The 57,671-nt window shown below is 42.6% G+C and carries 53 protein-coding genes and 2 tRNA genes (1 of these 55 running past the window's edge); 15 read left to right on the top strand and 40 right to left on the bottom strand.

Features of this window, described 5'->3' with window-relative positions; translation table 11 throughout:
• The 7 genes from queA to ACKI39_RS08020 form a co-directional block, all read right to left on the bottom strand.
• Window positions 1-107: the beginning of a tRNA preQ1(34) S-adenosylmethionine ribosyltransferase-isomerase QueA gene (gene queA, locus ACKI39_RS08050; RefSeq protein WP_407399389.1), read on the bottom strand. The gene continues 925 nt to the left of window position 1, outside the view; 107 of the gene's 1,032 nt are visible here — the first part of the coding sequence; it begins with the start codon at window positions 105-107; its stop codon lies beyond the left edge, outside the window.
• A gap of 47 nt (window positions 108-154) precedes the next feature.
• Window positions 155-1,189, bottom strand: coding sequence for a Holliday junction branch migration DNA helicase RuvB (gene ruvB, locus ACKI39_RS08045; RefSeq protein ID WP_318692301.1), 1,035 nt, complete (start codon window positions 1,187-1,189; stop codon window positions 155-157).
• A 169-nt stretch (window positions 1,190-1,358) separates the two neighbouring features.
• Window positions 1,359-1,976 (bottom strand): Holliday junction branch migration protein RuvA, encoded by a 618-nt coding sequence (ruvA, locus tag ACKI39_RS08040; RefSeq protein WP_407399387.1) that lies wholly within the window; start codon window positions 1,974-1,976, stop codon window positions 1,359-1,361.
• A gap of 12 nt (window positions 1,977-1,988) precedes the next feature.
• On the bottom strand, window positions 1,989-2,942 hold the full coding sequence (locus tag ACKI39_RS08035) for a glycosyl hydrolase (RefSeq protein ID WP_407399385.1): 954 nt from the start codon (window positions 2,940-2,942) through the stop codon (window positions 1,989-1,991).
• On the bottom strand, window positions 2,939-4,300 hold the full coding sequence (locus ACKI39_RS08030) for an MATE family efflux transporter (RefSeq protein ID WP_407399383.1): 1,362 nt from the start codon (window positions 4,298-4,300) through the stop codon (window positions 2,939-2,941). Before ACKI39_RS08030 ends, ACKI39_RS08035 begins: the two co-directional genes overlap by 4 nt.
• Before the next feature lie 73 nt (window positions 4,301-4,373).
• Entirely contained in the window at window positions 4,374-5,099 is a 726-nt protein-coding gene (locus ACKI39_RS08025; RefSeq protein ID WP_407399381.1) for a flagellar filament outer layer protein FlaA, read from the bottom strand.
• 19 nt (window positions 5,100-5,118) lie between these two features.
• The gene (locus ACKI39_RS08020; protein WP_407399379.1) at window positions 5,119-5,856 is read right to left on the bottom strand and encodes a flagellar filament outer layer protein FlaA; all 738 of its coding nucleotides are present in this window, start codon (window positions 5,854-5,856) and stop codon (window positions 5,119-5,121) included.
• Between the two features lie 239 nt (window positions 5,857-6,095).
• On the opposite strand from ACKI39_RS08020, the gene ACKI39_RS08015 reads away from it, so the two are divergent.
• The 8 genes from ACKI39_RS08015 (at window position 6,096) to ACKI39_RS07980 (ending at window position 10,709) form a co-directional block, all read left to right on the top strand.
• On the top strand, window positions 6,096-7,130 hold the full coding sequence (locus tag ACKI39_RS08015) for a class II fructose-bisphosphate aldolase (RefSeq protein ID WP_407399377.1): 1,035 nt from the start codon (window positions 6,096-6,098) through the stop codon (window positions 7,128-7,130).
• A gap of 261 nt (window positions 7,131-7,391) precedes the next feature.
• Window positions 7,392-8,021 carry a hypothetical protein gene (locus ACKI39_RS08010; RefSeq protein WP_407399375.1) on the top strand — a complete coding sequence of 210 codons (630 nt, stop codon included), beginning with the start codon at window positions 7,392-7,394 and terminating at the stop codon, window positions 8,019-8,021.
• A 79-nt stretch (window positions 8,022-8,100) separates the two neighbouring features.
• On the top strand, window positions 8,101-8,700 hold the full coding sequence (infC, locus tag ACKI39_RS08005) for a translation initiation factor IF-3 (RefSeq protein ID WP_318692300.1): 600 nt from the start codon (window positions 8,101-8,103) through the stop codon (window positions 8,698-8,700).
• Between the two features lie 15 nt (window positions 8,701-8,715).
• Entirely contained in the window at window positions 8,716-8,916 is a 201-nt protein-coding gene (gene rpmI / locus ACKI39_RS08000; RefSeq protein WP_407399373.1) for a 50S ribosomal protein L35, read from the top strand.
• A 15-nt stretch (window positions 8,917-8,931) separates the two neighbouring features.
• Complete coding sequence (gene rplT / locus ACKI39_RS07995) at window positions 8,932-9,288, top strand: 50S ribosomal protein L20 (RefSeq protein ID WP_318692221.1); 357 nt, start codon at window positions 8,932-8,934, stop codon at window positions 9,286-9,288.
• Between the two features lie 25 nt (window positions 9,289-9,313).
• Entirely contained in the window at window positions 9,314-9,943 is a 630-nt protein-coding gene (locus ACKI39_RS07990) for a hypothetical protein (protein WP_407399371.1), read from the top strand.
• A 5-nt stretch (window positions 9,944-9,948) separates the two neighbouring features.
• Window positions 9,949-10,251, top strand: a complete 303-nt coding sequence (gene zapA, locus ACKI39_RS07985; protein WP_407399368.1) for a cell division protein ZapA — start codon at window positions 9,949-9,951, stop codon at window positions 10,249-10,251.
• Window positions 10,251-10,709: a DUF188 domain-containing protein gene (locus ACKI39_RS07980; protein ID WP_407399366.1), complete on the top strand. Its 459-nt coding sequence runs from the start codon at window positions 10,251-10,253 to the stop codon at window positions 10,707-10,709. The genes zapA and ACKI39_RS07980 overlap by 1 nt, the downstream gene beginning before the upstream one ends.
• On the opposite strand, the gene ACKI39_RS07975 is transcribed toward ACKI39_RS07980, so the two are convergent.
• Genes ACKI39_RS07975 through ACKI39_RS07960 form a run of 4 tightly spaced genes read right to left on the bottom strand, consistent with a single transcriptional unit; the run spans window position 10,699 to window position 14,849 of the window.
• On the bottom strand, window positions 10,699-11,970 hold the full coding sequence (locus tag ACKI39_RS07975; RefSeq protein ID WP_407399364.1) for an HD domain-containing phosphohydrolase: 1,272 nt from the start codon (window positions 11,968-11,970) through the stop codon (window positions 10,699-10,701). The genes ACKI39_RS07980 and ACKI39_RS07975 overlap by 11 nt on opposite strands.
• A 55-nt stretch (window positions 11,971-12,025) precedes the next feature.
• On the bottom strand, window positions 12,026-12,892 hold the full coding sequence (locus ACKI39_RS07970) for an RsmB/NOP family class I SAM-dependent RNA methyltransferase (protein ID WP_407399362.1): 867 nt from the start codon (window positions 12,890-12,892) through the stop codon (window positions 12,026-12,028).
• Window positions 12,882-14,057, bottom strand: coding sequence for a glycoside hydrolase family 3 N-terminal domain-containing protein (locus tag ACKI39_RS07965; protein ID WP_407399360.1), 1,176 nt, complete (start codon window positions 14,055-14,057; stop codon window positions 12,882-12,884). Before ACKI39_RS07965 ends, ACKI39_RS07970 begins: the two co-directional genes overlap by 11 nt.
• A 3-nt stretch (window positions 14,058-14,060) precedes the next feature.
• Entirely contained in the window at window positions 14,061-14,849 is a 789-nt protein-coding gene (locus tag ACKI39_RS07960) for an SDR family NAD(P)-dependent oxidoreductase (protein ID WP_407399358.1), read from the bottom strand.
• A gap of 58 nt (window positions 14,850-14,907) precedes the next feature.
• Here ACKI39_RS07960 and ACKI39_RS07955 point away from each other — a divergent pair, with 58 nt between their 5' ends.
• Window positions 14,908-16,359 carry a nicotinate phosphoribosyltransferase gene (locus tag ACKI39_RS07955; RefSeq protein WP_407399356.1) on the top strand — a complete coding sequence of 484 codons (1,452 nt, stop codon included), beginning with the start codon at window positions 14,908-14,910 and terminating at the stop codon, window positions 16,357-16,359.
• On the opposite strand, the gene ACKI39_RS07950 is transcribed toward ACKI39_RS07955, so the two are convergent.
• The 6 genes from ACKI39_RS07950 to ACKI39_RS07925 all read right to left on the bottom strand — a co-directional run bounded on the left by ACKI39_RS07950 (window position 16,356) and on the right by ACKI39_RS07925 (window position 20,708).
• Window positions 16,356-17,090, bottom strand: a complete 735-nt coding sequence (locus tag ACKI39_RS07950) for a helix-turn-helix domain-containing protein (protein WP_407399354.1) — start codon at window positions 17,088-17,090, stop codon at window positions 16,356-16,358. The genes ACKI39_RS07955 and ACKI39_RS07950 overlap by 4 nt on opposite strands.
• Window positions 17,091-17,215: 125 nt before the next feature.
• A complete protein-coding gene (locus ACKI39_RS07945; RefSeq protein ID WP_407399352.1) occupies window positions 17,216-18,853 on the bottom strand; it encodes a serine/threonine protein kinase in 1,638 nt (545 codons plus the stop codon).
• Between the two features lie 14 nt (window positions 18,854-18,867).
• Entirely contained in the window at window positions 18,868-19,890 is a 1,023-nt protein-coding gene (locus tag ACKI39_RS07940; protein WP_407399350.1) for a metallophosphoesterase family protein, read from the bottom strand.
• A gap of 1 nt (window position 19,891) precedes the next feature.
• Complete coding sequence (locus ACKI39_RS07935) at window positions 19,892-20,236, bottom strand: FHA domain-containing protein (protein WP_407399348.1); 345 nt, start codon at window positions 20,234-20,236, stop codon at window positions 19,892-19,894.
• Between the two features lie 277 nt (window positions 20,237-20,513).
• Window positions 20,514-20,586 (bottom strand) — tRNA-Pro (locus tag ACKI39_RS07930).
• A gap of 48 nt (window positions 20,587-20,634) precedes the next feature.
• A tRNA-Asp gene (locus ACKI39_RS07925) sits at window positions 20,635-20,708 on the bottom strand.
• A gap of 118 nt (window positions 20,709-20,826) precedes the next feature.
• Between ACKI39_RS07925 and ACKI39_RS07920 the strand changes: the two genes are divergently transcribed.
• The 4 genes from ACKI39_RS07920 (at window position 20,827) to ACKI39_RS07905 (ending at window position 26,529) form a co-directional block, all read left to right on the top strand.
• Entirely contained in the window at window positions 20,827-23,448 is a 2,622-nt protein-coding gene (locus ACKI39_RS07920; RefSeq protein WP_407399346.1) for a penicillin-binding protein 1A, read from the top strand.
• A 14-nt stretch (window positions 23,449-23,462) separates the two neighbouring features.
• The gene (locus ACKI39_RS07915; RefSeq protein ID WP_407399344.1) at window positions 23,463-23,882 is read left to right on the top strand and encodes a ParB N-terminal domain-containing protein; all 420 of its coding nucleotides are present in this window, start codon (window positions 23,463-23,465) and stop codon (window positions 23,880-23,882) included.
• A gap of 59 nt (window positions 23,883-23,941) precedes the next feature.
• The gene (locus ACKI39_RS07910; RefSeq protein WP_407399342.1) at window positions 23,942-25,591 is read left to right on the top strand and encodes a nucleoside kinase; all 1,650 of its coding nucleotides are present in this window, start codon (window positions 23,942-23,944) and stop codon (window positions 25,589-25,591) included.
• 92 nt (window positions 25,592-25,683) lie between these two features.
• Window positions 25,684-26,529 carry a DUF5718 family protein gene (locus ACKI39_RS07905; RefSeq protein ID WP_407399340.1) on the top strand — a complete coding sequence of 282 codons (846 nt, stop codon included), beginning with the start codon at window positions 25,684-25,686 and terminating at the stop codon, window positions 26,527-26,529.
• A gap of 101 nt (window positions 26,530-26,630) precedes the next feature.
• Here ACKI39_RS07905 and ACKI39_RS07900 read toward each other — a convergent pair whose 3' ends face one another.
• The 14 genes from ACKI39_RS07900 to ACKI39_RS07835 form a co-directional block, all read right to left on the bottom strand.
• Window positions 26,631-28,058, bottom strand: a complete 1,428-nt coding sequence (locus ACKI39_RS07900) for a sodium ion-translocating decarboxylase subunit beta (protein WP_407399338.1) — start codon at window positions 28,056-28,058, stop codon at window positions 26,631-26,633.
• A 67-nt stretch (window positions 28,059-28,125) separates the two neighbouring features.
• Entirely contained in the window at window positions 28,126-30,195 is a 2,070-nt protein-coding gene (oadA, locus tag ACKI39_RS07895; protein ID WP_407399336.1) for a sodium-extruding oxaloacetate decarboxylase subunit alpha, read from the bottom strand.
• Between the two features lie 19 nt (window positions 30,196-30,214).
• Window positions 30,215-30,460, bottom strand: a complete 246-nt coding sequence (locus ACKI39_RS07890; RefSeq protein WP_318691111.1) for an OadG family protein — start codon at window positions 30,458-30,460, stop codon at window positions 30,215-30,217.
• A gap of 159 nt (window positions 30,461-30,619) precedes the next feature.
• Window positions 30,620-31,843: an HD domain-containing protein gene (locus ACKI39_RS07885; RefSeq protein WP_407399334.1), complete on the bottom strand. Its 1,224-nt coding sequence runs from the start codon at window positions 31,841-31,843 to the stop codon at window positions 30,620-30,622.
• A 6-nt stretch (window positions 31,844-31,849) separates the two neighbouring features.
• Window positions 31,850-32,650 carry a hypothetical protein gene (locus tag ACKI39_RS07880; RefSeq protein ID WP_407399332.1) on the bottom strand — a complete coding sequence of 267 codons (801 nt, stop codon included), beginning with the start codon at window positions 32,648-32,650 and terminating at the stop codon, window positions 31,850-31,852.
• Between the two features lie 21 nt (window positions 32,651-32,671).
• Window positions 32,672-34,375, bottom strand: a complete 1,704-nt coding sequence (recN, locus tag ACKI39_RS07875; protein ID WP_407399330.1) for a DNA repair protein RecN — start codon at window positions 34,373-34,375, stop codon at window positions 32,672-32,674.
• Window positions 34,368-35,222 carry an NAD(+)/NADH kinase gene (locus ACKI39_RS07870; protein WP_407399328.1) on the bottom strand — a complete coding sequence of 285 codons (855 nt, stop codon included), beginning with the start codon at window positions 35,220-35,222 and terminating at the stop codon, window positions 34,368-34,370. The genes recN and ACKI39_RS07870 overlap by 8 nt, the downstream gene beginning before the upstream one ends.
• Before the next feature lie 21 nt (window positions 35,223-35,243).
• Window positions 35,244-36,350, bottom strand: a complete 1,107-nt coding sequence (locus ACKI39_RS07865) for a DegT/DnrJ/EryC1/StrS family aminotransferase (RefSeq protein WP_407399326.1) — start codon at window positions 36,348-36,350, stop codon at window positions 35,244-35,246.
• A 238-nt stretch (window positions 36,351-36,588) separates the two neighbouring features.
• Window positions 36,589-37,077, bottom strand: a complete 489-nt coding sequence (locus tag ACKI39_RS07860) for a chemotaxis protein CheW (RefSeq protein WP_407399324.1) — start codon at window positions 37,075-37,077, stop codon at window positions 36,589-36,591.
• Window positions 37,078-37,148: 71 nt separating this feature from the next.
• Complete coding sequence (locus ACKI39_RS07855) at window positions 37,149-37,859, bottom strand: ComF family protein (RefSeq protein ID WP_407399322.1); 711 nt, start codon at window positions 37,857-37,859, stop codon at window positions 37,149-37,151.
• Window positions 37,860-38,025: 166 nt separating this feature from the next.
• The gene (gene mutS / locus ACKI39_RS07850; protein ID WP_407399320.1) at window positions 38,026-40,617 is read right to left on the bottom strand and encodes a DNA mismatch repair protein MutS; all 2,592 of its coding nucleotides are present in this window, start codon (window positions 40,615-40,617) and stop codon (window positions 38,026-38,028) included.
• A gap of 5 nt (window positions 40,618-40,622) precedes the next feature.
• The gene (locus ACKI39_RS07845; RefSeq protein WP_407399318.1) at window positions 40,623-41,141 is read right to left on the bottom strand and encodes an OmpH/Skp family outer membrane protein; all 519 of its coding nucleotides are present in this window, start codon (window positions 41,139-41,141) and stop codon (window positions 40,623-40,625) included.
• 36 nt (window positions 41,142-41,177) lie between these two features.
• A complete protein-coding gene (bamA, locus tag ACKI39_RS07840; protein ID WP_407399316.1) occupies window positions 41,178-43,658 on the bottom strand; it encodes an outer membrane protein assembly factor BamA in 2,481 nt (826 codons plus the stop codon).
• A gap of 29 nt (window positions 43,659-43,687) precedes the next feature.
• Window positions 43,688-48,130 (bottom strand): translocation/assembly module TamB domain-containing protein, encoded by a 4,443-nt coding sequence (locus ACKI39_RS07835; RefSeq protein WP_407399314.1) that lies wholly within the window; start codon window positions 48,128-48,130, stop codon window positions 43,688-43,690.
• Window positions 48,131-48,221: 91 nt separating this feature from the next.
• On the opposite strand from ACKI39_RS07835, the gene ACKI39_RS07830 reads away from it, so the two are divergent.
• On the top strand, window positions 48,222-48,950 hold the full coding sequence (locus tag ACKI39_RS07830; RefSeq protein WP_407399312.1) for a hypothetical protein: 729 nt from the start codon (window positions 48,222-48,224) through the stop codon (window positions 48,948-48,950).
• Here ACKI39_RS07830 and fliJ read toward each other — a convergent pair.
• From fliJ to flgB, 9 genes are all read right to left on the bottom strand, one after another.
• Window positions 48,926-49,366 carry a flagellar export protein FliJ gene (gene fliJ, locus ACKI39_RS07825; RefSeq protein ID WP_407399310.1) on the bottom strand — a complete coding sequence of 147 codons (441 nt, stop codon included), beginning with the start codon at window positions 49,364-49,366 and terminating at the stop codon, window positions 48,926-48,928. The genes ACKI39_RS07830 and fliJ overlap by 25 nt on opposite strands.
• 21 nt (window positions 49,367-49,387) lie before the next feature.
• The gene (locus ACKI39_RS07820) at window positions 49,388-50,740 is read right to left on the bottom strand and encodes a FliI/YscN family ATPase (protein ID WP_407399308.1); all 1,353 of its coding nucleotides are present in this window, start codon (window positions 50,738-50,740) and stop codon (window positions 49,388-49,390) included.
• Between the two features lie 130 nt (window positions 50,741-50,870).
• Window positions 50,871-51,800, bottom strand: coding sequence for a flagellar assembly protein FliH (gene fliH, locus ACKI39_RS07815; protein WP_407399306.1), 930 nt, complete (start codon window positions 51,798-51,800; stop codon window positions 50,871-50,873).
• Between the two features lie 31 nt (window positions 51,801-51,831).
• Window positions 51,832-52,890, bottom strand: a complete 1,059-nt coding sequence (fliG, locus tag ACKI39_RS07810) for a flagellar motor switch protein FliG (RefSeq protein WP_407399304.1) — start codon at window positions 52,888-52,890, stop codon at window positions 51,832-51,834.
• A 3-nt stretch (window positions 52,891-52,893) separates the two neighbouring features.
• Window positions 52,894-53,289 carry a hypothetical protein gene (locus tag ACKI39_RS07805; RefSeq protein WP_407399302.1) on the bottom strand — a complete coding sequence of 132 codons (396 nt, stop codon included), beginning with the start codon at window positions 53,287-53,289 and terminating at the stop codon, window positions 52,894-52,896.
• A gap of 6 nt (window positions 53,290-53,295) precedes the next feature.
• Window positions 53,296-55,005: a flagellar basal-body MS-ring/collar protein FliF gene (fliF, locus tag ACKI39_RS07800; protein ID WP_407399300.1), complete on the bottom strand. Its 1,710-nt coding sequence runs from the start codon at window positions 55,003-55,005 to the stop codon at window positions 53,296-53,298.
• Between the two features lie 187 nt (window positions 55,006-55,192).
• A complete protein-coding gene (gene fliE, locus ACKI39_RS07795) occupies window positions 55,193-55,537 on the bottom strand; it encodes a flagellar hook-basal body complex protein FliE (protein ID WP_407399298.1) in 345 nt (114 codons plus the stop codon).
• A gap of 73 nt (window positions 55,538-55,610) precedes the next feature.
• The gene (gene flgC, locus ACKI39_RS07790; RefSeq protein WP_407399296.1) at window positions 55,611-56,072 is read right to left on the bottom strand and encodes a flagellar basal body rod protein FlgC; all 462 of its coding nucleotides are present in this window, start codon (window positions 56,070-56,072) and stop codon (window positions 55,611-55,613) included.
• Window positions 56,073-56,109: 37 nt separating this feature from the next.
• Entirely contained in the window at window positions 56,110-56,529 is a 420-nt protein-coding gene (gene flgB, locus ACKI39_RS07785) for a flagellar basal body rod protein FlgB (RefSeq protein ID WP_407399294.1), read from the bottom strand.
• Between the two features lie 124 nt (window positions 56,530-56,653).
• On the opposite strand from flgB, the gene ACKI39_RS07780 reads away from it, so the two are divergent.
• Window positions 56,654-57,505, top strand: coding sequence for a hypothetical protein (locus ACKI39_RS07780; protein WP_407399292.1), 852 nt, complete (start codon window positions 56,654-56,656; stop codon window positions 57,503-57,505).
• The last annotated feature ends 166 nt before the right edge of the window (window positions 57,506-57,671 follow it).

The raw sequence follows: 57,671 nt of genomic DNA, 5'->3' as shown, positions 1-57,671 counted from the left end.
CCTGTTGTTTTGTTGAGGAACATAAGCTTGTCGTTACCGCGTTCACCGCTTGGACGCTGGGCAATCAGTTCTTCCGGTAATTCAAAATTAAAGTCTGAAGTCTGCATGGTGAGTATTATAGTGAATGTGATGTTTATTTACAAATGGGAGCCGATTAGAAAAGCTCGCCCTGACCTTTTGCCATGCCTGGATTATATTTCAACCCAAGATGTTCATATGCCTTTTCCGTTGCCATTCTACCGCGTGGAGTACGGGCAAGGAATCCACACTGAATGAGATATGGCTCATAGTAATCTTCCAATGTATCCTGACTTTCACCGATTGAAATGGCAAGGGTTTCAGCACCTACAGGACCTCCGCCGAACTTTTCGATGATGGCAAGAAGTATCTCTCGGTCATAGCTTTCAAGTCCCATGCTGTCGATGCCAAGGCGCTTCAATCCTTCCGAAACAATTTCCTTTGTAATTCTTCCGCTGCCTTCTACCTGAGCAAAATCCCTCATGCGGCGAAGAACCCTGTTTGTAACGCGAGGTGTTCCACGGCTGCAGTCTGCCATAAGGAGTGCTGCATCATCATCGATGCCAACTTCAAGGATTTTTGCAGAACGGTGGATGATTTTTGCAAGTTCTTCCCTTGTATAGAAATTGAATCTCTGTATGATTCCAAAACGGGTCTGCAATGGTTTTGAAACCATACCAGCTTTTGTAGTAGCTCCGACCAAAGTAAAATGAGGAATCGGAATGCGAACTGTTCGAGCCGCAGCCCCCTGACCGATAACCCAGTCAAGTTCAAAGTCTTCCATGGCAATGTAAAGCATTTCTTCAATCGCAGGCTTCAGTCTGTGGATTTCATCGATAAAGAAAACCGTATTCGGTGTAATTGTGCTGAGTATCCCCGCAAGATCCTTTGGCTTGTCCAAGGCAGGTGCGGATGTAACTTTGAAATCTGCACCAAGTTCATTGGCAGTAATCTGGGCAAGGGTTGTTTTTCCAAGTCCCGGAGGTCCAATAAGGAAAAGATGATCCAATGCATCACCGCGTTCCTTTGCAGCCTTTATGAAAGTTCCGAGATTTTTCTTTATTTCGCTCTGACCCATGAAATCATCAAGGCAAAGCGGTCTAAGGCTTCCTTCCCCACTGTCGTCTTCAGTAATCACATCTGGGCGAACAATGGCACTTTCATTGAACATGCCTTCACTGGCACGAACGATATTCATGGAAGAACCGCCGGTTTCCATAGCTCTCCCTGCGGCTGCCTGTGCGGCAAGTTGAGAAACAATGTTCATGTCGTCTTCTGGAGAATTTTTCTTTGGATGGGAACTTCTTGCGTTTACACTCTTAATCATTCTTGTCTCCAGTTCAGTTTGCAAGTTCTACGATTGCACGACGGAAAATTAGATCTTCTTTCTGACTCTGACCCGATTTTGCAAAAGTCTCGTCAGCAGACAACTGTCCGACAATTTTTTCTATGGCATCTGCAGCCTTTGATTTGTCATACCCCATGTCCACAAGGGCAGAAATGACATCTGCATAAGGAGATGCTGTTTTCTTGCTGCCTGTTGAATTATTGCTTTCGAGGGTGAGTTTTCCCTTGAGTTGAAGGAGCATTTTTGCGGCTGTCTTTTTCCCAACACCTGGAACTTTTTCCAAAAGACCAAGATCACCGTTTTCAAGTATGGCAACCATCTGGTCAGTGGTAATATTGTTCATGATTTTTACGGCACCCTTTGGACCAATACCGTCAACCTTAAGCAAATCAAAGAAAAGGGAACGGTCGCGGTCAGATGCAAATCCGTAAAGATTCATAAGGTTGTCCGTATGCTGCATCCACACATAGACACGACCTTCACAACCTACATCAGGTAAATTTTCAAGGGCACTGTCAGGACATGTAACATCCCATTCAATTCCGTGAGTATCAATATATAGTTTCTGGGGAAATTTTCCCGTAATGATTCCGCTGAGACTGTTGAACATGAATACAATATATCACAATTTAACGCTGTAGTCACTTGAATACATGCGGCTAAGTTCATCCTTTGTATTTCGAACTCCATCCATGGCAAATTCTTTACTCCAGCTCATGTAGTAGACCCAAGGAACCTTTGAAGCTTCAACAAGATCAACATCTGGATTATATCCTACTTCTGCCAAAGCACAGACTTTGTTCTTTCCGCAGGCTCCAACTAGTTTTTCATATTCAGTTTTGTAATCCGTAGCTTTCTTTTCTTCAAGGTAAACATCAATGGAATTTACATCTACATATTCATCACCAGGATATGCAGAAGCAACATCGCAGTTCCATACCCAAACAAGATTATCAAGATGCTTTTCATAGACATAGTAGTCAAACATCATGCGGTAAAGCTTACAGGCTAATTCAGGACCTTTTCTACCCCACCAGAACCAGGTACCATAACTTTCATGGAATGGTCGCCAAAGGATAGGTATCTTCTCCTGTTTGAATTTTTCAAGGATTTCAGAAATGTGATCCATATCACTGTAAAAAGCCCTGTTTTCAGGTGACCCATCAACAAGAACTTTCTCAGGATCAAAATCCGTATTCTTTGCATAGAAACTTTTATCTCTTCCCCCTACAGGAGAAAACCAGTGAAAACTGAAGGTCAGCATACATTTTATGTCTGAGGCATTGTTTTCCTTTGCCCAAGCAAGAGCAGTTTCCGCAGTTCCCTTGTTTTCCTCAACCTCTATGAGACAAGCTTCATCAGCATCATCGTAATTTATGTTTGGGGAATATCCAAGAAGTTCAAAACCACGGAGGAAAGGTTCATGGCCAGTGACAGATTTTATGTAGCTGATTTCCTCCATTGGATTTGTCTGGGTATGCTGACCGGTAATAATTTTTTTACCGGCACAGTCATAAAGAAATTGAACAAGTTTTCTTGCCTCTTCGGAAGCATTTTTATTTGCTACAGAAATCATGCCACATTCTCCCTTGTAATGTTTTTAAGCCAAACCTTGCTCCTATAATGCCAGAAAACTACAGGCCATTTTACAAATTCATCTGTACACATAAGGAGATAAACGCCCATGACAGGAAGCTTGAACACAAATGCCGAAAGAAGTCCAAGAGGAACTGCATATCCCCACATATTGATGGTATCACAGATAAGACCGAATTTACTGTCTCCTCCACTACGGAAAATACCACAGATGAAGGTTGTATTTACAGCACTTCCCATAACATAGAAACAGTTGATGAAGAGCATTTTCTTAAGAAAATCATGGGCTGCAGGAGTTAAATCGGCAAACTTAAGGACAAACGGAGAGGCCGCAAAAATGATGAGCCCACCTACAGCTCCTGTAAGGACAGTAAGTTTTACAAGGCACTTTGAAACAGTCCAACCGTCTTCAAGATTGTTTTCCCCGAGAACCTTCCCAAGGAATAAGCCACCTCCATTGGCAACACCAAAACAAAGGACCTGACCAAAATTACGGACTATGGCTACAAAAGAAAAGGCAGCAACTGCATCTGAATTAAGGTGTCCCATGATTCCAGTATAAACGGAAAATGCAAGGCCCCAAACCAGATCATTCAGAAGTGCAGGAAGGGAAAGCCTGAAAAAATCCTGCGAAAGAACTTTGTTGCGGATGAAAACCATTGAAAACTTGAGTTTTACATCAGGGCTCTTTGCAGAAAGAACAAATACACTCACCATCCTCATGACAGATGAAATTGTAGTTGCCAATGCTACACCTGCAATTCCAAATTTTGGAAGTCCACACCATCCAAAGATGAAGCAGGCATTCAAGACGATGTTGAGGATATTTGCAGAAACATTGACGATGGTGCTTGCCTTTACCCGTGAAACAGATTTGAGGGTACTGAAATAGACTTCGACAACAGTATTAAATAGATAGCTGAAGGAAACTATGCGCATGTACTTTGAACCAAGTACAATGAGTCTGTCATCGTTCGAAAACCAGGACATAAGAATGCCAGGGAAAAAGAAGGTTCCTATAAAGAACAGTCCTCCAACAATCAAAGTAAGCCTTAATGCAATACCTTCTACGGCTTCAATGGCCTTGAAGTCTTTTTTCCCATAATATTGTGCACCGAGGATCGTAAGACCTGTCCCCAAACCAAAATAGATGCACCAAAGAATGAAAGAATACTGCGCAGCAAGAGAAACTGCAGCAACTGCATCCTGCCCTACAAAGTTAAGCATGACTACATCAACAGAGTTAACGCAGGCCGAAAGCAGATTCTGAAGGGCAATAGGAAACGCCAGCTTAGAAATCTGAGAGTAAATGATTTTATTTGAATAAACAGAATTCATGTTTTGTCTAAAATTAATTGCAGTAAAAAAAAAGCCCTGCTAAATGCAGGGCTTTCCCGATAAGGATTCTGGATTACCAGTTATCCATCATGTCATCGTCATCCTTGTTTTCCATGTCGTAGAGGTCTGTAACTGCACGCATGTCATCAAGGTACATGAAGAATGAACCCTGAGCGTCCATTGGATTACAGTCTACGCGGAAACCTACGATACGAAGACCAGGCTTGTCTCCATGGTATACGCTCTGCTGGATGATACCATGTTCGCTATCTGGAGAAGGTGGAATTGCTGTTGTAAGCTTCTTCCATCCGCTGAATTCAAGTGAACCCATCCAGATTTCAAAGTTATGTCCGTTATAGTCCTGAACGAGAAGCCAAAGCTGGTGTCCCATGTTGCGTCCACAAGCCCATACAGAAACTGTCTTTGTAACACCTTCGATAGGAATTGGACGAGCAGATGTGATGTAGAACGAGTTTACACCACGGCGGAAGAATTCAACCTTAACACCGAGTACCTTTGTATCTTCAATCTGCTGGTTGTCCTTGTCGTTAAGTTCTTCCTTTGCAGCTGGAGCACCTTCAAAAAGGCGTCCCTGGATAACACCATAGTCTGGTGAAATATGTACGTTCCATGAACCTTCGCGTTCAAAGCGTTCAACGCTTACTTCGCGGAGAGCCTGACGTGCGCTGTCATTTCCGATGTTTGATGCATCAGGTTCTGACAAACTTGATGTCTGTGCAAAAGCTGAACCCACAAAAGCTACAGCCAATGCCATAATTGCATACTGAATCTTTTTCATTTATATTCCACCCCTACTTTTATTTTGCGTCTGATGTACTTGAAGATTCAGAAGATCCTTCTTTTGAATCACCGAAATCAGCATTTCTAAGAGCATAACCATCGTATACATTTGACAAAGTATTTGTTGTGTACTTGAAGTTATCGAAGTAAACTACATAGTCATCTACAGCTTCTGCTGCATCTGTGCGGATTCTGAAGCCAACAAAAGACATGTCTGTACGTCCAGAACGGATTCTAGAGTGCTGGCGGATGTATCCAGGAATATTTACAACAACGTTTCTCCAGCCGTGGAACATAAGGTTTCCTGCCTTGAGTGTGTGAACACGACCATCAGCATCACGAACGAGAAGTTCAAGTCTGTAGTTGTAGTTAGCACCCCAAACCCAGAAATCAATCTGTGTTACAGTTCCTACGAAAGGAATCTCTGAAAGTTCATTGTCCTTTGCTGGGTAAATTTCAAACCAGTTGTCACCCTTGCGGTTGAATGCAATCTTTGCACCGAGAACCTGAGCTGCTGGATCTGAATCCTTGTGATAAGGAACGAGAGAGTTTGGAATAGCTTCAAACTTCTTTACGATTGGATATCCATCAGCAACGAAACGGCTGGCCTGGCAAGCCCATGACCATTCCTGATCTGTATCGAAATTGTCGATAACAATTGTCTCAACAGCCTTTGCACTTGGCTGAGCAGCTGCAGGCAAGCAGAATGCAAGTCCAAGAATAAGGCTACCTAAAACGACTACGCCCTTTTTCATTCAAATCTCCTTGAATACGATTATTTAATGTATCGTCAAGTTTATTATTTACGTTTAACTGATTTTAAAATCAACTAAATCAGTATAATTATATTTACACATATTCATTTTGTCAAATGATTTAGCAAAATATTCACATCAAATGATTTCTTTCTATATCTTGAATTTAAGTGGCAAATGCTTTATCCTATTTGCAAATCTACATGTTTACTATTTCAGAGTAAATAAAGGAGCTAACAATGGCTAAAGTCAATTACAAAGAACTTGGTCTCGTAAACACAAAGAAGATGTTTGCAAAGGCAATGAAGGGTGGATATGCAATTCCTGCATTCAACTTCAACAACATGGAACAGATGCAGGCTATCATCCAGGCTTGTACTGAAGAACAGTCACCAGTAATCCTCCAGGTTTCAAAGGGTGCTCGCGCTTATGCAGACAAGTACATTTTGCGCAACATGGCACGCGGTGCTGTTGAATATGCAAAGGAACTCGCAAAGGATCTTACTGAAAAGAAGGGAAAGAAGTACAAGGCAATCCCTGTAGTCCTCCACCTTGACCACGGTCCAAACTTCGAAGTAGCCAAGGACTGCATCGACAGCGGCTTCTCTTCTGTAATGATCGACGGTTCAGCTCTTTCATACGATGAAAACGTAAAGTTGACAAAGAAGGTTGTAGACTACGCACACAAGTTCGGCGTAACAGTTGAAGCAGAACTTGGTGTTCTCGGCGGTGTTGAAGATGACGTTGCTGCAGAAGAATCAAAGTACACAAAGCCAGAAGAAGTAATCGACTTCACAAAGAAGACAGGATGTGACTCACTCGCAATCTCTATCGGTACTTCACATGGTCGCTGCAAGTTCAAGCCAGAACAGTGCAAGAAGGTAAACGGAGTTCTCGTTCCTCCTCCATTGGCATTCGATGTCCTCGCAGAAATCGAAAAGAAGCTTCCTGGATTCCCTATCGTTCTCCACGGAGCATCTTCAGTATCTGTAGACGACGTTAAGACCATCGAAAAGTTCGGCGGAAACATCCCAGACTCAGTAGGTATTCCAGAAGAACAGCTCCGCAAGGCAGCAAAGTCAGCAGTATGCAAGATCAACATCGACTCTGATGGACGTCTCGCAATGACAGCTGCAGTTCGCAAGCACCTTGCAGAAAACCCAGGTGACTTTGACCCACGCCAGTACCTCACAGCAGCTCGCGAAGCAGCAAAGAAGATGTACGCACACAAGTGCCGTGACGTTCTTGGTTCATCAGGACACGCAAACGACTAACAACAACTGTCATCTGATCAGTCATCGACTGCACAAACACCGTATGGTCCTTTCCATGCGGTGTTTTTTTAATCAAAAGGCTATGTACGTAAACAGTATTGCTGCGCCGATTGAGCCTGTCGAACCCAAGCAATATCCACAAGATATGTGGTAATTTCGAGAGCCAACGTCAAGGAAACTGCGTTGCCATGTTCAACCACCACACATCATACAGCAACACTTCCTACGGACACAGCCAATAAAAAAAACGGAGCCACAGCAATGTATTTCTTTTTGCTTCTATCGATTCCTGCCGCAATCTGCTGCCTTATTTCCACAGATTCCGAATACAGCCCCAAGCAGCTTTCAGCACCCACATTCGTAGGATTTTTCACAGGAATTCTAACTTCCGCTTTCATAGAGTTCTTCATCAACTCCGACATTTACTTCGCAGGCTCATTCATCGCAATCGTATTGTCCATGTCAGCAAAAACCATATTTCCACCAATACTGCTTACGGCCTTTTTCTTCATATTTTCAAAGGACGACATTGAATATAAGGCATACTCCACTCTTCCACTCATCGGAGCATTCTATTCGATATTCATACCATATTTAACCATGACACAAGGGGAAAGCAATTCATTCTTCATGACGTTTACAAATCCAGTCCTTTTTATAGAAACAACCATACTTTTTTCGTCCGCTGTGATTTACGGAGCTAAGGAATTTACAGACGGAAACAGAAAAAAAGTGGCAAAACCAGCGGCACTGGGACTTGCGGCCCTCATGATTCAGCCTGTCATGTTTACCCTATGGTACCTTAAGACAGCATCAATAATAGCCTACGTCCTTGCCTTCGCATTGATTCCCACAGCAATATTCGTCTATAAATTCTCCCGCAAACGGTAGAAGACACTAGACAACATTATACATTTTTTGATATTATGTCGTTCATGCTATTGAGTATTTTTATACTCTAGGAGGATAATTGGCAGACAATAAAGGTATGCGCGTAAACGAACAGATTCGCGTACGTGAGGTCAGATTAATTGACGATCAAGGTGAACAGAAAGGCATCGTTCCTACTAATGAAGCACTCAGAATGGCAAGAGACCTGGATCTCGACCTGGTAGAAGTTTCGCCAAATGCAAATCCACCGGTTTGTAAGATACTGAATTTCGGAAAGTACAAGTTCGAACAGGAGAAAAAACTCCGTGACTCCAAAAAGAACCAGAAAGTACTTAAGCTTAAGGAAATTCGCATGCAGCCAAAGATCGGCTCAGGCGACCTTGACACGAAAGCAAAGCATGTTCAGGAATTCTTGAACGAAGGCAGCAAGGTAAAGGTTACAATCCGTTTCCGCGGACGTGAGCTTGCCCACACTGAACTCGGTTTCGACGTCCTGAAAGAGGTTGAAAAGAGGCTTGAAGAAGGTTCCTATGCAATTGAAAAACCTGCCGCAATGGAAGGTCGTTTCATGTCAATGACATTGGGATCTAAAGTTTCAAAAGCCAAACAGAAGCCTGCTTCTAAGGAAGCTGCTGCGGAAGCTGAGGCCGCAGAAAAAGACAACGATCAGCAAGACTAAGCAAGAGGTAATATCATGCCTAAGATGAAAACAAAGAAGGCTGCTGCAAAGCGCTTTCGTTTGACAGGTACTGGAAAAGTAAAGTACAAGAAAATGAATCTTCGTCATATCTTGACAAAGAGATCACCAAAGAGAAAGATGAACCTTCGCCACGCAGGTATCCTTTCAGAAGATTCAGCTGCATCAATTCGCAAGCAGCTTCTTCCATACGGTTGATTTTAGGAGTTAGAAATGAGAGCAGTAGACGGATCAAAAAGAAAGAATCGCCGTGCAAAAATTTTGAAGCTTGCTAAGGGCTTCAAGGGCGACAGAAAGTCAAACTTTAAACCAGCTAAAGATGCTGTTGTAAAGGCACTTGATCACGCTTATTCTGGACGTAAGCTCAAGAAGCGTGACTACCGTTCACTCTGGATTGCTCGTATCAACGCAGCAGTTCGTGCAGAAGGTATGTCTTACAGCCGCTTTATCGACGGTCTTTCAAAGGCTGGCGTTACACTCAATAGAAAGGCATTGAGCAACATGGCTATCGAAGACCCAGTTGCATTCAAGGCTGTTATTGAAGTAGCTAAGAACGCAGTAAAGGCATAAGTAGATGATTACACTCGATCAAGTTTTGTTGTTGCAGGAAAAGGTTGAATCTGCTGTAGAGAAGATCAGTTCCTTGACTGACAGAATCGCACAGCTTGAATCTGACAACGATGCTTTAAATAGAAAATGTTTAGAGCTTACAAAAGCGTTGGAAGAAAAAACGGAGTTTGTTTCGACCCTTGAAACAGCACAGGACAAGATCGAGAAAAGCATTCTTATGACCATCAATCGTCTTGATTCTGTTGAAGATGCCATCCTTGGTGACGACACAGAATCAGGAAAAAGCACAGGGACTTCTGAATCGAACGGTTCGGAAGTTCCTGTCGCAGCACCATCCACCAGCTTCGGTCCAAGCGAGACTGAAGAAGCTGACAATCCAGAAAAATCAATCGACACAGTCGAAGAACAATCAGAATCAGAAATCACAGTTCCAACAGTATCAGAATCAGAACCTACGGCAGACGAGCCTTTTGTATATGAACAGGCAGAAGCCATGCAGGAAAATTCTGGTCTCCTCCATAGAAGCGAACAGACAGTTTCAAGCAATACTGTTGAACAGCCTCAGGTTTTTGAAGAATCAGAAGCTGAACCTCAGGATGAGGAAGACAGCTCCCCTGCTCCATCGGCACTTGACGGTCAGTTCGACATTTTCTAAAAGCCGTGGGAAAAATTCAAATCGACATACTAGGCACATCATTCTCTGCACAGGCAGCGGAAGACGATGCTTACCTGACAAAGCTTACCTCATATTACAAAGCCATAACGGATTCCATTCAGAAAACTTCTGGTGTTCAAGATCCGATGAAAATCAGCATCCTTGCTGGCATCACTTTGGTCGACGAACTTTACAAGGAAAAGCAGAAATCAATAAAACTGTCCAACGTACTGCGTTCCGACGATGAAGAAAAAGCTGAAAAAATAACAATGAGCATGATTGAAAAAATCAGCGGAGTCCTTGACTGATGAAAATTTTTGTTGACGCGGACAATTGCGAAAAGGATGCAAGAAAAATAATCTTAAAGGCATGCACAAGAGAAAACATTCCAGTTGAACTTGTTGCCAACAAAAAGCTTCCAATAAATACGCAGAACGTGGTTTTTACAATGACCGTATGTCCTGAAACAAAGGACGCCGCAGACAATTACATCTTTGAAAAGGTCACCGAAAGCGACATGGTGATAACACGGGACATTCTTTTTGCAAAAAGGCTCATAGAAAAGAACGTCTTTACGATGAATGACAAAGGAAAGATATTCACCAAGGGAAACATAGAGGACCTGCTAGAACAACGGGAACTTAGCCTTCAGATGAAAAGCCTTGGAATATCAAATGCACCAAACTTCAGGACAAGAACAGATACGACTGAGTTTTCAAAAAGATTCAACGAATCCTTGATTCAGAAAAAGAAAATCACCAGCTGATAGCACGATTGATATCTTCAAGACGATCCTTGATCTGCATGAAGGCATCAACAAGGTCAGGATCAAACTGCTTTCCCCTCTGGTCCTGAATCTCCTTGAATGTATCTTCAACGGTCCATTCAGACTTGTAGCATCTCTTATGCCTCAATGCATCATACACATCAGCAAGGGCGACAATTCTGGCGGCAAGCGGAATTTCACTTCCAACCAAAGCCTGATCAAGTTCGTGAGGCATTTTTGTAGCAGGAACATAGTCCATGTAATCAAAATTACCAGGATAACCTCTGTTTCCACCGTCCCATCTATCATGATGATGAAGACAAACATCACGAGCCATTCTATCAAGCTCATTCTCTACAGGAGAGAAAATCTGAGCGCCGACACAGGTATGGCCTTTCATGATATCCCTTTCATCATCATCAAGGATTCCTTCTTTTTTGAGAATCTTGTCAGGAACGGCAACCTTGCCTACATCATGACAACGGGCAGCAAGACGAAGATTGTCACGGAAACGATCGCGCTCCTTTTCTGGAATATTCATGTTGGTAGCATAGCGGTCATAGATTTCAAGAGAGAACGAAGAGACTCTTTCTACATGGGAGCCTGTCTCCTTAGGATCACGGAATCCAGCCATTTTGACAAGGCGGTCAATATTCTGCCTTGTAAGATATGCATATTCATATATGGAGCCTACCTTTGCAGCAAACTGGGATATATAGAATTCTGATTCCTTATCGAACGGAACGACGTTTCCCTCTTCATCCTGTGCATTTATGATCTGAAGAACACCAAGAACCCTTCCATTTGTCATTATCAAAGGAATGGTAAGCATTGAATGAGTTCTGTAGCCAGTAGCCACATCTGAAAGCTCATTGAATTCATACGGTCTTTTTTCTTTCTTTTCTTCATCCAGATATTCCGACATGTGATAAACATCATCAATGTTCACCATCTTTTTTGCGAGAAGACAATATCCTGAAATATACTGTTTTGTAGGAACAAACGAATAGGAACTATAGGAAAGCTTTTCGCCTGGTGCAAGTTCCTTCTGCTTTGTATCATTCTGACTATAACGAATTCTGAGTCTGTTTTCATTGAAATCATACTCATAGATAGATCCAGCATCGGCATTGACAAGTCTTCGGGCACCGCTAAGGATATTTTCAAGAAGGATATCAACGTCCTTTATTTCCTTGAGCTGCTCTTCTATTTGAGTGATCATCTGCTGCTTGAGTTCAGTCTTGTCAGAAACATTTTCCATAACATACATTATATGCAAACTAAAGCAGATTTACAACTTTATAATGGAATATTCATCATATCTTTTTAATGAGACAGAAAAACAGAGGACCTGCACCATTTGAAGAATCAGGCAAGACATGAAGTCCAAATTCCGTGGATTCAGAGCGGTCAAAGATTTCCGTGAAGTCATAGCCATCAGGAGCTTTTATTTTACCTTTGTAGGAGGCAAGATTTTCTTCAAAGGCAGCCTTCATTTCTTCCTTTGTGGCAAGAGCAACATTCTCGAATTTTTTCATCAGCTTACGAACTATTTCATCATTTTCATGAGGACAAAGCGCACAGGTTGAATAAAGAACATGCCCTCCCCGCTTGACAAGGCGGAAAGCACAGGATAAAAGAGCCCACTGCTCCATGGCAATCGTTTTTACTCGAGATGGAGTCCATTCATTCAGATATTTTGAATCATTGAGAACATGACGCTCACTTGAACATGGTGCATCAAGAAGCACGGAATCATAGCTTTCATTTTCCCGACGGCACCAGGTTGAAGCATCAGAACAGCTTGTCCTGATTTTTTCTGATATTTCCTGAGGAAGTGAATCCATGACAACCTTGGAAAGTCTTCCTTTTCTTTGGGGAGATCTTTCATTGGAAAACAGAACCGCATCATCGCCAAGGTTACCTGCAAGGACTAAAGTTTTTCCACCAGGAGCGGCGCACATGTCAACAATTCGTTCAGCATCCTTAATTGGAAGACACAAGGCAGAAACAACGCTGGCAGGGTCAAGATAATAACTTTCACAACCGTCAAAGTAAAGCTCCGCGTGAACATTATCAGGAGTAAGACTTGCCTTAAGTTGACTCCAACGTTCCTTGAAAATATCTTCATAGAAAGAATCGAATCCTTCACTACCAGAAAGCTTTACATTCTTATTTTTCATAGGTCTGTCCTACCTTGTAGAATCCATTAAACTCCTTCATGCGGTTTTCAATGGATCCATGTTCCTTTATTCTACTTTCATCCAAGAGTCCAAATTTCGCCTTGTAGGTAAGAACCCTTTTTACGGCGCATTGAAGCTTGTTTTTGAAATCAGGTCTTGTTTTACCTTCATTCAACAGAGTTCTTGCTGCATCAAGAAATTTCTTTTCACTGAGCATAATAACATCGACACCTGCCTCTACAGCCTGAACAACAGCCTTTTCAGGAGGAAAACCATTGTCTGCAAGTGCCCCCATGAAAATGTCATCACTGATGACAAGTCCTTCGTAGCCAATCCTTTTTCTAAGAACATCTTCAATCCAAAAGCTGCTTAGGCAGGCAGGTATTTTTTCCCCATAGCCATCTACTATTGCATGGCTCATGAGTATGCAGGTAGGTTGGCCAGCATCCAGGACAAAGGCAAAAGGAATAAGAAAATTCCTGTCAAAATCAGACTGCTCCAGGGAAATAACTGGCAATCCAACATGAGGATCTGTATTTGAATTTCCAGGAAAATGCTTCACAACAGAAGCGATGCCATTTTCTTCATATGCCCTCACGCATTTTATACTGTAGACAACGCTTCTAGAAGCACTTCCAAAGCTTCTGCGACTAAGAAATTCCCTGTTGTAGTCAATCTCGGGTTCAACTACAGGTGCAAGGTTCATATGAATACCAAGCAGTTTCATCTGTCTAGCCTGGAGACCATATATGACAGCAGCTTCATCCGTAGAATAGTTTTCAGATATTCTTTTGCAGGACCTTAGGGTTGAAGTTATACCGCCAAGTCTGTTGACTTCGCCACCTTCCTGATCAACTGCAACATACGGGCAAGTGATGGAATTATCAATACAGTAGTCCATTATGGAATCATTGAAAGCCATAAGCTGTTCCGCACTGTCACCGATGTTATAGGAAAAAAGAAGCACACCACCTGGAACAACAGGAGTTCCATCGTCAAGAAATTCCACCGAACGATAGGTTTTATTCCCTTCAATGTTGACAAGAAAAAGCTGGAAGATTTTTTCTTCATCACTGAGCTTTTCGTAATACTCGTCAACACTGACTGCGAAGAAAAAACAGCGGCATAATACTGCTAAAAGAAAAAGCGAAATATATTTTTTCATGACTTAATTGCTTGGCCGCTTGCAATATTTGAATGTGAACCAGGCACCTAGGTAACGGTCGACATAAGGACTTGCCCATGCCTGTATTTTCCATTTGAAAAATCTCATTGAATAGAGTTTACCTTTTCTTGATGCCTTGATGGCATGTTCTACTGTCTTTTCTGGAGACAGACCATGACGAACTTTTTTTCTTGCACCATTCGAAGCAACATCTGCAAATTCAGTGCTTACTGGACCTGGACACAATGCGGTTACGATGATTCCTCTTGGCTTCAATTCAGCAGCAAGCGCAACACTAAAGCTTAGGACATAAGCCTTGCTTGCGCCATAGACAGCAAAATTTCCAAGAGGCAAGAATGAAGCAAGGCTCGCAGTGTTTATTATGCGTCCACCCCTGTTCATGAAAGGAAGAGCAAAACCTGTTATGCCAGTCAATGAAGTGCAGTTCAAATCCACCATCTCCATTTCACGATTGACATCTGTTTTTGAAAACTCTCCGTAAGTACCAAAGCCTGCATTATTTACAAGCACGGAGATTTCAAATTCACCTCTGTTTTTTTCTTCGATGAAAACATCTCCAAGGCGACGGGCACCTTCGGCACCAGATATGTCAATGGCAAGTACACGAACTGAAACTCCTGTGCTTTCCTCTATTTCTTTTTTTAGCTCTTCAAGACGTTCTTTTCTGCGGGCAACAATCCATATCTCATCAGGCTCCTCGAAGGCAAGCTGCTTTGCAAAACATGTCCCAAGACCACTTGATGCACCTGTCACTACAATTATTTTTTTCATACCCATCATTATAAACCCACCATTGAAAAAAGTCAGTAATTGCAAGTATTATATTGTCATGCATTCATCATTCAGCAAAAGCGCACTGTTCACTGACCTTTATGAACTAACCATGGCTCAAGGATACTGGAAAAACAACATGAACACCCCAGTTGTCTTCGACATGTTCTTTCGCAGGCAGCCATTCAACGGTGGTTTCAGTATCTTTGCAGGAATAGAGCCACTTCTTGATTCCCTCATTGAATTCAGTTTTGACGATGATGATCTGCAATATCTTCGTACTCTAAACCTGTTTGAAGATGGCTTTCTTGAATACCTTAAATCCTTCAGGTTCACAGGAGATCTTTATTCATTTGAAGAAGGAGCCGTGGTCTTTCCACAGGAGCCTTTAATCCGAATCCACGCCAATCTCATAGAAGCACAGATAATCGAAGGACTTGTCCTGAACCTCTGCAATTTTCAAAGCCTCATCGCAACTAAAACAGCCCGTGTATGGCTTGCAAGTAAAAAAGGCAACATCATGGAGTTTGGTCTCAGAAGAGCACAGGGACCAGACGGTGGAATAAGCGCAACGCGAGCCGCATATATCGGAGGCGCAGAAGGAACAAGCAATACCCTGGCAGGAAAACTATTCGGCATTCCTGTCATGGGAACAATGGCGCACTCATGGGTCATGTCATTCAACAACGAACTGGATGCTTTCCGTGCCTATGCAAAAATCTATCCTCAGAAAACAGTGTTCCTCATCGACACTTATGATACCCTAAAGAGCGGAATAAAAAATGCCATCATCGCTGGAAGGGAACTTGTCCAACAGGGATATAATTTCGGTGTCAGACTTGATTCAGGAGACATTTCATACCTTACAAAGGAAGTGCGCAAGGAGCTTGATGCTGCAGGCTTTCCTCAGGCATTCATTTCGGTTTCAAACGAGCTGACAGAAGAAATCATTGAAACCCTTGTTCTTCAGAATGCCCCTATCGCCAGCTGGGGAGTTGGCACCAACATGGTGACAGGAGGAACGGAATCTTCCTTCTCTGGCGTCTACAAACTTGCCGCTAGACAAGACCTTGACTCAAGGACCTTCATTCCTGCAATGAAATTCAGCGACAATCCAGCAAAGAACACAAATCCAGGCATAAAGAACGTTTACAGGCTTTATGATTCAGACGGAATGGCAAGAGCAGACATACTGGCACTTGAAGACGAAATAATTGAATGTGGGAAAGAATATCGATATTTCCATACCATGGTCGACTACAGACAGTTTACCTACAAGGCAAGCTCAGTGAAACCAATGCTGAAAAAAAGACTTGAAAAAGGCCAGCGCATTGAGCCGAGGTTAAGCGACAACCAGCAGTTGCAGGAAAGCCGAAAAAGAATGATGTCAGAAATGGAGACCCTTGATCCTTCATACAAAAGACTTCTCAATCCCCACATCTACAAGGTGTCAATTACTGAGAAACTAAAGGATTTAAAGATGTCTTTCATCAATGCCAACATCCGTTAAACAGCTTCACTGACATTCATCTGATATACACCTTTGCTCTTTCTGATGATATCGATTTTTACTGATTCCTCTGCTCTGCATGCTTTCCTCAGTTCACTTATATACGAATAGAGGATCTGCCTTGAGCTTTCAGAAAATTCCTTCCACAGAAGATTGCAGATTTTTTCCTCTGAAAGTTCCAGTCCTTCATTTTTAAGGAACAAATCAAATAATTTTTTTCGTGATTTTGGAAGTTTATGATTGACGGCAAACAGATCCAGGGCTTCCTTTCGTTTCTTTTCTTTTTTTGTAAGCAGTTTATGCGGTGGGCAGATGGCAGTAAGATAATTACTGAATTCATGTTTATTTAAATAGGATTCAAGAAGGGCAAAAGCAGGTATCAGAAGTTCAAGTTTTTTTTCTCCAACTTTGGGCAGAAGATAATACTTGTTCTTGACAAACCAGAAGGCAGCCCTCGCGTCGGGATCAGGATATGGATCATTGTAGACGACTACAGGAACTGGATTCTTGCATTTAGCTATGTATGTATAGGGATTGAACAAGTCCATCTGGAAGGTTCTTACATCAATCATTACATATTCAATGTACCCTGGTGGAGCCGTTTCAATGCATGCATAGAATTCGGCAGGTTCCGTAAAAATTGTGACTTCACTGCTTGTTCTTTCCATATAGGCAGCAAGCTCGATACAGACCTTCTGCTGGTCTTTTTTGGTGAGCAAAAATACTGACATCTACTTTGTTAACTCCGACATTTATCTATTGTTTTAAATATACTATACATCCTGAAATTTTACAAACTTTTTCGAAAAACTTCATTCTAAGAACATCGAAGATTCGATAAATGCCAGCTAAAGGTTCACTGCTTTTTTCTCATGCTTCCGTTGATGAACAGTTCATCCTGATACCAGTCTATGCGCAGACTGAAATATTCATCATAATAGCCTTCATTGGCAATGAGGAATTTATAGACAGTTCCCGTAGTGAGCCTTGAAAAATCTACTTTCTTTACATCAACCCACTTATTTCCGCTAAGGATCAGGAAATCCGCCTTATCAGTAATATCCTCTCCTGTATCGGAATCCACGGCATTAAAGTGAACGGACAGATTTCTACTTGCATTCCTGAGGAAATCAAGCTTTAGAATCTTGCTTTCCCGATCAACGCTGATGCTCTTCCACCAAACATAAGGACCTTCAGCAATCTTGATTCTGTATTCACCAGGTTGAAGGAAAACATCCTTCGTGTAATATTCAATATTCTTACTTTCAACTGAACTCTTTCTTGGAGCAAAGATTCTTCTTGTTCCAGGAACCTCAGGAATCTCATCCCCATCGTTGATAAAGAAGAATGCGTGAGCAGGAATATCAGCTGCAGCACTGGCAGTTGCAGGCATCTGCATGGTCAATGAAATAGGCGTATACCAGGACCTTAGGATAGTCCTATGGATATAGCCTTCTTTCCACGCAAAGCCTACTGCACCAAGAACCAGAACGGCGGCAAAACCTATCAAAGCAAACCTTTTGAGTTTTCTGTTTCTTTCTTCAAAGGCTGGATATTTCATTGTCTTCGTTGAAACTACGGATTGAGCCAAAGCTACCCTTATGGCATGGGCATCATAGCGCTTAAGATATTTTCGTATCTTAGCTATCACTGGTTCAATGGACTGAAAACGTTTCGCAGGATTAGGCCTCATCATCCTGTTGATGAGGGATGCAATTTCCTGAGGAATGCTCCTGTTCAATTTTCTAGGTGGAATATAATTTCCTTTCTTGATTTTGGCAATGGTAGCAGGAGCCATATCACCAGCATAGGGTTTTGTCCCTGTAACCATTTCATAGAGCATTACACCCAGGGAATAAATATCAGCACGGGCATCAACGGTACTGGAATCAGTAAGCTGTTCTGGAGACATATATGCAGGAGTACCTAAAGTAGACCCCGCCATAGTAATCGATGATCCTGCAAGTGTAGTATTTGAGACCAAGGTCTTGTTTGAGGCTGCGGTCGGTGATTCGCTTTCCTTTTCATCGCTTGCGATACCAAAATCAGCAAGCTTTATTTCTCCTCTTTTTGACATTAGAATGTTTCCAGGCTTGATGTCACGATGAACGACTCCTTTGGCGTGGGCATTTTTAAGGCCAAGACAGGCATCCTGAAGCACAAGCATCGCAAGTTGAGGAGGAAGGACAGTCTGTTTTTCAATGAGACGGTCCAAAGACATTCCTTCAACATATTCAAGGACTATGTAGTTGGCACGACCTTCAGTAAAATAGTCGAACATGCGGACAACATAGGGACTTGAAAGATCACTTAAGATTCTTGCCTCCCTCTTGAAGCGTTCCCTGATGGCTGCACCACCATTTCTAAGTGTAAGTTTCTTGATGACAACCTTTCGTTTCAGTTCTGGATGGGTCGCAAGATACACGGCACCCATTCCGCCTGCAGCAATTTTGACGCAGTTCTTGTACTTTCCGATTGTCTCCATATCAGCCATAGCTTTTCTCCACCTTATATTTCAAGAATATCAATTTCAGGATCAAACTTAACTCCTGGAACAGCATATGCAACGTTCATCTGCTCAGGGTTATGCAATTGAAGGTATGCCCCATTCTGCCTGAGATAATACTTGGCATCCTTTACAGGTCTATGACCACCAAACCAAAGGATTCCTTTACCCTTGGATTTTCCATTAAGCTTTTTAAGAAGCTTTTTGCAGGTGCTGTCAAAAACGACATCGTTTCCTGTCCAAGTAAGACCTTCAACGACACGAACATGATCATCCACATTGCAGTTGATCACATCATCCCTAGTGTAAATATCCGCAGGCTCCGCATGAGATATGCCAAAAGAAGGAAATATGGCACACAGTGGAAGAGCTTTTTCCCATAGGTTTATTAGATGAAGGACAGCATCGCCGTAAACCTGACGTATAAAATCGCAGCACATCTGCCCTTCGCAAACAAATTTCCTGAAGGAATGGTTTCCATGTCCATTTTCATTGGTGACATTTTCGTGGTTTCCTTTTAAGAAATGAAAATTTTCAGGAAAGCTGTTTTTGATATGCATGAGGATCTGCCAGACGACAACATTTTCCCTCATTTCTTCCTGCATGGAAGGTCCTGCATATACATCCATCTGCCAATCCTGGAAACTTTTTACCCAACGGTCATATGCCCTCATCTCTCCATGAACGGCATCTCCGACACATACAACCATAAGGGAACCTTCATTCAATCTGTCCAGAACCGAATCTTGAGAATCAGGCTTAAAATCCAGCAGTTTCAAAAGAAAATCCGCCCGTCCATGGATATCTGGGACAATTATGACAGGAATCTGACTTGACGAGAAATCCAAAAGCCCACCTGCACCACCTTTTGAATTCAAGGGACGATAGGCTGAATCTTCATTCTCAAGAACAGAAATAGACTCATCCAGAAAAACCTGAAATTCAGATTCTTCTGGAAACGATTGAGAATCCTTGATTTCTTGAAGACTTTGCCTAAATGAAGCCAGCTGCTCTTTGGTAAGCATTTTAGCCCATTATGAGGTTTGCAGAGCCAATGGTAAGCTTGTCGCCTGCGTTGAGTTTAACATACTTATCAGGCGGAATTCTGCGTCCATTAAGGAAAGTTCCGTTGGTGCTGTTTTCATCCTTTACGAAATATGCATCACGGATTTTCTGGATTATGCAATGATGGCGGCTTGCAAGCTTTGAATCGATTACGATGTCATTATCCTGCTCTCGGCCCATTGTTATCTTTGCGGCAATCTGAATCTTTTTCTTGTTGAATACAAGATATGAAACCTGCTGAGATTCAGCAATTTTGTCCAGATGCTGTCCTAAAGGACTAGAATTAATAATTGTAGTATCGCTCATAGATAAATTATAAGGCCGCTTTTGCATTATGACAAGTAAATTAAAAAACGGAGGCTTTCGGGCAAGGGGGCCCGCCCTCCTTTCGCAGACCTCCTGTCTGCTCTCTTCGGGCCGGCTTCTTCGCTGTCGGCACCATCCATGGTGCCTTTTCCAAGCCTGCCGCACGCTCTTGCTACGGCCGTCTTGGCGCTCATCAGCTTCGAATCCCCCTGTTATTTTTCTATATATGTTTTAAAATTATTAAAGCTGCTTAGTTTTTACTAAACAGCTTTTGTTTTCGGGCAAGGGGGATTCGAACCCCCGACCTCCACGTCCCGAACGTGGCGCGCTACCAACTGCGCTATTGCCCGAATTGGGTCATATAAAAAAAATAACCTACTCGAATGAGTAGGTTTTATCGGGATGTACGGGACTCGAACCCGTGGTCTCCGGCGTGACAGGCCAGCGCGATAACCAGCTTCGCTAACACCCCGTGATGACTTGTAACATACCATAAACTATCTGGATATGTCAATAGTCATCTTATTTCATATGGATAAACTTCTGCTAAAATTGCAAAACTATTGTTTTTTCTATATAATGCTTAAACTATGAAACTTGGTAAACACCTGCCTGCAATCAGCCTTGGCGTGCTTTTATTTTTTTCCGTTCTGTTTGGAGCACTTCTTGGCAAGGGACTTGCAGCAACAGTCAACACAATAAATACAGAAAACTTCACAGACTTTGAAACAGCTCTTCCAACACGCCTTCTTGATGTACACGGCGAAGTAATCACGGAATTCGCCAGCGATGAACGCCGTGAAATCATTGCAATCAGAGACCTTCCTCAGCACATGAAGGATGCTCTTCTTACCCGTGAAGACCGTATTTTCTACAGCCACCACGGTTTCAGCTTCAAGGCACTTTCCCGCGCCGTAATCGGAGTTCTTACACACAGATCCCTTGGTGGTGGTTCTACCCTTACACAGCAGATAGCAGGAACGCTTTATGCAGACCGCAGCGACTATTCATTCAAGAGAAAATTCCGCGAGCTTTGGTGGGCAATCCAGATGGAACGACACCTTTCAAAGGATGAAATTCTTGAGCTTTACATAAACAGGACATACTTTGGTGGCGGTACGTACGGTGTAAGCGCCGCAAGCAAATACTACTTTGGTCACGGGGCTACAGAAATCACTCCAGCAGAGGCAGCTATCCTCGTAATCCAGCTTTCAAACCCTTCATTCTACAATCCTTTTGAGCATCCTAACCGAGCCATGGCAAGACAAAAGGATGTTTTGACTTCAATGGTAGATTCAGGCTACATATCAAAAGAAGAGGCTGATGAAAGTTTTGATACTTATTGGGCAAACTTTGACTACACAAGAACAAGCGCTTCAGCACATACGATGCAGAACGACGAAGCTCCTTGGTTCAGTGAATATGTTCGCCGTACCCTTAACGACATGATCTATGGAACAGAGGATATCTACACAAGCGGATTTACAGTAAATACATCTCTCAATCTTTCGCACCAGAAAGCAGCAGACGAAATCATGCAGGACTACATCAAGGCCGCAAACAGAATGTACCAGAGGACCATGAACTCCCACGAGCGTTCTGCATTCAGCAAGTACATTCCATTTACAGAACTCATGAGCCTTACCTTCAACCTGCCTGACCTAAAGATGTCCGAACAGAGAAACCAGACCATAGCAATCAAGGAATACCGCAACAAGATCAATCCTATGGTCGATGTTTTCTCAATGATGTTCGGTATCGAATCCCTCAAGACGGAAATCGTAAACAAAGGAAACTCCCTCACAAAACAGAATGCAGAAAAGACTACCATCGAAGGAACAATGATTGCCCTTGAAAACTCAACGGGTTACATCGATGCAATGGTCGGCGGTTCTAAATACGATCAGGAGAATCAGTTCATCCGTGCCATCCAGGCAAAACTTCAGCCAGGTTCAACTTTCAAGCCACTGTATTATTCAGAAGCAATTGAAAACCACCAGATGCTGGAAGGTCACCCAGCTTCCATGACTGCAATCATCAGCGATACACCTGTTGTTTTCCACAAGGAAGACGGCACCCCTTACATTCCTCAGGACTTTAAAGGCCAGTGGGAAGGCGATGTTCCTCTCTGGTATGCTCTTGCACACTCCATGAACGTTCCTTCGATCAAGGTCCTTGATGCGGTAGGTTTCGATGCTGCAATCAAGCGTACATCTTCTCTTCTTGGCATTCCTTCCAACGAACTTGAGTCCCGACACTTTGACAGGGTTTACCCTCTTGGTCTCGGTGTATGTGCCGTTCGTCCAATTGAAATGGCAAAGGCTTACGCAACAATTGCAAACCATGGACAGGAAGTTACTCCGATTGCAATTCTCTCTGTAGAAGACAAATACGGAAACGAAATATTAAACCCGGAAAAAGAACTTCGTGCAAAGCAGAAATCACAGAAAGGTGGCAAGCAGATCCTCAAGCAGGAATCAGCATTCATCATGCAGGAAATCATGAAGCAGACCGTAGCAAGCGGAACACTCCGTTACGGTGGAGACTGGGATTCTACATACTATGTTACAGGAAAAAGAAAAGGCAAGGGATCAAAATTCCGCCTTGAAAATTCGCATGGACAGAAGTTTGACATGCCGATTGCAGGAAAGACAGGAACAACACAGAACTGGGCAGATGCCTGGGCTGCTGGTTTTACTCCATATTATACATCTGTATTCTGGTTTGGATTCGACAAGCCAGGTCAGTCTCTCGGTCTTTCAATAACAGGTTCTACCCTTGCTGGCGTCGCTTGGGGTGACTTCATGAATGCGGCAAATCAGGGGAAAGGATACAAGCCGTTCTTTGATGAGAAACCAGAAGAACTCATTGAGCTTGAAATCTGTTCCAAGAGCGGTGGTCTTCTTACTCCAGACTGTGAAGGCTACAAGATGATTGCATACTATTACCCAGGAACAGAGCCTACAGAAACCTGTATCAAGCACACCGACAGTACTGGAAGAACTTTGGGAACATTCAGATTAAAAAGGGCAAGACTTCAGTCAGGATACTATTTCATTGATGATGCTGACTTTGCACCACTCCATGTTGACCTTAGTTTCCTTAGAAGCGGTAAGCTTACTTCTGAGCTTAACATTGAACTTGAATCTGAAAGCGACAACTTTGCATCTAACAGGGACCCTGATGATTTCTCTAACTGGCTCCTTGACTAGGACTGGAGGATTTTATGATCGTAAAGATAGAGGACATAAAGATTAAAAAAAGAGTTCGCCGAGACTTAGGTGACATAGAAGCCTTGAAGGACAGCATCAGGCAATATGGTCTTATGAATCCTATCACTCTCAATGCAAAATATGAACTTGTCGCTGGAGAACGACGTCTTGAGGCTGCAAAAGCTCTAGGCTGGGAAAGGATCAACGCCATCGTCCTTGATAAAAACGTCGACAAGGTGCATCAGCTTGAAATGGAGCTTGAGGAAAACAACCAACGCAAGGAATTCACCGACGAGGAACTTCTGGAAGGATATAAAAGACTTGAACGTCTTAGAAATCCTTCTATTTTCATGAGAATCCTTACTTTCATCGCAAATCTTTTCATGGCAATCATAAAAAAGATCGCAAGCCTCTTTGATTCAGGAAAAGAATAAAATTTGTAAATCCTGGAATATGAATTATAATTATAGAAGCAACTTTTTTGGAGGCTTCTATGAACAAGATTAAAATTACATTTCCAGACAATTCTGTTATCGAGGCGGACAAGGAAATTCGTCCACTTATCTTGATTGATCATTTCAATTCAGACAAAAAAATTCTTGCAGTTAAAGTCAACAACGAGGTATGTTCCCTCTCAACCCCAATCAACATCTCAGCCAAGGTTGAACCTGTCTACGCAGACACGGGGACAGGTGCTTCCATCTACAGACGATCCCTTTGTTTTCTTTTAGGTGCGGCAGCACATACCCTCTACCCTGGCAAAAGACTTCTTGTAGGACCTAGCATCGGATACGGATATTACTACACCCTTGAAAAAGGCTCGGAAATCACACAGGCTGAAATCGACGCGCTCAAAGAAGAAATGGCTCGACTTTCAAAGGAAGATCTGGCAATTGAGACTACCTATGTTTCATATGAGGATGCCTGCAACATATTTGAGTCCCTCAACCTGACAGAAACAAGAAAAGCATTGAATTACCACTGTCCTTCAAAAATTCTTCTAAACACAGTAAATGATTTTAAGGACCTGTACTTTGGACCACTCGTTCCAAGCACTGGATTCATCGATGTATTTGATATCGTTAAATACAACGATGGTTTCCTTTTAAGATTTCCTAAGCATAAGGAACCTGAAAAGCTCTCTGAATTTGAAGATCAGCCTAAGCTTTTCAACATCTTCAAGAACTATAAGGAATGGGGGAAAAAGCTTGGAGTCACTTCTGCCGCAAGCTTGAATCAGGTAATCCACGACAAGAGAGTCAACGACTTCATCAGCATCTCGGAAACATACCAGACAAAGATGATTTCTGACATTGCAGACCAGATTCAGGAAAAGAAATCTGCCCGCGTTGTTCTTATCGCAGGGCCATCTTCCTCAGGAAAAACAACCACAAGCAAAAAGCTTTCACTTCAGCTTGAAGCAAGAGGCTATACACCTAAGGTCATTTCTCTTGACAATTATTATGTCGGCAGAGCTGAAACTCCAAAGGATGAATTCGGCAACTATGACTACGAATGTCTTGAAGCTCTTAATGTAAAGATGCTTAACGAAAATCTTGTTGACATGTTCAACGGAAAGGAAATTAAGCTTCCATCATACGATTTCCATGAAGGTGTAAGTTACTTTAAGGGCGATACCATGCACCTTGAAGAAAATGATATCCTTGTAATGGAGGGTATCCACGGTCTAAACGACAGGCTCACTCCTCTCGTTGCACCAGAACTAAAATTCAAGATTTATCTTTCTGCCCTTACCCAGCTCAACCTTGATGACCACAACAGAATTTCCACAAGTGACAACCGCCTTATAAGACGCATCGTTCGCGACTACAACTACCGTGGCAAGAGTGCCGCAGACACAATCAGCATGTGGGACAATGTTCAGAAAGGAGAAAGGCTCCACATCTTCCCGTTCCAGAACAATGCAGATGCAATGCTCAACACTGCACTGGATTACGAACTTGCAGTACTCCGCGTTTATGCTGCCCCTCTACTCCGCTGTGTAACTCCTATGCAGCCAGAATACGCAGAAGCTGGAAGACTGCTTAAGTTCCTTGATAATTTCCAGACAATTCCAGCAACGGCTGTGCCACAGGATTCTATTATCCGTGAATTCATCGGTGGAAGTAAATTCAAATACTAAAACCAAAAATCATGATGATTTGATCCGTAATCCTTTTAGGGTTACGGATTTTTTTTTGCAATAAAATAATTTTTTTTATATACTTTATAACTATGAATATCCAATTAAACACGATGCCATGTTTTGGTGTTGCAGGCAATTTTACAGGACACCTAGAGCAGGCTGGCGAAGCAATAGACTTTGCAAATGTAGTAACAAAGGAAGCAAATGCTCCAAAAGCAATGTTTCCGACCTTTATTCCAGGCAACTCAAACATGGTTCCTGAATTTCTTCATACTTTTCCCTTTGGGAAAGACACAATTATTTTCCCTAAAAATGAACAGAAGCTTCAAATTGAACCTGAATGTGCAGTCATCTGCGATCTTGAATGGAAAGATGATGAAATTACAGCAGTAAAACCTATTGCTTTCGGTGCCTCCAACGACTGTTCCATCAGAAAAGAAGGTACAAAAAAAATCAGCCTAAAGAAAAACTGGGGAAAATCAAGCAAGGGACTTTCAGAAAACCTTATTGCCCTTGATAAATTTTCAGAAGGTGGAATTTTAGACCATTATAGAATTGCAAGCTTCCTAGTCCGAGACGGTAAGGCAAATGAATACGGAGAAGACAGCCCAGTAAAAGGCTACAGCTATATTTACGAAAAGCTAATTGAATGGTGCCTTGAAAAATTCAACGGACAAAAGGATGAAGGCCCTGCAGAAGACATCCATACATATTTACTTGAAGCAGGAAAGCCTTCAAAAGCAATGATTTCAGTAGGTGCAACCCGTTACACTGACTATGGAGAACACAACTTTCTTGCAGACGGAGATGATGCTGTTGTTGTTGTATATCCAGACAATTATTCTGCAGACGAAATAAAAAAAATGGTCGAAAGAAACGAATTTAGCGACGATATGATTTCCGTATTAAGGCAGAGAATAATTCATAATTCATAATGAATTATGAATAAAAATATTAAGGCCTCCTAGTCGAACTAATGTCATCAGTCCGGCCGGAGGCCTTAATTTGTAATTTCTAATTATGAATTATTAATTACTTAGTTGGCATATGTTGCGATGAATACACCGGCAGCAATTGCTGTACCGATAACACCTGAAACGTTTGGTCCCATGGCATTCATCAAAAGGAAGTTTGATGGATCGTATTCAAGACCAACCTTGTTGGCAACACGAGCTGCCATTGGAACTGCAGAAACACCTGCCGAACCGATGAGAGGATTGATCTTCTTCTTGAGGAAGAGATTCATGATCTTAGCCATGATAAGTCCACCTGCTGTAGCAACTGCAAATGCAACAAGACCAAGAATGATGATACCAAATGATTCCTTCTTCATGATCTTTTCTGGAGTCATCTGTGAACCAACACCAAGAGAGAGAAGAATTGAAACGATGTTCATCAATTCATTTTCCATTGTCTTTGAAAGGCGGTCTGCAGCACCACTCTGCTTTACGAAGTTACCGAAAGCAAGCATACCGATGAGAGGACATGCTGGTGGCAAAAGAAGGATTGCAAGAACAAGGAGAAGCATTGGGAACAATACCTTTTCTGTCTTTGAAACGTAGCGGAGCTGTTCCATCTTTATGCAGCGTTCCTTCTGTGTTGTAAGAGCCTTCATGATAGGTGGCTGGATCATTGGAACGAGAGCCATGTAAGAATAAGCGGCAACTGCGATTACGGCCATCATTTCCGGAGCAAGTTTACCTGAAACGTAGATTGATGTTGGACCGTCTGCACCACCGATGATAGAAATCGCCGAAGCCTGAAGGATTGTATAGTCTGTTCCAAGGAATGTGTTCATGAGAGCAACACCAAAGAGTGTGAAGAATACACCAAGCTGGGCAGCACCACCAAGAAGAGCCATCTTAGGGTTTGCAATGAGCGGACCAAAGTCTGTCATAGCTCCGATACCCATGAAGATGAGCATTGGGAAGAATTCGTTTCCAACACCTGCGCTGTAGATGATGTGGAGCATTCCGTGTGGAGCAAGTCCCATGCCAGCACCTGGAATGTTAACAAGAACAGTACCGAATCCGATTGGAATCAAAAGAAGTGGCTCAAATCCTTTACCTACTGCAAGGTAGATGATAAGGAAACCGATGGCGATCATTACGATGTACTTCCATCCTGCTTCCTGTGGAGCATCTTCAAAAGGATTGTTTTCTTCTGCTGCAAGCTGTGCTGCCTTTTCAGCCTTTGCCTGGGCAATTTCTGCTTCTGTCTGCTTGTGGATCATCATATAGATACCGGTTGACTTACCGATATTTCCAAGGAACTTTGAAACGGAAATGTCGTGCTTCCCGTTCCAGTTTTCTGTTCCCTTGATTACACGGTTCATGCCTGTCTTTGGTTCAGCTGTATCCTGTGCAAGAGCTGGTTTTGTGAAAGACAAAACTGAAGCTACTGCCATGATTGCAAGCATGATGAAGGCAATCTTTGTATTTTTAACGTTAGTTCTGATTGGCATATTTTATCCCTAATATTAAAGCTGTTGTCAAAAACATTTCCGTCAGAGAAATCTGACGGAATCATTTTTAGCAAATCTCACAAACTGGCTGTCCGTTTGTTACCTGATCACCCTGATTAGCAAGGAAGTGAACCTTACCATCACATGGTGCCTTAACTTCAAGTTCCATCTTCATTGATTCGAGGATTACAACATTGTCACCCTTCTTTACTGAAGAACCTTCTGGAACTGCTGTGCGGAGGAATACACCTGCAACTGGAGCATTTACCTTTGTTCCGTTTCCTGCAGCTGGTGCTGGAGCTGGAGCAGCGGCTGGAGCTGGAGCTGCTGCAACTGGTGCTGGTGCTGCCTGTACTACACCACCGATTGTTGCAAGAACCTGACCGTTCTGAATCTGTGTTCCTGGAGCAACTGTGTATGTGATTGTTCCGTCTGCTGTAGACTTAACTTCAAGTTCCATCTTCATAGATTCGATGATGATAACTGTCTGGCCCTTTGTTACCTTTGTTCCGTTTGTGAAGCACTGCTTGAACAATGTACCTGCAACTGGAGCTGTGATATCAACACCGCCTGTTGCAACTGGGGCTGCAGCTGCTGGAGCAGCTGCCTGAGCTGAACCTGCGCCAACTGTTACATTGTAAGCGTTGCCGTTTACTGTGATTGCACCTGCACCGTTTGAAGAAACGTTGTAAGAAGTACCGTTAACTGTGATTGTATAGTTACCACCCTTAGATGCGCCTGCTGCAGGAGCTGCAACTTCCTTCTTTGCGAATGTAGAAGCTGCATCAACTGGACCGTTAGCACGTGTCTTGAAGAACTTTTCTGCAACCTGTGGGAACATTGCATATGTAAGAACGTCTTCGTCCGAACCATCACCACCTGCAGCCTTAGAAGCTTCAACCATCTTGTCCCATTCTGGTTCAATCTTGTCTGCAGGGCGGCATGTCATAACTTCGTCCATCTTGTTCTGGGCAAGAGCCTGCTTTACAACATCAGCATTTGCAGAAGTTGGAAGGGCACCGAACTTACCTGTTACAAGGTTTGCAAAGTCTGCTGTCATCTTTTCGTAGCGACCGAAGAGAACGTTGAATACAGCCTGTGTACCTACGATCTGTGAAGTTGGTGTAACAAGTGGAACATAACCTGCATCTTTGTGAACATTTGGAAGTTCAGCAAGAACAGCATCCATCTTGTCTGCGGCACCCTGCTGCTTGAGCTGTGATTCAAGGTTAGAAAGCATTCCACCTGGAACCTGAGAAAGAAGGATACGAGTATCTGCACCAAGGAATGCTGATTCAAGGCTAGAATAGTGCTTGCGAACATCGCGGAAGTAAGCTGCGATTTCAAGGAGAAGCTTTGTATCAAGGTTTGTATCGTATTCTGTGCCCTTGAGCATTTCAACGATTGTTTCTGTTGGTGAGTGTGATGTACCCATAGACATAGAAGAAATTGCTGTGTCTACGATGTCAGCACCAGCTTCGATACCCTTGAGGAGGGAAGCAACAGAAAGACCTGTTGTTGCGTGTGAGTGGATTTCAACTGGAAGATCACATGCCTTCTTGATCTTTGTTACGAGGTCATATGCTTCATATGGCTTGAGAAGACCAGACATATCCTTGATACAGATTGAGTCTGCGCCGAATTCAGCGTATGTCTTTGCGAGTTCCGCATACTTTTCGTTTGTGTGGAATGGAGTTACGGCATAAGAAATAGCCATCTGAACGTCTACACCAGATTTTTTTGCTGCTTTTGTAGCACGTTCCATGTTGCGTGGGTCGTTACATGCATCGAAAATGCGGAAGCATCCGATACCGTTCTTTGCAGCTGTTTCAACAAACTTGTCTACAACATCATCTGCATAGTGCTTGTAACCAAGAAGGTTCTGAGCACGGAGGAGCATCATGATCTTGTTGTTAGGAAGAGCTGCGTGAAGCTTGCGGAGGCGTGCCCATGGATCTTCGTTAAGGAAGCGGATACATGAGTCATAAGTTGCTCCACCCCATCCTTCAATATATTTGTAACCTACTTTGTCGAGCTTGTCACAGATAGGGAGCATATCTGCAGTAGTCATACGTGTTGCGTGAAGCGACTGGTGTGCGTCACGGATAGCAAGTTCTGAAATTCCAACTTTAGCCATAATTTTATCCTCTTATATTTTAGTTTGATTCTTTTTCGTGAACGGCAGCAGCAATAGCGGCAATAATTGCACCATTGTCAGCAGGAGCGGCGGCAGGAGCTGCAGGAGCGGCATCCTTCTTTTCTTCTTTGTCCCAGCCCAAAGCATGAATTACTGCATGAAGTCCTGTCATTGCAAAAATCATGATAATAAGGAAGCTGAAAACTACACCCATTCCCAGCAGAGTAAGAATTCCACTCTGGCTGAGCATTTCAGAGATTGTCATAAATCCTCCAGATAGATATATATTTCCTAAAAACGAATTTTTTCCGCATTGTAGCGTTATTTGGCAATGAGTATATAGGAAAAAAGATTTATATACAATTAGTTGAAGCGTAAAAGATTTGTTAGTTTTATATCAATTTCTTTTTATTACAACTGGAACTCAATCATCAAGAAGAAAATCCTCAAACAGCTGGCGTACATCGATCCCATTGATTTTATTGCCTGATTCATATCCTTTAAGAAGATTTTTGCGGCCATTTTCCAACTGCTTGCTGGTTATTCCATGCTGAATGGAAAGATGGGCCTCAAGAAGCGCCGAAAGATGATCTGCCGCACGGACAAGTCTTCCGTCAACAGGATTGAACTTGTCTTCATTGAACTTTGCATTAAGTTCATCAAAAGAAAGGGAAAGAACACAACCGTCAAAAACAGCCCTGTTGGAAAACTCATCGCTGGTCCAGTAAAGGATTTCATCCCTGTAGAAAGGTTCCATGAGAGGCACAAGTTCCTTCTGGACAATCTGATCTTCTATGTTCTTTACGATTTCAGGAAGTCCGTCAGTTGCATTTTTTACAGGAGAAATGATGTCGCGGGTAACGCTTTCTGGAAGATCGTGGAAAAGCCCAGAAAAAAAGTTGTTGTACACTCGCTTAGGGCACATCTTTGTACCACACTCCCTTCCGAGAAGAAGTGTTATGACAGCAACAAAGAAACAGTGACCAAGGACAGAAGTTTTTGGCACACGCGGAGTCTGATTCCACCTGGTCTGAAACCTGAGCTGTTCTATGCGCATGAGGAATTCAAATGGTTTCTGCTTTGTAATCAGAAGCTGTAGACCACGAAGATCAAGATAGCCTTGAAGATCCGCATTGAGTTCCTTACGAATCCCCTCCAGGCGTTCGATTTCGTTTACTGGAGTAAGCATCTCAAGTTCCCGCATGGTTGAATATTTATGGGCAGCCCGAAATATCCTTACAGTCAAGGCAAGATCACCGACTTCACCTTTATACTGACTTAGATTTTCCTGATACGCCTTGAAGCTATCAAAAAGCTCCCTGTCGTCGATGAGCTTCTCATAGCGCTCAAGAACCCATTGGTTAAGCTTTTTGTATTCCGCTGGATATTCATTTTTTATGAGGGTCTGGACAGGAGCCTTTATGTCACAAAGCTGAATCTTACGAAGAAGATCAAAGAGACTTGCGTAGATAAGCCACTGCCAGTCAATTTTTGCACCAAGGCTTTCCTCATACTTTGCGATTATATAGGCAACGACACATTTTTCCGCGTGCTTATCCATTTCAATGATGTCAAAGGGACGCACCAGATCATTCCATCTTTCAATGGAAAATGCTTCGAAGATCTTAAGAATGAATTTCTTTTTCATAATGAATTACTTTGAGATACCCTTCTTTTCATCACTTTCCATCTTAGTCTTCCAGGCAAGGGCTTTCTTTCTGATGTTTTCAGATTCTTCGCTGTCACTCATAACCATGGCAATGCGGCGGAGTGCGATAAGAAGATTTACAGCCATGCGCATGTCGTCAACGCGCTTGCTTGCAAGCTCATATCTGTCACGATAATCCGTAGCACATTTAGAAAGAAGTTCACGGATCAAACGGACATAAAGAATCGTATCTTCATAGACTGGAGAATTATGGTCAAAATAGTCCTTTACAGCTTGCTTCATGTCCACAAAATTCTTTGCGACAACCGCATGACGGCCACGCATTTCAACGAAGGATTCCTTCCATTTTGAATTTTCACCGAAGGCATCAACAAGGATATCGATGGCAAGACCAAGCTTACGGATTATATCAAGACGACGCGTAATAGTAAGTTCTTTTATAGGAAGAATTTTTGCTTCAATATCAGAATAAGGACAGTCAACGGTGTTTGAAACGACATCTTCAAGATAGATAATTGCCTTATAAAGCGACTTACGGGCATCGTTAAGGATATCGTTGTTCTTAACCTCAAGCATTTCAACTGAAATGTTATTGATGCTCATCTGAACAGTTGCAAGGTAAACCATCTGCTCTGCAAGGGCTATTTTCTTAAGTTCAACACCTTCCTTCAGGCCACGTAAAGCAAAGGAATCATCCTTGTCCTTTTTTATGAGACCATTGATCTGTTCCTTTATTGGACGGATTGTTTCATTGAATTCCTTTCTTGCTTCTTCTGATACTGGCATTTACTTCCTCCATTGAAGATTTTAAATGGTTTCGTGCTGCTTTAACATGGCAGCGGCGTGCTCAAGGGAAGCCTGAGAAACACTGTCACCGGACAGCATTCTCGCAATTTCACGAACTCTTTCCTGACCTTCAATAGGAAATACATTTGTCGCCGTCGTGTTTCCTTCAACACCCTTCTGTATCTTTATCTGATTATCGGCATAAACGGCAATACTTGCAAGGTGAGTTATACAAAGAATCTGTTTTTTTGCAGAAAGCTTCTTCATGTGATCACCAAGGGAAACGGCAACTTCACCACCAATACCAGTATCGATTTCGTCAAAGACAAGGGTTCCGGCAAGGTCTGCTGCACTAAGGATAGTTTTTAAAGCAAGCATAACACGGCTAAGTTCTCCGCCGGAAGCAATTTTTGCAAGAGGAAGCAATGGAGAACCTGGATTTGCACTGATGAGGAATTCGATGTTGTCCATGCCATACGGACCACACTTCTGTTCCACTGCATTGCCTTCCTTTTCTGTAAGATTCACCTTAAATCTAGTTTCCTTCATACCAAGCTTTGCAAGGATTTCCTCAACGGCGGTGGACATTTTTTCTGAAGCTGTCTTTCTCTTATCAGAAAGAGACTTAGCCGCAGTATAAACCTTTTTTTCAAGAACTTCGATTTCCTGCTCAAGAACCCCTTTATCCGCTCCACTGCCAGTCAATTCCTCAAGCTGTTGCTGTGCTTTTTCAAGATATTCCAGAATATCGGCAACATTGCCATTGACTCCGCCAGCATACTTTTTCTTGAGTTTATAGATAAGGTCAAGGCGTTCCTGAACCTGAACAAGACGGTCTGGATCAAAAACAAGAGAATTTTTGTATCGTCGGAATTCAGAAGCGATGTCATCCACTTCATAAAAAGCAGACTGTAGACGGTTTTCAAGAACATCAAGACTCTTGTCAAGCTCTACTGATTTTCCTGCAATTCCTGTAACTCTCTTAAAAAGTGAAATAATGCCACTACCGTTATCGTCCCCTTCAAAGACAGTGTTGATTTCTTCTATATCAGAATAAAGTTTTTCAAAGGAACTGAGTTTTGATTCTTCGGCCTCAAGTTCCTCATCTTCATTTATTTTAAGCTTTGCATCGGTGATTTCATTGACGGCAAAGGAAAGCATGTCAATTTTTTCGGCCCGCTCAGCTTCATTGCTGTTAAGGGAATCAAGCACACGGCGTTTTTCTACAAGCTGATTGTACAAGGCCGTGAAGGCACTGACTTCATCAACCACATCGGCATATATATCAAGGTAACGTCTGTGGTCAGCAACCTTCATAAGTGACTGTTGTTCATGCTGCCCATGAATATCAACAAGAAAATCCGCAAAAGATGCAAGATCTGCCCTTGTAACAGGAACTCCTCCAATCCATGCAGATGATTTTCCTGTATCACGGATAAGTCGGCGCAAAAGCACCCTGTCCTCTTCTGCTTCTATTCCATGCTCTTCAAGCCACTGAAAAGCCTCCTTTGACTCAAGTAAAAAGGATCCTGAAACCTGTGCCTCGTGCATACCTGTCCTGATTTGCTCAGGGCTTGCCTTTCCACCAAGAAGGAAAGCAAGGCTGCCGATGAGAATGGATTTTCCCGCACCAGTTTCACCGCTTAGTACAGTGAAGCCTTTATTAAAATCAACATGTGCCGAATCAATAAGTGCAAAATTCTTTATATCAAGTTCTTCAAGCACGAGGGCCTCCTGACCAGTTCAGCTTGCTTTGCAATGCAGCGTAGAATTTTTCCTGAGTAGAACCTATCAACCTGGCAGTATACTCAGGAATACCAAGAATTATCACATCGTCTTTCTCAAGATTGAATCCAATCTGACCGTCACAATCCAATGCCACTTCCGCGCGGGATTCAAGAACAGTAATAACAATTTCACCGTTTCCAAATACCAAAGGGCGGGCTGAAAGACTAAAGGAACTTACAGGCGTAAGAACCAAGGCTGGAGTAGAAGGTTCAACTATGGGACCTCCTGCCGCAGCAGAATATGCAGTAGACCCCGTTGGTGTAGAAACGATGATTCCGTTTGCCTTAAAAGGTCCTAGAAGCGCATGGTTGTATGCAACCCTGAGGTTGACAAGTCTGGTTGAAGGACAGGACGAAATCACGCAGTCATTCATTCCAGAACAGTTAAACACCGTCGCACCGTTTCTTATGACCTCACATTTTACCAAGGTCCTTTCACTAATAAAGCTTTTACCTTCCAGAAATTTTACAAGCTCAGATTTCCAGTCATTCTTTGAAATCGATGCAAGAAATCCAAATTCCCCGAGATTGACAGGAAAGACGGGAATTCCTAGAGGTGCACAGCCACGGCACGCAAAGAGAACCGTTCCGTCACCGCCAAGGGTAACGACAAAATCATTACCAGAAAAATCAACAGCAAGCGGTTGTTTGTGAACTGCATCCTTTCCATTGTAGGCAAACACAGAAGTTGAAATCCCCTTCCCTTCAAGAAAAGAAGATATGTCTTTTCCTAAAGGATCTGCGTCGGCTTTGAATGAATTGGAAACAATAAGACACTTTTTCATCTATGAACGATTCCTGAACCTTTAGAGCAAAGTAGACAATACCTTGACTATCTGTGCAGCATCCTTCTGACCAAGTCTTGGATAGAGAGGGAACACAGCGCATCTGAGTAAAAGAGAATTAGCGCAGATGCATTTCTTTGATATCTCCTGCTGTCTCATGGCAATGATGGTATCTTCATATGCCTGACGGATTTCTATGTTCTTTTTCTGTGCATATGCCTTTGCATCCTTGAAACCAGAATTAAGCACAAGAGGAAAAGAAAAGATCGTCGATCCTCTTCCATCTGCTCTGGCATAGGTCTTGTGGCGACCATTCATGACAGCACGTGAATACAATGCAAAAAGTTCTTCCCTGGTCTTTTCGTTGCGGGCAAATTCCTTAAGCTCAACAAATGCAAGGGCAGCATTCATATCAGTCATTACATCCGTAAACGGAGCTTCTTCTGCAATATGCTTGAGCACGGTCCATTCCTTTCTGCTTGGCGCTATCAGGAGAGCTCCGCCACCTGCCGTTATGATATCTTTTTCTTCCATACCGAGAATGGCATACACACCGTACATGCCTGCCCTTCTACCAAGGACTTCTTCTTCGGTTTTTGAATCTTCACCTTCCGCAGTCTTAGATGCAGGTTTCTTTGCGGCATCAGCTTCATCAAGAGGATAGCTTGAAAGCGCAGACTGGGAAATATCTTCAACTACAGGAATCCCAAGTTCAAGGAATGCCTTGATATCAGGAAGAACACCCATGGATTCAGCAAGAATAAGAAGACGACCACCTTCCTTAATGCATTCCTGAACCGAATCAAGAGTCATAAGACCTGTTTCTTCAGAAACATCTGCAAAGAGAGTCTTGTACCCAAGCTTTTCAACAGTGAGAACCTGATATGCAGGTGCAAGAGCGCTGAAAATAACGGCTCCATCCTTAGGAAAATCAAGGGCTTTGAAAATATATTCAAAGGCAATGGCTGGGCTACGCAATGCAACAGCTCCGTCAAAACCCATAAGTTCTTTTGCAGTCTGAATAAGCTTCGTGTTCATGTCACCAGGTCCGATCTTTTCATCGACCATGCATGTAAGAACAGCTTCCATTTCTTTACGGCGGATAGTAGGACTGTAAGTATGAATCATTTTTTAATGTTCCTTTGTAAATCTTAAGGAGATTTTGTATGGGTGAGAAAAATAGAAGTCACCCAAAATTCTATTTTATATGGAGTCTCTAAAAATTGCAATTTTTAGAGATGCCCTATATTATAAATGAAAGTTTCATTTTTGTCACATCTTGACCAAATAAATGAACCCCGACGCAAACATCGGGGTATCAATCTTCCGTAATAGGAAGCCATAGAATGTCAAACTCTATTTCCTGTCATTCAGCATCAGGCTCAAGAATCTTCTGAAGTTCCTTTGCACTGAAAAGCTTGCGTGTATCAAGAATAATCAGGTAGCTGTTGTCCTGACGAACTACACCCTGTATGTATTCAGTACCGATACCGCTGAGCATCTGTGGAGGAGGCTTGATTTCCCCTCGGTCTACTGGAATAACACGAGCAATCCTATCGATGATAATTCCGATCTTATTTCCTTCAATATCAAGGATGATAAATCCACCTTCGTCCTCTGCAAGAGAGTCATCTTCCACCGTCATCTTCTTAAGGTAGAAACGCTTATGAAGATTGATGATAGGGATAACTTCACTGCGAAGATTAATGATACCCTCTACATAGAAAGGTGCGTTTGGAATCGGGCGAACATTCTGTGTCTTAACGATTTCCTTAACATCCATGATATCAACACCGTACAATTCATCACCAAGCTGGAATGTTACAAGCTGAAAGGATGTATCTTCTTCTGCCATTTCAAACTCCTCTAAATATCCGCGATATCGTAATGCATAACGACAATACAATTTTAATCCATAAAAAGCGTCTAGTCCACTATAAAGACTGTCAAAGCATATACTTTTTCAATTCCAAGGGACTTAAGCAACTTTGCACAGCTTTCTACGGTAATACCAGTAGTCATTACGTCATCTAGAATTATAACACGTTTTGGCAGATTTTCACGTTTAAGTTTCAATCCTTTTTTAGAAAGAACATACCTTTCCCCAGAATCTTCCAACCTATGTTTTCTATCCAATTTTTTCTGCTGAACTGAATCCACCCTCCTCAGCAACCTGAGCACCTTGTGTCCATACCTGAATTCAAGGAACCTGCTGATTTCATCTATTTGATCCCACCCCTTTTTCCTGATTTTTCCAGGCCTAGGTGGAACAGGAACTATGGCTACGCCCTTTTCAAACCTAGAATCCATGGCTTTATGGCACATTTCTGCCATCAAAGGAGATAAACCCCTTTTTTCAAGCATTTTCCAATGGAACATCAAGGTCTTGCCCCAAAGCCTATAGGGAACAATGGGAAACACCCTGTCACAGGATTCTATGACCTTCTCCTTTCTGCACGACATGCATGTTCCGCTTTCACTAAGAAGCAGTTTACCGCAGACCGAACACCGACTCTCACCCTCCCTGGGAGAACAGAGCTTGAACAGATAGTTTTCCCTACACTCCTTGCAGACCTGACCAAGAACAGTTTCTTTTCCGCAGACGAGGCAATTTCCTCCGCCATAGGCATAGTTCAATACAAGACGAAGAAAATCCTTTGCCCTGTAGAAAATCCGTCTTTGCAACATCATATAAATTATTTTCGATAAAAATAAAAAAGCGGACAAATAAGATATAAATTATTGTTATAAAAATGTTAAAAATAAATGAACCTTCCCTATTTAATATGGAGGTTTCATTAAATCAACGACCATCGAGGGATTTCTTCCACCTTGAAAGGGTCTGAAGGGCAGACATTGGCGTCATGTTGTCAAGATCACAGGAAAGGATTTCATTGATAACCATTTCCTCTTCGCTAAAAAGCCCACCTGCATAGGTTGGATTTCTTTTTTCAGGCGCAGCAGTCTTTACGGTTTCAACGACAGTGGCAGTATCACCTGCTTCCGTCTGGATTTTTTCAAGAATTTCCTGCGCCCGAAGGATTACCTGGTCTGGGATTCCTGCAAGGCGTGCAACATGGATACCATAGCTGTTCTCGCTTGCCCCTTCTATTACCTTGCGAAGGAACACTATGTCAGTACCGTTCTCGCTTACAGCCATGCACAGCTGCTTTATCAAGTCATGATCAAGTCGTGTAAGCTCATGATAATGTGTGGCAAACAAGGTCTTGCACTTGAGTGTATTCAAAAGATGTTCGCTGACAGCCCATGCAATGGAAAGCCCGTCCTCAGTGCTTGTACCACGTCCTACTTCATCCATGATCACAAGGGATCTGTCCGTTGCACTTCTGAGAATGCGGGCGGTTTCAGTCATTTCCACAAGGAAGGTAGATTCACCTTTTGCAAGATTATCGCTGGCTCCAACACGGCAGAAAATTCTGTCGACGATACCGAGCCTTGCTTCCTTTGCAGGAACAAAGCAGCCAGTCTGGGCCAACAATGCGATAAGTGCATTCTGTCTCAGGAAGGTGCTTTTACCTGCCATGTTTGGTCCTGTAATAAGCGCAAAGCTCTTGCTTCCATCGCCCGAATACAGACTCAGGTCATTAGGTACGAATTCTCCCTTAGGAAGGTGCTGTTCAACAACAGGATGCCTACCCTCTATGACAAGGAATTCCTTGCTTTCTGCGGAAACAACAGGACGTACCCATCCATGGGAAACCGATGCATCGGCAAAGGAGCTTGCAACATCAGCATAAGCTATTTCCTGTGCCGTCTGCTGCAGGTAGAGTACATATTTCTTAAGTTCATTACGAACCTCGATAAAAAGATCATGCTCAAGCTGAATGATCCTGGTACCTGACTCATTGAGTTTTTCTTCCAGCTGCTGAAGCCTTTCCGTAGTGTAGCGATCCGCATTAACAAGAGTTCTTTTCATGATGAAGTGTGGAGGAACTTTGTCAAGCTTGCCTCTTGTAACTTCTATGAAATACCCAAGGTTTCCAGTGTTCTTTATCTTAAGGTTCTGTATTCCTGTCTGCTGTCTTTCTTCTTCTGCATATTCCTCAAGAACAGTATTGAAATCTCGCTGAATTTTTTTCCATTCGTCAAGCTCTTCCGACCATCCAGCCTTGATGATTCTACCTTCAGTAAAAACAGTCGCAGGATCATCGTCAATGGCATTTTCAATAAGATCAACTATCTTATGCGCATCAGAGGCATCCGTAAATGAAAAACCATTTTCCTCCAATGAAACCCTTGCCTTCAACCATAGGTTCAAGGAATTCTTAAGAGCCTGAAGATCTTTTGCATGGGCTCGGTCCATTGCGATTCGACCAGCAAGACGTTCAATATCAAGGATTCCATCTAGCTGGTCACGGACTTTTCGGAGGAGAGAAACATTATCTACAAAAGACTGAACATGGTCCTGACGGGAAACAATCTGCTTTTCATTTGTCAAAGGGAATGAAAGCCAGTCGCGGATAAGTCTTCCACCCATTGCCGTCTTTGCATTGTTGACGCATTCAAGAAGGGTATACTGAACCGAACCGTCGCGAAGATTTGATGTAATCTCAAGATTGCGTCTTGAGGAATCATCCATCATAACAAACTGGGAATCCTTGTAAATGGAAATTCCTTTGATATGATCCGATTCTGAATTGGTAGTCTTAAGTATGTAGTCCAAAAGAAATCCTGCAGGGGCAACTTCAGGACTTTCTTCCGTCAAAGAAAAGGAACTTAAATTTGCCGTCTTGAACTGCTTTATAAGACGTTCATAGCATTGCTTTGAATTAAAATGCCAGTCTGGATAGAAGGATACGGAAGATATGGAAAGACTTCCAAGTACTGCATTCACATCTGCGTTGTTTCTAAGACCTTCAGGAAGAATGATTTCACGAGGGGAACATCTCCCCAATTCCTTGGCAAGGTTCTCACGAAATGATCTTTCACCAAAGCTTGTGGCTCGGAATTCACCAGTAGTGACATCAACATAGGCCAATCCCACCGCACCTTTTTCAACGCATATACAAGCAAGAAAGTTGTTTGCATTGCCATCGAGATATTCGCTTTCTGTTGCGGTTCCTGGAGTAATGACCTCTACAACCTTGCGTTCAGTAAGGCCTTTCTTTGCAATCTCTCCTATCTGTTCCGCAATGGCAATTCTTTTCCCCATGCGAAGAAGTCTTGCAATATAGATTTTTGAAGCGTGGTAGGGAATTCCACACATGGGATTATCACCACGATGAGTAAGTGTAAGATTAAGCAGACGTGAAACTTCAACGGCATCTTCGTTGAACATCTCATAGAAGTCACCAAGTCTGAAAAAAAGAACATCATCAGGGTACTGTGCCTTGATGCCACGATACTGAGTTATGATCGGAGTTTCTTCTGCCATTTAAATTACAATCCAAGCTGAGATATTACCTGGTCCGTAATGTCAACTGAAGGACTGTACCAGAGAATGGAATTTGCTTCCTGAAGGTTAAGAATTGCACTGTAACCACCACTTTCTGCAACGCGGGCAAGTGTATCATAAAGCTGCTTATAGAACGCATTGTTTTCCTTAAGTGATTTTTTGAGGGACTCAAGCTCCGTATTCTTTGCGCTGGTATATTCATTGATAAAATCAGTCTTCTTTGTGATCTGAGCTTCTATTTTCATCGCTTCAGAATCATTTCCCTTGCGCTGATATTCAATCTTCTGATCATTGAGACGCTGAAGCTCCGCTACATGCTTGTCCAGTTCCTTCTGGAAATCTTCCTTCTTTGTCTCGTAGTTTCTTACAGGAGCGGAATTTCTGAAATATGCCTGATACACCTTGTTAGTATCGACAACGGCAAATTTCGTAATCTGTTGAGCAAAGGATGCGGCAGTAAAGGCAACAGAAAGAATGCATACTGCAAAAATATTCTTCTTCATATATAAACTCCTGCTAAAGAACTGAATGTTCTTTGATTATCTGTTTGTCATGTTGAATGAAAGGACGAAGTGCCAGTTGCTCTTCCAGTTAAAGTCTCCATCTCCATTCTGGTTGGTGAATACAAATTCACCGTTTCTATATTTACAGGTATTGGCGAAAAGAAGTCTGAGAGGGAACTGCTGGATACAGAATCTAATGCTAGGACCAAAACTGTAATACCAGTCTTCTTTTGTAAGGGAAGTAAACAACTCAGACTCTTCCTTTTTGATGGCTACAGCATCACCCCAGAGATCGAAGGAAAGGATACCTGGGAGAACTGGGTATCTCAACTCGAGGGTATTGCTCCACATTGCGTGACCACGACCTTTGTTTGTGTTGTAGATTGTCCATCCACGTCCGTTGAACATACCATCAATGTAAAGCTGGTTTGATCTCTTGATGTTTGTTCCTGGTGCAGGGAACTGGAGAGACAGAGATGAATATCCCATGAGGACAAGCTTAACAGCAAATTTGTCCGCAAAATAATGATCGAATATGGTGAAATACCTTTCGGCCTTTGTATCAGATCTAAGATAGAATTCCGTTTCTCCCCAATCAGGAGCAAAGGCAAGTGCACCCTTCTTGAAAAGGCCATACCATGAAAGCTTCTGGCTTGCAAACCATCCTGTAGATGGATCATAGGAAATATTTCTTCCGTCAAAGGAAATGGAAGTCCAGATGGAATTCTTTGGTTCCCAGTTATTGTTGTAATAACTGATTGAAGAATCGTACGGAACAAACAATGAATCTTCATAATCGTTATAGAGGATACTGTTTGTCATACCACCACCGACAGTGATGATGGCAAAGTTAGGAGTCCATCTCTTTGCAAGAGATGTGCTCAAGTCAAATTCGTTCTGCTTGTACTTCATGTAGTAGTAGTCGTTGTTGATGTCTCCACTAGGCATGAACTTATTGCGAAGGGCATAGTTTGTTGAATGAGAATAACCCACCGACACATTTCCGCTTATAGGCTGTCCGAAAATCCAGTTCTGACCATAGCCAAGGGAAACAGACTGTTCACTTGTAGACAAAGTTGTACTTACAGAAGCAGAACGTGCTTCACCCCAAAGGTTTGAATCCTGTAGCCTTGCAAAGAGAGATACAGGGAAATCGTTAGGATCTGAAACACCTGAGAATGTAAAACCAACATCAAGAGAAGTGGTACTCTGCTCTTCCACAGTAAACACCACGTCGACAAGGTTTTCTTCTGAACCCTGGACTACCTCTGGAGCTACTGCAGAGAAGAACTGAAGATTGTAGAGGTTTCTCATGCCGTTGGTGATCTTGGCATTGGAGAAGATATCTCCTTCATCAATAGGAATTTCACGGCGGATTACATAATCCTTTGTCTTTTCGTTACCCTTGATGATGATGTTTTCGATATGGCTTCTTGGTCTTTCATCGATATGGAGTACATAGGAAACAACCCTGGCATCAGCATCTTTTTTCTGCTCGGGATAGAACTGATTTGAAGTATAGCCGTTTTCGTAGTATTTGTTCTGAATGTTGGACTTGGTTTCCTGAAACTTGGTCTCATTGTAGATTGCTCCAGTCCTGAGCGTCACAAGCTTATCCAATTCCTCTGTTGAGAAAACCTTGTTGCCGACATAAGACATTCCGCCATATGTATACTGGGCTCCTTCCTGAATATCGAAAGTGATGGTAAGTTCCTCACGGTTCTTTTTTTCATTGTATTCCGAATCTGTAGAAACGTTGAGGATTCTGGAATCGGCATAACCGCGGTTCTGGTAGTATGTAAGGATGGCCCTTGAGTCAGCAGAAATAGATGCGTCCTGGAAGGCACCCTTATTGAAGAGCCCAACTTCCTTCATCTTGACCTTGCCCTTAAGGGTCTTAGAGGAAACAACCTTATTGCCGACAAAGTTGATCTTCTTTACGACAGACTGCTTACCTTCACGAATCTTAAAGGTAAGCGTTACGCCATCCTCCTTGACTTCAGCAGAAGCAGATACAGTCGCCTTTGTAAAACCCTTTTCTATATAGTAGTTTCTGAGGGCACGCTCATCGATCGAAAGCTTGTTTTCTATATATACGTCATCTTTCTTTAAAGAAATCTTTGCCTTGAGATCCGAAGTATGAAGAGCCTTATTGCCAGTGAATTTGATCTTAGTAACAATAGGCTTTTCCTGAACTATGACAATAAGGTTAACGGTCTTTCCATTATCACTGTTTTTTGAAGCCTTGATTTCAACATCATCAAAATAATCAATTGAAAAAAGCTTGTCATAGAGGTTGCTGATAAGCTCATCTGTGAAAGGCTTGCTGATGAAACTGCTTGTAACACCATCAAGGTCACCGTGCTTTACGGTCTTAAGGTTCTGGAAATGAATCAGTTTGATTGGCTTGTCATAATACCAACCGTCAGGTAACGACTCCTGAGAAAATGCCGAAACAAATACAGAAAAAAGAACAGCAAGAAATGTAAAAAGAAAACGTCTGTTGCGAAATGACATAATTTTATATCCCCAATTTTTTGAACTCATCAGAATGCCCAGCGCCACGAAAGTGTAACGGATGTCGCTTTTGCCCAGGATTCCTGCATATCACTGAGATCAGGTGCAAAATTCCAGCGTATATTGGCAAAAGGAGCATTGAACTCAAGACCAATCTCAGGCTGGAACACAAGACCATCTCCCATCGCTTCACTGGCACCTGCAATCTTTCGGTCATAGGTCCAATGAAGAAGAGCATCTGCGTAGACATCGCTTCCGAAGTACTTTCCAATATAAACAGTCGAATTGTCGAATAGGTTACCGATGACAGAATTATTTTCTGGCCTGTTTCCGATTTCCAATCCCTGCATGATAGTATTCTGCAGCGCTGTAGTTCTGATTGAAAATATATCAAAATTACATAAATCACGCAATGCGTTCTCAAATTTACGAAGAAGAGTGACCTGAACACCATAATCCATTCCAGAAACAACAAGATTTCCAACTGAATCAGCATCACCTGCGACAATCTGACCAAGCAAACTCAATATTTCTGTCTCAGACTTGGCAGGAACAGAAGAAAGGATGGCATTGAAGCTAGAAAGATTCTGGGAAATGGCAGACAAAATAATAGTAACATTGTCACCGCTGGCATCTCGTTCACGGGTTTCAGCACGGACAGTAATATTAGGATCAAAATGATCCTGCGTCTCGTTTAGGACAAGCCTACCCTGCTTAAGATAGAAGTTCCTGTTGAGATAAGATATTTCACCACCGCGAAGAACAATATCGCTCTTGATGCTCCAAAGACCTGTCGCTGTATCTACCGTAACATAAATAGGAGTGGACGGAGCAATAAGGCTTCTGAGGAACGGGTTTACATCTATCTGAACCCTTTGGCCGATCATAAGGGCAAGATCGATATTGAAGTCAATGGAAGGCTTGAATCCAGTTTCTCCTGTAGGGGCAGCCTTTTTCTTCTTTTTCTTTGGGTTTATAGGGTCGAGAAGCCTTTCCTGCCTGTTCATGTTATATGAAAGCTCAGAATTCTGAAGCTCAATGGAACCGTTGAGGGTCAATGAACGGTCTTCAAAAATCAGGGAGGCGTCAACGGAAGTGAATCCCTTGACTCTGAAATGGTCTACCTTGGCATCGACAGGAATCTTGAAATTCTCAAGGGTACGGAGATTCACGATGAAATTGTCCAAAGCCCATCTGTCCATGGAAATGAGTCCGCTGACAGCAACATAGCCAGTACGAACATGGAATAAGGTTTCAGTAAGAGAAATCTCTTCTCTTGTAAAAATGACCTTGATTTCATCTGTCATGAAATGATCAGGTATATATTGAGGAAGATTGAAATCAGGAGAAACAAGCGCCATGGAACCGCTCATCTCAGGGTCGTTCAAAGGTCCTGAAATATTAAGAGAACCCGCAAGGACTCCAGAATAAAGGGTAAACATGTCTGAATTGAATACATAGGCAATCTTTGAAAGGTCCCAATAGAAGCCGTTGAAATTCATGTCCATGATCTGGTTTCTATATGTTCCGTCCATGGAAAAATGAAGAGGCTTATTATCTGCCACAGTGAAGGCAACAAAACCGTCATCAAGTATTTCTCCGTAAGCACCTATGTTTTCATCGGTTACAATATCAAGACGCCCTGGTGAACGGATTATTGAGACATGGAAAGGTTCAAAGGATTCAATGAAATTGCTTTCAAGGCTTACACAGTCGGCGTCAATGGAGAACGCTTCTGGCATTCCCTTTGCATTTGGATCAGAAAGATTTGACAGGATGAAATCAAAACCAGCATCAAACTGTCTGTCCACACCGTTCATCTTGAAATGAACCGATGCATCTCCGTCAAAGGAATTCATGTCCAGCCGTGCCAAGACTTCATCTATCTTGAAATATCTCCATGAAATATCAGCCTTCGAGACATCAAGCACGTTGTCGATGTACGTTGCATTCAATCTGGCTGTAAGGTTGTTTCCTCCCAGCAGAATGGAAGAGTCAACCACATCGATTGAATAAAGAGGATTTTCTAAAGTACCGCTTGCATTGACATCCAGTGAAACTGTATTGCCGCTCCCCTGTCCCGTAATGAATCGACTGACTGGGAAAGAGGAGATACGGGATGTAATATTGAAGTAAAGATCCTTCTTGAAATTTGCAAAAGAAAACCCTTCTACAGCCATGCTCCTTGCTTCCCCACTGAAATCAATTTTTTCCGTTGAGACTGGACTCGCAAGGTTGATGTTGACGACGGCATTGTCAAAACCAAGATCGGAGGTATTCCATAGAATAAATCCATTTCCATCGAGAGAAGAAATATTGTCGGAGTATAGGATGCTTGAGGCAATCAAACCCTTGTCATTCATTTCGCCAGCAAAGACTACCTTAGGCTTGGACCTGAAGTTGTCGGTCAATTCGGAGATTTCAAATTTTTCTATGAAAGCGTCCCAGGATCCATCCTTGCTGAAGCTGAAGATTGAATCGGTGGATAGAGAGGCCGCATAGTTATTGTATGAAATCGGAAGATTGTTGAATCTGATGGAACCATCAGTGGTCCTGCCGTAGTTTACAGATGCTTCAAAACCATAATTTCCGCTGATGGAAAGCCATTCACCCCACGCATACACACCGTTCATGGCATAAGGGAAGGAATTGAGATTGAAGTCGGTAAAGAAATTCATCTGTCCAAGCTTTGTATCTATGTCAAGGGAGCCTGTGGCCAGAAGAGAATTTCCACCGTACATAAGATCAACGCGGCTGAAAGAAAAAGAAGTTCCTGTGCCATCAAATGAAACAAATAGAATCTCCCTGTCCTTCTGAGTATTTGCGCAGATGACTACAGGGGAATTGTATGTAAAGCTTGAAAAATCTGTGGCAAAATAGACTTCCAGCTGGGTAATGTATGGCTCTGCTTTTGGAACAACAGGTCCTACATATGCTTTTCCACCTTCCTTGTCCGTAAAAAATGCGGCAGTCTTTAATCCTGTGTCCAGGAAGAAATTATCCAAAGTTGCCGAAGCCTGCAGATACATATTGCCGCCAAGCTGAAGGGTTCCGTTTGCCGTAAGATGTCCAGGAGTTCCATATTCAGCATGGGAATAGTCATCGGCATCCACAACAAGAACAATATTTTTTCCAAGCGAAGAATATGCACGGAAATTGGAATAGGTACACCATTTCCCAAAATGAACCTCAGGCATATAGAAGTCAAAGCCTTCTGTTTTTCTTGGAGTGAAATAAGCAGTGGTTGAAAGCTTGTTGCCATTGAAATACGCATAGTAGTCAAGGTCAAGCCTACCCTTAGGCTGAAGCTTAGGAATATTGAATTCTCCCTTGAAGGTACCTTTGAAAATTCCGCCGTCCGCAGAAAGGTTTGATATCATGATGTCTGTGTTGTTGCCTGTACATCTTGCATAGACATTCTGTCCTTCCTTTGTAAAGCGTTTACCCCTCGGCATGTTGATTGTCGTATTGGTCGACCATGAATACTTGAAGGTTTTAAGATCCATGAAGAAATTGGATTCCGTAGTGAACAAAGATCCCTTGAAAAAATTGATGACTCCCATATAACTTGGAGCCCTGAACATATCAAGAGGATTAAGAGCATTCATGTGCACAGTACTTTCTACAGTAGTGCTGTCCAAACTGAAAAGCACCCTAAGATTCAAAGGGAAGAAACTTCTTGTCGATCGAACAATGAAATTATGTTCCTTGTAGTTCAGAAGGAATTCAAGATGCTTGACGGAAAAATCTGAGCGCCTAAAGTCATCAAGCCTAAGTCTGAAAGAACTTCCAGAAATGGAATGCATCAAGTTTCCGTCGATCCTATAGATGAATCCCGCAGATTTATAGCCGAAAGTGCTGATGTTGGAGTCTACGAGTCCGTTCAATCTTAGGAATACAGAGCTTGCTGAATTGTTCTTCCTCAAAAGGAGTTCTCTAAGGGCAACCGAATACACATCCTTTCCACTTGTGTATTTAAACCTGACGTTCTTGATCTGCACATCAAAAGGAAGAGAAAAGGCTATAGTCCGTACAAGGTCTTCCACAGAGGAAATTGAAAGAGAGGCTTTTTTTTCTTTCTTTGCTTCAGAGGAGAACAGCTTGGCAACTTTTTCATCACTGAAATTTATCGTTACATTTCTTACCGTAAGCTTTGTGAAGGCATGTTCAATATCACCGTGAATAAGATTAGAAAGTCTATAGTAGATGGAAGTTTTCTTTACGGAAAGAATTTCTTCCTGCGTCTCTGCATCCCTCAGCACGATGCCATTTAGGACAATGCCCGACAGAACTGAAGGAGAAAGGGAATCATAGGAAACAGACAGTCCAGTCTTTTCAACAAGCTTGCCTAAAAGCTCTGCTTCCAATGAGCGTACAGTCTGGTCCACCCTTTTGTACAAAGGACGCACCACAACCATGGCTATGGCAATTATTGTGAGAAAGATAGAAATACCGATAATGGTCTTTATCACCCTGGACTTCATAGCGTATGTATATCCGATTTATTTTATCAGAAAATTCCCATTTAATGAAGAAGAGTAAATTCCACTGTTTTTAGGAATCATGGTTCATACATCCATTAAACATAAAAAGCTAACAAAGGATACTGATTCAGCCGATAATCAAATCGTGAAGAAGTCTTTGCTGATTACATTGAAAGCTTTCTCGTTATGTGCAGTGCTTGCGCTTTTTGCAGTGCCTAAGGCTGATGCCTATGTGGCAAAATATAAAGAGGACTACTATAAATTATATCATGTTCATCACCAGCAGCTGCCTGATGACATAATCGAAAACATCTGGTGGCTTGAAAAAGCAACCAAAGCGGACTTCTGCAATCCTCTTTACGCCTATACAAAAATAGAGGATGAAGCTCAATGGGAAAAATACAGATGCCTTTTCCAGATGCACCTGAACCTTAAGCTCATAGAACAGCACCTGCGACTTGGAAACATATACGACAAGAAAGTCGCATATTTCTACGATGCCCCATGGAAAGATGAATACCTGAGGAATCTTGAGAAGGCAAAATCCTGCTACGAAATCTGCTATGTCTATTGGCAGGAAGCTTCGATCTGGGCAGAAAAAGCAAACGAAGGAAAATTCAAATTCTTGCACCTGACGGGACTTCAAAACTGGGAAGACGAAAGAGAAAGAATCGGCAACGGTAAGCTTGACTACAAGAAAACATTGGACAGAGAACTGTCGCGCCTAAACAGGGTAATTGAAGATTTAAAGAAGATGAACAAGACAGAGGGATTTGCTGTCATTCAGCTGCCAGAAGACTCGGAATGATATCTTGAAGTCATAACGTCATCGACGATGATCTCTTCCTGCTCCTGCATTTCTTTTTTCCACTTATTAAGATGCTTTTCCCTCAGTTTTTCAAGGGCCTTTGTTTTTTTCATGCATTCAAGGACAACGGCACGTTTTTCATCGGCGACCAGCTGAGCCTGTACCATTTCCTCAAGGAATTTTTCTTTTTGAATATCAAGTCCAGTAAAAAATCTATCCATCTGACTTAGGATCATGAAATCAGTCTGACCAGAGTTTTCCTTAGCCGTCTTAACCCTTTTCATCGCAATGGAATCAAGCTCACGCTGAATTCTTGAAACCTCCGCATTTGCCTTACCAAGTTCAGCCTCTGCCTGCTGCTGTTCAAACTTCCTGAGATCAAGAATTTTCTGCATCTTAAACTGAAATTTTTTCATGTTCTATTATCTGGCAAGTAATCATGAAACAGGTTTCTCTGAATATTCTTCTTCTGGAATTTCGATTCCGCTGACTTGTGACAATTTCTGGAGAGTTTCTTCCATGGAAATGTGGACATCAGTTTCCTGACAAAGAAATTCCTCTACAGCATCATGATGGTCGATAGCTTCATCAACATCAAGATTGTTGCCCTTCTGATAAACACCTGCAGTTATATAATCCTCCTGCTCGGCGTAGGTTGCAATCCATCTTCTTACACGCTGAACGGCCTTTTTTGTATTCACTCCAGTAACACGTCCAGAAAGACGGCTGATGCTTGTAAGCATGTCGATGGCTGGATAATGCTGTCTTGACGCAAGCTCACGGCTCAAAACAATATGACCGTCAAGAGTACCTCGGACTTTATCCGCAATAGGTTCATCCATGTCGCCGCCGTCAACAAGGACAGTATAGAAAGCGGTAATGGATCCCTTGTCGTTAGTACCTGTTCTTTCAAGGAGTTTAGGGAGCATATCGAAAACACTTGGCGGATAACCGCGCTGTGCTGGAGGCTCTCCATTGGCAAGGCCGATCTCTCGCTGGGCATGGGCAAAACGGGTCACACTGTCAAAAAGCATCATGACATCCTTTCCCTGATCGCGGAAATATTCGGCAATGGCAGTGGCAACATAGGCTGCCCTCAAGCGGCAGATTGAAGGAGTATCGGAAGTTGCGGCTACAACCACAGAACGCTTGAGACCTTCCTCTCCAAGATCATTTTCAATGAATTCCCTTACTTCACGGCCACGTTCACCGATGAGGGCAATTACATTTATATCGGCACTAGTATTCCTTGCGATTGTAGCAAGGAGAGTCGATTTTCCAATTCCAGAGCCAGCAAAAATACCGAGGCGCTGTCCCTTGCCTGAAGCAAGAAGTCCGTCAATGGCACGGACTCCTGTAACTATGCGTCGGTCAATAGGCTTTCGTTTCATTGGATTAGGAGGAGCTGCTGTTGCAGGATAATATTCTTGGGCTGCAATGTCGCCCTTACCGTCAAGGGATTTTCCAGTTGCATCGATTACACGGCCAAGAAGATGTTCTCCTACGGGAACTTCAAGAACATGACCAGAAGCAACGACAACGCAGCCGCATTCAATTCCCTTGATGTCACCATAAGGAGTCAGCCTTACAGTGTTTCCTTCAAAGCCGACAACTTCCGCAAGGATTGATGTATTCTGACTAGGAATATGTATCGTACAGATTTCGCCGATAACTGAACGGGGTCCATTGGATTCAATCAAAAGACCGTTAACACCAGTAACGGTACCAGTGTATTTTATCGGTTCAACGCGATTTACAGTATTGATGTATTTATCGAAAAAGTTTTCCATTATTCCCCACCCCAGGAAATTGAAAATTTTATGGGAGAAAACTGAAAGCATTTAAGCCTGCATTGCGGCATATCCCCATAAACCGCAGTCATTTGCCTTCAATTTTCAATCGGTATTCATAAACTATGTTTCAGTCAGCGTTGATTACTTCCGACTTTCCAACAGTCTTGATTGGAGAAATGCTAAGAATCTGAGTTTCAAGTTCTGCAAGCTGACTTGAAATGCGGGCATCGATGGCACCGAAATCAGTCTCAACAATACATCCACCCTTATCAACAGTGCTGTCTTCAACAACGAAGATATTCTTTATGTTTTCAACCTGATGAATGAATTCACTGATATGTTCTGTAGTAAGCTTGACGTCAGACATATTGACACGGAGAGTAACGTCACCGCTGCCTTTTACCTTTTTAAGAGCCTGAACCACATTTGACATGATTACGCTTTTCTGGTTGTCAGACATGATCTTAACAACTTTGTGAGCCATAAGAATAACAAGATTGACAATCTGCTGTTCCGTTCCATCAAGGATTTCCTGTCTTTTAGCCTGAACAGCTTCAATCATTTTGTGGATACGCTCAACAAGACGTTCCGCTTCCTGATTTCCTTCTTTATAACCTTCTTCATGACCAGCACGGAAACCATCACTTTCAGCCTTGTCAAAAATTTCCTTTTCTTCGCCATGAGCCTTATCAAGGATGGACTGAGCTTCCATCTTTGCATTGTTTATAATCTGTTCTGCTTCTTCCCTGGCCTGGGCAATTACAACGGCTGCCTTATCTGACTGCTGCTTAACCTGATTAAAGGCTGCATTCTCTGCATTTTTAACAATCTGGTCAGCATCTGCCTGTGCTTTTTCAAGCATCTTCTGCTTTTCATGTTCCCAGGATTCCTTAAAAGCTTCTGCTTCACGGCGAAGGTCATCGGCAGTTGGACCTGTATATTCAGGAATGACCTCGACAACCTCTTCCTTTGGAGGCTCGAAATTCTTTGTAAACTGGAGAACAACTTTATCTTCTTTTGTAGTTACTTCGTTTGACCTGAATACACTCTGTGCCATACTCTATTTCCTTATAACTTTTACTGATGAATTATACGACCATCTCATCGTCAGAAGAACGGGCGATGACGATTTCACCGCTGTCTTCGAGACGTCTGATGACAGAAACGATTTTCTGCTGGCTTTCTTCAACATCCTTAAGACGAACAGGTCCCATGTATTCCATATCTTCCTTAAGCATGCTTGCGGCACGCTTTGACATGTTCTGGAAAATCTTATCCTGAACTTCAGTATCAACAGACTTGAGGGCCTTTGCAAGTTCCTGAGTATCAACTTCACGAAGAACTTTCTGGATAGCACGGTCATCAAGCATAACAATATCTTCGAAAACGAACATGCGCTTCTTGATTTCTTCTGCAAGTTCTGGATCGTCTTCTTCAAGAGTTTCGATGATGGCCTTTTCAGAAGAGCGGTCAACAAGGTTAAGGATTTCAACGATGGAGTCAACACCACCGGCAGCAGTATAGTCTTCAGAAGACAATGTAGAAAGTTTCTTTTCAAGAACGCGCTCAACTTCACGGAGAACTTCCGGAGATGTACGGTCCATTGTTGCAAGACGCTTTGAAACTTCCGGCTGGATTTCAGGAGGAAGATTCTGGAGAATCTGGGCAGCTTTCTGTGGTTCAAGGTAAGCAAGAACCAAAGAAATTGTCTGTGGATATTCCTGCTGAACGAAGTTCAACAAGTGAGCCGGGTCAGTTCTTCTGATGAAGTCAAAAGGACGAACCTGAAGGCTTGAAGTAAGACGATTGATGATATCAATCGCTTTCTGTGAACCTAGGGATTTTTCAAGAAGCTCGCGTGCAAAGTCTATACCACCAGTAGTGATGAAGTTCTGAGCCTGCATGAGTTCCTGGAATTCTTCAAGAACCTGATCCTTGAAATCTGCATCGATTGTATCGAGACGAGCAATTTCAAAAGTAAGTGTTTCTACTTCGTCTTCACGAAGGTGCTTCATGACATCAGAAGCTACATCGCTTCCGACAGCAACAAGAAAAATAGCTGCCTTCTGACGACCCGTAAGGTTTTTATAGTCTTTGGCTCCGCCTTTCTTTTTGCCTTTCTTTCCGTCGACCATTTCTTCTGCCATAGCCTACTCCTCCTTGAGCCACATTGAAAGAACATTTGCCAGGTCCTGTGCCTTAAGACCATTGTTCGAAAGAACATCCGCACCGCCAAATCTTGCAGAAGAAGCATACCTAGCAGCAGTTTCCTCTGCATTCTGCTGTGCCCTTACAATTGCATCTGGAGGAAGAAGATTTCTTGAAATTCCAAAAGCACAAGTTTCTTCAAGAACTGAATTCTCCAGACTAACATTATATTGTCCGCCCAACGAAGCGAACCCTCTCTTAATTTTCTTCAACTCTGAATCAGAAAAGTACTTGCAGAGAGTTTCTGTAGTATAACCCAATTCACCGAGGAGAATTGCAGCCTTCTCTTTTCCAGAAAGCCTAACCTGTTTTATGAAGCCATTCTGCATAGGATACATCTGTCGTTACTCCTCCATAAGCCAGGTACGGATAAGCATGGCAACATCTTCTGGATGTTCCTTTGCCATAGCAATTGCATTTTCCTGGAGTTCTGCACGCTTGCGTTCCTCGACAGACATGGTAACTTCCATACCCTGCTGCTGAGCTTCCATAAGTGCTCTCTGGCGAGCTTCTTCCTGTTCGCGGATTCTTGCTTCTTCCGCAAGACGGCGACGTTTTTCGATTTCACGACTGATGATACGGAACGCAATGAATGCGATGAGGATTACAGCAATACCAACAAGGCTGAACATGATGGTCTTGTTGCGCTGAAGCTTTGCAATGAAAGCAAGATCCTCTGCATTATGTTCCTCAGAACGGTCAAAAGGAATGTTCGTCACGACAACATTGTCACCGCGTGCCTTAGTAAAACCTACAGCACCCTGAACAAGGCTCGTAGCATTCTTAAGTTCATCCTCAGAAATAGGGGTATACTTTCTGCGAAGATGTCCGCGTTCAAGGATAGGAAGATTCTTTTCACTGTATTCAAGTTCCCATCTACCGTCAATGTTGACAGACACCGTAACGCGATCGATCTGTGGAGATGTATCTTCATTTACAACTTTTTCACCAAATGCATAGTTGACTTTTTCAGCCTTTTCTTCAGACTTTCCTATCATGTTCGACATGTCGCTCATGACTGGAGGATTCTGTCCTTCAACACCTGCAGGACCTTCAGGATTATAGCTTGTTCCAGTAAAGGTCTTGTCTACAGTTTCTTTAGAAACGACAATCTTTTCAACGATTTCTGAGTCATCATAAGGTGTATTAGGATTATCTTCTCTGATGACAGTAGGAAGAATCTGCTTTGAATTGGTAGTGCGCTTTGAGGTGTTCATGTCAATCTTCATGTTGGCAATCTGAACGCGCTTGTCTCCGAATGTCACCTGAAGAGCTTTGAGAACACGACTTGCATATTCAGTCTCAAGTTTAAGGATGATGCGCTTTTCTTTTTCAATGTTTGAAAGGCGGTCACTTTCTGCCATACCTTCAAAGTCATTGATTTCCTGACCCGTGGCACCATCCACGATGGAGATGTTTTCTGCCTTAAGGCCTTCAACACCACGCATGATGAGATTCTGGATACCCTTGATCTGCTTCTTGTCTTCAAGGATATTTGAACCGCCGCGAGAAAAGAGAATGACGCTGGCAGTTGTTGGATTCTGATTTGATGTAAAAAGGGATTCCTCTGGAAGTGTAAGAACAACCTCAGCCCTCATGATTCCATCAAGAGATTCAAGATGAGACTTTACGAGGGATTCCATGGAACGCTTCCAGTTGACCTGGTCATCAAACTGAGTGCGGGACCATCTTGTGACGTCAAAGAGAGCAAAAGAATCCATGCGTGAAGGAGCAAGACCTTCTGCAATGAGCTGGCTCCTATATTTCTTTGCTATGGCCTCGTTATCAACATAGATGTAATTATCAGAGGAAACATAGGCATGTGTCCTGCTGTCTTCATCGAGTCGTGTAAGGATTGCGCTTCTTTCCTGCTCATCATTTACTGGAGCACTGAAAAGCTTTACTGAAGTTGGGCGTGAAGACATTCTTGCCATGAGAACAATGGCAACAACCACAGCAAAGAGAATTCCTCCTGCGATTGCCTTCTGAAGAACTGTCCATTTACCCCATTTGGTTTTAATGGTTTCTGTACTTTTTTTGAACCATTCGTTCATAATCCCCTCCCATGAACGAATATGAGTTTTATTGAAGTTTGTATGCTTTTCCCACCCGCATAAAAATTCCAATTATGAATGAAAAATTTTACCATACAAATTCAAATTTGACTAGTATTTTCTATATAAAATTTATCGCATTCCAGCATGTAATCCTGTAAATTCAGGAATTACATGAAACTCTTAGCTATCTGTTCTGAGAAAGATCCGTCCATCCCTTTACGACGCGTTCGATTACGGTCTGTGCAAGGTTGAGGGACATCTGTGCCTTTGCCATTGCAGTGGTAACATCATGGATATCCACGCTGTCAGGGTCTGTGATCACCTGTTCCTGGAGCGCAGATACATTGAGCTGCTGTGAATTCATCTTATCGACAGCTTCAAGAAGATAGTTTTTGAATGATCCTGTCTTGGCAACCCCACTGTTGTCGCCCTGGATTCCACCGACATTGATGCCAGTATTGATCGCCCCAGTTCCCATATGGGCAGGATGTGTCTTGTTAAGTTCAAGTGTTCCGATAGTCAAATTCATTTTTTAATCCCCTCGTGCATTTGATTCTACACTATCTCTTTGGTTTTACGCTACCTTTTTATTCTGTCGTTTTCTATCTTGAGCCAATATCAAGGGCTGAAGCGAACATTTCCTTGCTTCCCTGAATAACGCTTGAGTTTGCCTCGTAAGCGCGGTTTGCAGAAATCATGTCTACCATTTCGTTTACGATGTTAACGTTTGGATATTCAACATACCCCTTGTTTGGACCAGACTGGATTGCATCTGGATGGGATGGATCATAGACCATTCTTCCCTGCTCCGTATCCTTTGTTATTTCGCGAACACGAACACCAAGACCTGGACCATTGTCTCTTGCCTCATCAAGGAAAGGAGTCCTCCACTGCGGATTCTTTGAAGCAATAGGTTCAACGATTACGGTCTGCCTTCTATATGCACCACCTTCCTGTGTACGTGTAGAAGTTGCATTGGCAATATTGTTGGAAATGACGTCTGTGCGAAGACGCTCTACGCTCATTCCCGAAGATGCTATGTTAATGCTTGTAAATAATCCCATGGTTGTCTCCTGTCATTAATATGTATCAATCAACAAATCAGATTGACTTCATTGCAGTGTTCACCTGCGAGAACTCAAAGTTTGTAAGCTGGGTAAGCAGACGATACTGCATCTGGATCTGAACGATCTTCATAGCTTCTTCTTCTGCATCAACATTGTTTCCATTTGCTTTTGAAGTAGAAACAAAATCCGTCACACGCCTTGGTTCAACATCGCGCCAATCCCTTGGAGTTTCACTGCTGATGTGGCGTGGATCCGAAGTCTGCATGCGGAATTCATTGTGGCTGTTGTCACGGCTTTCGAAAGCTCTTTTGAGTTCACTTTCGAAATTTACATACTGCTTCTTGTAGTTAGGAACTTCACTGTTAGCAATATTGTTGGCAGTAACCTGATAGCGCAGGCTTGAAACATCCATTGCGCGCTGAAGCAAATCTACTGAATTTGAAAAACTGTTCATACCCATACCTCAAATTTCGGAAAATGAAAAAAAAAGTTTAGAGAAAAAACAATTCATAATTCATAATTCATAATTTATTTGAAACCATCTTCTATTTTTATTGTTTATACATATAATTATGAACATGAAGAAATTTATTTTACTGGCGGCAGTCATTTTGACCTCGATAATGTATTCCTTTGCAGAGGGAAAATTCACGGAGCAGGAACAGTCACTCATCGACAGCTTCTGGAATTTCCGCATGGAGCTTACCTGCCTGAACGACAACGAGGAAGCAATTGCCGCCCTTGATTCCTTCAAGGAAAAGAACAAGGAACAGGTTGAGCAGCTTGGTAAAGAAGCTTCCATTCTGTTGGATGCCCTGATTTTAATGGAACGTTATAACTACATCTATACCTTTCCTGGAGAAAACAAGGAATCAAGGAAACCTTTCAGTGCGATGAGGCAGAAACTAAAGGCTTACATGGAAAACAAGACCGAAAAGGACCTTACACCTTACACCTATCTATGCTACGCTGATATAACATCTTATTATATGGCATATTCCATAAAGGACATCATCCTCCATGGAATGACCGTAAAACGTAATCAGGAAAAGGCTCTCAAGGTAAGCGAAACCTTCTCTCCTGCCATGGTCAACCTTGCACAGTGGTACTATTATTCACCCAAGCTTTTTGGAGGCTCCAAGGACCTGACAAGGGAATGGCAGCTTAAATCCATCGAGCATGCAAGGACAGACGCAGAAAAGTTCTACGCAAAGACGGCCTATTCCCAGTTCCTTTTTGAGATGAAGGAATACGAGGAAAGCAGGAAAGAACTGGAGGACTGCGCAAAACTATGCCCTGGTAGCAATTTTGTCAAGCTACTGCAGGAACAGAACGCCATGGGAAATTCCCTAAACGACTACAACAAACAAAGATCAAAGCTGCTCAAATCTGCAGACGACTACAGAAAGAAAAACAACATCAAGGATTGATCACACACAAAAAAAAGGACTTCACTGAAGTGCACCCCTAAAGTTGGACAAATAAAGTTCAATTTTAGGAGGTGCATTTTTTATGTCCAAATACTCAGAAGAGTTCAAATTAAAAATTGTAAAAGAGCATAAAGAAACGCATATAGGTTCAAAACGGCTGCATAAG

This window comes from Treponema sp. (genome assembly GCF_045641405.1).
Lineage (GTDB): Bacteria > Spirochaetota > Spirochaetia > Treponematales > Treponemataceae > Treponema_D.
The sequence above is the reverse complement of the archived record's forward strand: the minus strand, read 5'-3'. Positions and strand labels throughout refer to the sequence as shown.

Bases quoted from the DNA above. Each gene is read 5' to 3' on its own strand.
- ruvB (WP_318692301.1), bottom strand. From the start codon at position 1,189: ATGTTCAATGAAAGTGCCATTGTTCGCCCAGATGTGATTACTGAAGAC.
- ruvA (WP_407399387.1), bottom strand. From the start codon at position 1,976: ATGTTCAACAGTCTCAGCGGAATCATTACGGGAAAATTTCCCCAGAAA.
- ACKI39_RS08035 (WP_407399385.1), bottom strand. From the start codon at position 2,942: ATGATTTCTGTAGCAAATAAAAATGCTTCCGAAGAGGCAAGAAAACTT.
- ACKI39_RS08030 (WP_407399383.1), bottom strand. From the start codon at position 4,300: ATGAATTCTGTTTATTCAAATAAAATCATTTACTCTCAGATTTCTAAG.
- ACKI39_RS08025 (WP_407399381.1), bottom strand. From the start codon at position 5,099: ATGAAAAAGATTCAGTATGCAATTATGGCATTGGCTGTAGCTTTTGTG.
- ACKI39_RS08020 (WP_407399379.1), bottom strand. From the start codon at position 5,856: ATGAAAAAGGGCGTAGTCGTTTTAGGTAGCCTTATTCTTGGACTTGCA.
- ACKI39_RS08015 (WP_407399377.1), top strand. From the start codon at position 6,096: ATGGCTAAAGTCAATTACAAAGAACTTGGTCTCGTAAACACAAAGAAG.
- ACKI39_RS08010 (WP_407399375.1), top strand. From the start codon at position 7,392: ATGTATTTCTTTTTGCTTCTATCGATTCCTGCCGCAATCTGCTGCCTT.
- rpmI (WP_407399373.1), top strand. From the start codon at position 8,716: ATGCCTAAGATGAAAACAAAGAAGGCTGCTGCAAAGCGCTTTCGTTTG.
- rplT (WP_318692221.1), top strand. From the start codon at position 8,932: ATGAGAGCAGTAGACGGATCAAAAAGAAAGAATCGCCGTGCAAAAATT.
- ACKI39_RS07980 (WP_407399366.1), top strand. From the start codon at position 10,251: ATGAAAATTTTTGTTGACGCGGACAATTGCGAAAAGGATGCAAGAAAA.
- ACKI39_RS07975 (WP_407399364.1), bottom strand. From the start codon at position 11,970: ATGGAAAATGTTTCTGACAAGACTGAACTCAAGCAGCAGATGATCACT.
- ACKI39_RS07970 (WP_407399362.1), bottom strand. From the start codon at position 12,892: ATGAAAAATAAGAATGTAAAGCTTTCTGGTAGTGAAGGATTCGATTCT.
- ACKI39_RS07965 (WP_407399360.1), bottom strand. From the start codon at position 14,057: ATGAAAAAATATATTTCGCTTTTTCTTTTAGCAGTATTATGCCGCTGT.
- ACKI39_RS07960 (WP_407399358.1), bottom strand. From the start codon at position 14,849: ATGAAAAAAATAATTGTAGTGACAGGTGCATCAAGTGGTCTTGGGACA.
- ACKI39_RS07955 (WP_407399356.1), top strand. From the start codon at position 14,908: ATGCATTCATCATTCAGCAAAAGCGCACTGTTCACTGACCTTTATGAA.
- ACKI39_RS07950 (WP_407399354.1), bottom strand. From the start codon at position 17,090: ATGTCAGTATTTTTGCTCACCAAAAAAGACCAGCAGAAGGTCTGTATC.
- ACKI39_RS07945 (WP_407399352.1), bottom strand. From the start codon at position 18,853: ATGGCTGATATGGAGACAATCGGAAAGTACAAGAACTGCGTCAAAATT.
- ACKI39_RS07940 (WP_407399350.1), bottom strand. From the start codon at position 19,890: ATGCTTACCAAAGAGCAGCTGGCTTCATTTAGGCAAAGTCTTCAAGAA.
- ACKI39_RS07935 (WP_407399348.1), bottom strand. From the start codon at position 20,236: ATGAGCGATACTACAATTATTAATTCTAGTCCTTTAGGACAGCATCTG.
- ACKI39_RS07920 (WP_407399346.1), top strand. From the start codon at position 20,827: ATGAAACTTGGTAAACACCTGCCTGCAATCAGCCTTGGCGTGCTTTTA.
- ACKI39_RS07915 (WP_407399344.1), top strand. From the start codon at position 23,463: ATGATCGTAAAGATAGAGGACATAAAGATTAAAAAAAGAGTTCGCCGA.
- ACKI39_RS07910 (WP_407399342.1), top strand. From the start codon at position 23,942: ATGAACAAGATTAAAATTACATTTCCAGACAATTCTGTTATCGAGGCG.
- ACKI39_RS07905 (WP_407399340.1), top strand. From the start codon at position 25,684: ATGAATATCCAATTAAACACGATGCCATGTTTTGGTGTTGCAGGCAAT.
- ACKI39_RS07900 (WP_407399338.1), bottom strand. From the start codon at position 28,058: ATGCCAATCAGAACTAACGTTAAAAATACAAAGATTGCCTTCATCATG.
- oadA (WP_407399336.1), bottom strand. From the start codon at position 30,195: ATGGCTAAAGTTGGAATTTCAGAACTTGCTATCCGTGACGCACACCAG.
- ACKI39_RS07890 (WP_318691111.1), bottom strand. From the start codon at position 30,460: ATGACAATCTCTGAAATGCTCAGCCAGAGTGGAATTCTTACTCTGCTG.
- ACKI39_RS07885 (WP_407399334.1), bottom strand. From the start codon at position 31,843: ATGAAAAAGAAATTCATTCTTAAGATCTTCGAAGCATTTTCCATTGAA.
- ACKI39_RS07880 (WP_407399332.1), bottom strand. From the start codon at position 32,650: ATGCCAGTATCAGAAGAAGCAAGAAAGGAATTCAATGAAACAATCCGT.
- ACKI39_RS07870 (WP_407399328.1), bottom strand. From the start codon at position 35,222: ATGAAAAAGTGTCTTATTGTTTCCAATTCATTCAAAGCCGACGCAGAT.
- ACKI39_RS07865 (WP_407399326.1), bottom strand. From the start codon at position 36,350: ATGATTCATACTTACAGTCCTACTATCCGCCGTAAAGAAATGGAAGCT.
- ACKI39_RS07860 (WP_407399324.1), bottom strand. From the start codon at position 37,077: ATGGCAGAAGAAGATACATCCTTTCAGCTTGTAACATTCCAGCTTGGT.
- mutS (WP_407399320.1), bottom strand. From the start codon at position 40,617: ATGGCAGAAGAAACTCCGATCATAACTCAGTATCGTGGCATCAAGGCA.
- ACKI39_RS07845 (WP_407399318.1), bottom strand. From the start codon at position 41,141: ATGAAGAAGAATATTTTTGCAGTATGCATTCTTTCTGTTGCCTTTACT.
- bamA (WP_407399316.1), bottom strand. From the start codon at position 43,658: ATGTCATTTCGCAACAGACGTTTTCTTTTTACATTTCTTGCTGTTCTT.
- ACKI39_RS07830 (WP_407399312.1), top strand. From the start codon at position 48,222: ATGGTTCATACATCCATTAAACATAAAAAGCTAACAAAGGATACTGAT.
- fliJ (WP_407399310.1), bottom strand. From the start codon at position 49,366: ATGAAAAAATTTCAGTTTAAGATGCAGAAAATTCTTGATCTCAGGAAG.
- ACKI39_RS07820 (WP_407399308.1), bottom strand. From the start codon at position 50,740: ATGGAAAACTTTTTCGATAAATACATCAATACTGTAAATCGCGTTGAA.
- fliH (WP_407399306.1), bottom strand. From the start codon at position 51,800: ATGGCACAGAGTGTATTCAGGTCAAACGAAGTAACTACAAAAGAAGAT.
- fliG (WP_407399304.1), bottom strand. From the start codon at position 52,890: ATGGCAGAAGAAATGGTCGACGGAAAGAAAGGCAAAAAGAAAGGCGGA.
- ACKI39_RS07805 (WP_407399302.1), bottom strand. From the start codon at position 53,289: ATGTATCCTATGCAGAATGGCTTCATAAAACAGGTTAGGCTTTCTGGA.
- fliF (WP_407399300.1), bottom strand. From the start codon at position 55,005: ATGAACGAATGGTTCAAAAAAAGTACAGAAACCATTAAAACCAAATGG.
- fliE (WP_407399298.1), bottom strand. From the start codon at position 55,537: ATGAATTTGACTATCGGAACACTTGAACTTAACAAGACACATCCTGCC.
- flgC (WP_407399296.1), bottom strand. From the start codon at position 56,072: ATGGGATTATTTACAAGCATTAACATAGCATCTTCGGGAATGAGCGTA.
- flgB (WP_407399294.1), bottom strand. From the start codon at position 56,529: ATGAACAGTTTTTCAAATTCAGTAGATTTGCTTCAGCGCGCAATGGAT.
- ACKI39_RS07780 (WP_407399292.1), top strand. From the start codon at position 56,654: ATGAAGAAATTTATTTTACTGGCGGCAGTCATTTTGACCTCGATAATG.